The sequence below is a fragment of the Paraburkholderia sp. SIMBA_054 genome, assembly GCF_046534875.1.
GTDB classification, from domain to species: domain Bacteria; phylum Pseudomonadota; class Gammaproteobacteria; order Burkholderiales; family Burkholderiaceae; genus Paraburkholderia; species Paraburkholderia hospita.
In genome coordinates this window covers 1-43,761 of the sequence record NZ_JAWRXV010000078.1, presented here as the reverse complement: position 1 = coordinate 43,761, position 43,761 = coordinate 1, and the positions used below count along the sequence as shown (strand labels likewise).

Genomic DNA, 43,761 nt, shown 5'->3' with positions numbered 1-43,761 from the left:
GACGATGCGCCTGCGGCGCACCGGAAAGCTTACCGTGGACAACGCTGCGCGTTGCCCACCGCGCTCTCCTTCGCCCACAAGCTACACAGCCTCCAACTACGAATAATAAAGAGAGGCTTCAAAGCCGTACTTCAAGATACAAGGTGTCCGTTTTCGCGGGTCAACTTCAGTCGGCGAGCGCGCCTTGCATTCCACGTGGCGGTATATTGAGGTCGTGGCACTGCCGCAACTGGATTGCCCGTCGCCGCTTTAGATGCTATGTGGGAGGGCAGTGACAGAAGCCCGACCGGAGTAAAACGGGGTTACACACTCGTTTTCTCCGAAGGGAGCACGCAAATGAATACGCCTGACACAGCCCTCCGTGGCCAGAATACGACGGCAGCTGGCCGCCTGTACATGGCCTTTGAACTGGGTGAGAAGAACTGGAAGCTCTCGCTGGGTGATGGCCAGCGTGCGCCCAGCCACTGCACGGTTACCGCGGGTGACACCACGGCGGTTCTCACCAGCATCGCGAACGCCAGGGTGCGCTGCCATCGCGGTGCCGACGCGCCGATCTACAGCTGCTATGAGGCGGGTCGCGACGGCTTCTGGCTGCACCGCTGGCTGACGGAACAGGGCATCGTCAATCTCATGGTGGATTCGGCCAGTATCGAGGTGAACCGGCGTGCCCGTCGCGCGAAGACGGACCGGCTTGACAGCGACAAGCTGCTGTCGATGCTGATGCGCTATTACGGCGGTGAACGCCGGGTGTGGGCGGTCGCGCGCATCCCTACTCCCAAGCAGGAAGACGACCGGCGCCTGCACCGCGAGCTCGAACGCCTGCGGCAGGAGCGTACTGCGCACACGAACCGGATCCGCTCCCTGCTGGTGCTGCACAACCTGCCCGTCAGCTATGTCGGCGGCCGCATCTGGACGCGCTGGTGGGCTCGGCAGCGCGAGCTGCTGGCGCCCGGCCTGCGCGCCGAGATCGAGCGCGAATGTGAGCGGCTCGCGCTCGTGCGCCAGCAGATCCGCACGCTCGAAGTGCAACAGAACCGGGAGGTGCGCAGCGGCGCGCACCCCGGTATGGCGTTGCTGGCCCAGCTCGCGGGCATCGGTGCAGGTAGCGCGTGGACCCTGGTCAGGGAACTGTTCGGCTGGCGACAGTTTCACAACCGCCGGGAACTGGCCGGTCGCCTGGGCCTGACGCCCACGCCGTACGCCAGTGGCACCAGCGAGGTTGAACAGGGTATCAGCAAGGCGGGCAACAAACGATCCGCTGGCTGATGGTTGAACTCGCCTGGAGCTGGCTGCGCCTGCAGCCCGGCAGCCAGCTTAGCCACTTGGTTCAACGAGCGCTTTGCCGGTGCCGGCAAGCGGCTGCGGCGCATAGGTATCGTGGCGCTCGCACGGCGTCTCGCGATCGCACTGTGGCGCTTTCTCGAGCACGGCGAGATCCCCGAGGGTGCGATACTCAAGTCGGCTGAGGGCTAAGACCGCGAGGGCCTGAAACATATGAGATGCAGCGACAGCATGTAAAGGTCAACGCGCCCGAAACACGCTCGGGTTACCCATTGCGGGTGACCGTGTACCTAGACGGGGCGCGTCGGTAACAGGGTGGCGCCAGCGCTTCGCGCATGCGGCATGAGGTGACCGGCCTGCCAGGCCGGAGATAGAAGGTCGACCCGGCACTGACCGGTCAACAGACACCCTGACCTGAGTGACATTGACATGCAAGGCTGCAAAAGGTGTAGGTTATCAGCGTCGTAACCGTCGCAGACGACGGGCTAGTCGACTGCGTCATTGAAATGGCACCGGCCGAATTCGGCGCGAGGGATCGTCGTACTTCCATCTAATCGGCTTGGGATTTTTGTTGTGCTCGCGGATATAGCGCATCAGCTTGCGGTCCAGGTCCTTCACCGTGGTGAAGATGCCTCGCGCAATCACATCACGCTGGATGCGCGAGAACCAGTTTTCCACCTGATTCAGCCAGGAGGTATAGGTCGGCGTGTAATGCAACCGCACGTTCCGGTGTTGCTGCAAGAACTCATGCACGCGCGGGGTCTTGTGGCTGCTGACGTTGTCGCAGATCACATGAATTTCCTGTTTGGGCCGCTGGCGGGCGATAACGTCGGTGAGGAAGGTCACGAACTGCTCGCTGGTATGGCGTGCCGCCGTCTTGCCGATGACTTCCCCGGTTGCGGTATTGAGCGCAGCGAACAGGCTAAGCGTGCCGTTACGCTTGTACTCGAAGCCATGGCTCTCGGCGCGGCCTGGCGACAGCGGTAACATCCGATCCTTACGATCGAGCGCCTGAATGGCCGTCTTCTCGTCCACGCAGAACACCACCGCATGTGCAGGTGGGTTCAGATACAGCCCTATCACGTCTGCAGCCTTGGTCTCGAAGTCTGGGTCGTTTGAGACCATGTGCGTATCGAGCCGATGAGGGCGCACGCCGTGCTTGCGCCAGATACGCTGTACCGTCGAGGCGCCAACCTCACCCAGAGCCGCAGCAAGCTTATAGCTGCTCCAATGTGTCGAGCCGTCCGGGGGCCGGCGCTTAGAGCGTGTTAGGAACTTCTGAGTACCGGTACCGCGTGAACGAGCATAAGCATCGCGAAGACAACGAAATGAAGGCCGGCAAGGGTTTCGGGTAGCCGTTCATAGTCTCGCGCGAGGCGGCGGAATCGGTTGAGCCAGCCAAAGCTGCGCTCGACCACCCATCGCCGGGGAAGCAGTACAAAGCCCTTTTTTGCTTCCTGCAGCTTGATCACCTGCAATTCAACGCCTTCATCGCGCGCGGCCTGTGCAGCTTCTTCACCCGTGTATCCCTGATCCGCAAATGCCACCTTGACGGTGTGTCCCGTGATTTCCTGAACCTGACGCGCAAGCTCTGCCACCTGTGCGCGCTCCTGTTCATTGGCCGGTGTCACGTGCACCGCCAGCAACTGCCCCAGGGTATCCACCGCGATGTGGACCTTGCTGCCGCGTTTGCGCTTATAACCATCGTAGCCCGCGCGCGGTCCGCTCTCGCAGGTTGACTGCAACGTACGGCCATCCAGGATAACGGCGGTGGGTTGTCCTTGCCGCCCTTGCGCCACGCGTATTACCGAGCGCGGGTCGCAAACCATGTTCTCAAAGCAGCCCGCCTGTAACCAGCGTTGGGTCTGCTGGTACACCAGTTCCCACGGCGGAAAGTCATTGGGCAGCATCCGCCAGGGCGCGCCGGCCCGCGCAATCCAGCGTAACGCATTGAACATGTCGCGCAGCTCATATTTGCGCTGTGGCGCGCCGACGTCCATCAGCGTCAGATAGGGTGCCGCGAAGCTCCACTCTTCGTCGGATACATCAGTCGGGTAGCCTTTGCGGTTTGCTCTTTTCATACCGCCAGGATACGAGGTCCAACATAAAGTACCTAACACGCTCTAAGCGTAAGGTTCAGAACGCGCGCCTCGAGCTTTTCAGGCGGATGCACGGGAGCTCGTCCAGGATGGCGTGCATACAGACCCGCCAGTCGCTCGGCCAAAAACGACACGACCACCTCGAAATGAAGCGCGAGTCGCATCGCAGCCGCTGCATGATCGCCTCACGTGATTCGCCGTCGTCAAGCATCAAGATCAGCCGGGCACGCCGCGCGTCCGCTGCGCGCACCGTTTGGCTGCGAGCTGCCGACCGCAATTGTTCGCGCTCAAGTTCATCTTTTCCATGCGTTTCATTGAATACCCAATCAGGTGCTTTTTCAATGACGCAATGGACTAGCCCGGAATACGGCCTGATGATCGTCCGCGTGATGCGGGGACGACTACACGCATTCGTTGACTGTCATAAAACGCGCCGAGTATCTACTTGTTCTAAACCTCGAATGCAGAGGTCCTCCTGTCGATACGGCGAAATGAAGTGATCAGCAGAGTCAGGCAGGACGCGAGTAACGCCACATCCTTGAGCAGAAATTGCTCTACGAGAGTCGACACGATAGGAAACCCGGACGGGCTGAATAACGTAATGCCAGGCGTCGTAAAAGCAAACGAAACGGTCAAAATGAATGTGCCGCTCGCCAATGCCGCGCTGACCGCCGAAGCCACTCCGCTAACTGATCCAACGACTAATAACGCCGCTGTAGTGAGTTCGATCGTTCCAATAATTCTTGCCTCGCCGATTTTTCCGAATACTGTCAACCATGACATAAAGGGACTATTTGATATCAGTGGAGCAATGGCATCTGCAGCGTACGGCGTGAATTTTTGTATGCCGAACCAGACAAAAATCGCGACCATTGACCAGCGGAGCAAGGCTAAGTGCCTGCTGCTTTCATTTCTACGCTCTGCAACTGAGAATTGAAGGTCCACGGTTTGCCTCTCGAGAATGAAGTGTTACGGGATTTGACGGGTTGGATGGCTCGGAGAATGAATCATCGCCGTTCGCAGTTTCATGTGGCGGCCCACGCCTGTTGCGACGACCGTAAAGGCAATATCGATTGAAGAGAGTTGTTGCGTGGTAAACGCGAAACCATCCAAATAGCAGGCGCGAAGCCGCGCCCTCGGGACAGGTCTTTCGGTTTTACTTCACCGGTGGCATGTCGATGTCCGTATCGTTGATACGGTTGAACGTGTTGGTGAAGATCGTCAGAGCGATGGCGAGTGAGATCTCGGCCAATTGCGCGTCCGTGTAACCGGCCGCGCGAATCGCGCCAAATTCTGCTTCGCTGATGGTCCCGTTCGTCTTTTGCAGAGTCAGCACGAAATGAACAAGCGCGTCTCGTTTCGCGTCGCCAGTCGCCAGCCCAGCGCGAATCTTCTGGAGTACGTCGGGTGACAAGCCCATCATCTTCCCGATCATCACGTGTGCGGCTACGCAATAGTCGCAACCCGTATGTTCACTTACCAAAAGCTTGATCGTTTCAATATCCTGCTTGCTGAGCGTGCCGCTTCCCAAGGCACCTTCTGCATTCAGCACGGCCGCCAAGGTGGCCGGCGCGACGTAACCCACGGCTGCAAAGAGATTTGGAACACCGCCGCCGGCAATTTTCTTAACGTCGGCGTAGACATCTGCAGTTGCGCCAGTGGCTGTCGAGATTGCGGGAACATTAATGCGGCTCATGATTGATTCCTTCAGTAATGGTTAAGAGCCCCTAGTTTGCAGTCGGCGCGTGATATGCGACAGATCGGAAGGTGCCATAAAGATGCTCATTCGTATCATCATGGTCGACTGTGCTCGTCCATCGCGACTGTTCGGGCGAAGACCAGGGTAGACGGGCGATTGAAATCATGGATTTGATGCACTGAGGCGACGTGGTGCGAGAGACTGACCATCCGAGAAAGTCCATGGTTTCCTCCCCTGCGAGATGACAAGAGGACGCTCGAGTGGCGTGCCTTGTTTCGATGAACGTTCTTCCTTTCGATAGAAGAGCGGGCGCTTAGTTTAGCAGGTTGCTGAAGTACCCATCGGTGGAAGCAGCACCCCTCCGCTTACGCAGCTTCTGTTGCAAGTTTTTTTGCATTGCGAAATTTCAGCGCGGATTCAACATCATTTTCGATGACCTGAGGCCAATTTCTGGGCTCGTTGCTGCCATTTCCGCCACTACGGGCGGATTTGTCCCAGTGAACGCATGCGCACGAGGTTGTAGGCCGCCATGTTCAACACGAACATCTGGTCCACCTTCTTCAAGCCACGCACCATGACCTGGCGCATGCGTCCCACGGTCTTGGCCCATCCGAAACCTTGTTCGATCAACTTGCGTTTTTACTGCGAAATGGCGTAGCCCACGCTTGAGGCAATCGTATCGGACACCGCTGAACGCCGGCCCGAAGTGTTTTGTGCAACGTGCGGTGTAACCTTCATCGCCTGGCAGGCCTCGATAAATTCCTGTGCGTCGTAACCCTTGTCCGCACCCAGCGTGATTTCCACGTCGGGGGCTTCTGCCACTTGCCTTGCATCGTTGATCATGATCTTGGCCGCCTCGCGTTCAGCGTGCCCGTCAGCACTGGTCACGCGCGCGTTGACTACCAGGCCGTGCCGATTATCGGTCAGCGTATGGCCCATGTACCGCAATTCGCTGGCCGTCTTGCCTTTGCGATAAAGACGCGCATCGGAATCGGTCTTCGACTGGTGCGTCTCGTTGCTGCGCTTGCTACCCTTGAAGTCACCCGCACTGCCACCGTCGTTGTCCTGATCGTCGCCCTCCTTGCGCACGAAGCTTTTGTGCCCCGCCCACGCCTGGATCAGCGTGCCGTCCACGCTGAAGTGCTCGCCCGAGAGCAGGTCATTCTTCTCAGCGATGTTCACCACCTCGTTGAAGAATTCGATCACTGCGTCGTGCTTGATTAACCGCTCGCGGTTCTTCGTGAAGACCGTGGGCACCCACACCACATCATCCATTGCCAGGCCGATGAACCAGCGAAACAAGAGGTTGTATTGCACCTGCTCCATCAGCTGGCGTTCCGAGCGGATGCTGTAAAGCACCTGAATGAGCACGGCTCGCAGCAATTTCTCCGGCGCGATGCTCGGCCGCCCGCCCTTTATGTCGGCTTCGTACATCCCGGCAAACAGTCGATCCATCTTCGCGAGCGCTTTGTTCGCCATGACGCGAATCGCACGCAGCGGATGCGAGGCCGGAACGAAGTCGTCCAGCTTGCGAAAAGAAAACAAACTCTCGGTAAACGTGTCAGCGCCGCGCATGATCTCCAGGGGGGGCGGGTAAGGTCCTCATATCAACGCATCTACGGCCCGCCGCGATGACGCGCGTCGGCGGTATTTCCGCAAAGGGTCGTCTGCGTCACGCGTTCGGCATCGTAAGTTCGTGCTCTTTGATGCTGGCAATCGGTTGAAGGATCGAGCCATCGAACGTTTTCGGCTCGCGCTTGCTCTCGAGCACCTTGGGCAGATCCGGATTGGCGAGCGCTCCACGTCCCACGGTCACCAGGTCTGCGCCGGCCGACAACATCGTAGCCATGCGCTCCGCCGTGTGCAAGCTGCCATTCGCGATGATTGTTGCGTTCGGTGCGTAGCGACGCGCCAGCGAAACGAGGCTATCCTGCGTGCCGTCGAAAGCAGGCTGCCAGGCTTCGAACTCCGTAACGTGGATGAAATCCACACCGGCATCAGCGAGCGTCCCGAAGGTCGCTTCAGCGTCAGCTTCACCGCCTTGCCACTTTGACGTAAAGTCGTTGACCTTGCCTTGCGAGATCCGAATTCCAACTGGCGCCGCACTCCCGATCTTGCGCTTGACCTCTTGCACGACATGGGCGAGCAACTGAACGCGCGCTTTCGTGTCGCCACCCCAACGATCGGTTCGCTGATTGGTCTCAGCTGTCAGGAACTGATCCAGAAGATAACCATTGGCACCGTGGATTTCCACGCCGCTAAAGCCGGCGATGTTCACCGCGCGGTGCGCTGCGTCTACGAAACCCTGCACGGCCTCTTCGATTTCAGCATCGGTGATCTCCTTCGGTTCGGCGTAGGGGCCTTCGCCAAAGTAGAATTCCATCTGCTTGCCTTTCGGGCGGATAGCCGACGGCGCGACCGTGTGCGCGCGGTAAATGTTGCCCTGGCTCAACGCGCCGGCGTGCATGAGTTGTGCGAACACATGTGCATCGTGGGCTCGCATTAGCTGATTAAATTGCGTCCAACCCTGCGCCTGTGCGTCATCGGCTAAACCAGGCTGAAACGGGTATCCTTGCGAAAATGCCTTGTCGGTGTAAATCCCCTCGGTCGTCACCAGGCCGAAACCGCCCTTGGCGAATCGCGCGTAGTAGTCGAACATCGTTTGCGTGGGGTGCCCATCCTCCGTCGCGGTAATACGCGTCATGGGAGCGACCGCGACGCGGTTGCGCAGCGTGATGCCTTTACGGTCGTACGGGGAGAGGATCAGGGAGGTGCTATCAGTCATTTTGCCGCTCGTCTTGGAAAGAAGGATAACTGCATGTTAGGCGTAGCGACGGGCGTCGAACAGACGTCGGAGCGTGAAGCCGCCGTAACACTTTTGGATATAAACCATGCTTCTCCCGGACATTCGAACATTTCTGGCGGTTGCGTCTGCGGGTAGTCTCTCGGCTGCGGCGCGCCAGTTAGACGTGGTTCCGATGCAGGTATCACGGCGTATAGCGAGCCTAGAAGAAGACCTTGGCGTCCGCCTCTTTCACCGAACCACACGATCTCTTACGTTGACCGCTGAGGGCGAAGCTTTCGTTGCATATGCCACAGCGATCTCGGAAGCCGAAGCTGGTGCGCGAGCCGAACTGAGTCCGCTGCCTAAGACTGCGTCAGGCGTGTTGCGGATGACGGCTCCAAGCGGCTTCGGACAATCGGTGGTTCTACCGATGCTTCCGGGACTTCTGGCTGCGAATCCCAGTTTGCGCGTCGATTTGGATCTGTCAGACCGCCAGGTCGATATCGTTGGCCAAGGACTGGACTTGGCATTGCGAATTGCGCCGATGGAGGATTCGGAACTTGTGGCAAAAAAGCTCGGGCCTAACCCACGCCTGATTTGCGCCTCGCCCGGCTATCTGGAAAAGCATGGGCAGCCCGCGACGATGTCCGAGTTGGACGGTCATTCCTGTATTGGATTGTTCGCGGTAAAGCGATGGCCGTTTGTCGTCGATGGGGAACTGATACGCAGACGCATTGAAGCACGCCTCACTACGACGAGTGTCGAAGCCGCACGGACAGCTGCCTTGCAAGGTTTAGGACTAACCATGCTGACATATTGGGACGTGTTCAGGCAGTTGACCGATGGCTCGCTTGTGCAGATTCACTTGCAGGATGCTTCGATGGAAAAGCTGTCGATCTGGGCCGTCATACCGAGCCGACGATATGTCCCTAATCGTGTCAATATCTTTCTGGGTGCACTGCAGAGTGAATTGGCGGAACTGACGCGGACACATACACTTTGAGTTCGAGCCGAGATCTGAGCGACGAGGCTGGAGAAGATTTGATTCACGCGTTTGTGTAGACGCATGGGAGCCGCAATGTGCCGCCAGCAAAGCATCTCGTGTGTCGATCCTGAATCGCGAGGGATTTGAATAGCGCGCGAGACAGCTTCGACCATTACTGGCGATGCACACTAGCTAGATCTGCGATCTCATTGCTGAGTGCAGCCAGGAACACGCTCACACGGGTAGGCACATAGCATCGGCTCGGGAAGACTGCCCAGATCGACAACTTTTCCATCGAAGCATCTTGTAGTTGAATCTGGACAAGCGATTTGTCGGCTAATTGCCTGAACACGTCCCAGTACGTCAACATGACAATTCCCAAGCCCTGCATCGCGGCCGTACGAGCCGCCTCGACGCTCGTGGTGACATAGGCTTCTACGCGTTTGCGTATTAGCTCACCATCGACAATGAGGGGCCATCGCTTCACTGCGCGGACCCTGATGCAGGCATGGTCGTCAAGATCGGACACCGTCAGGGGGCAGCCATGTGCTTCCAGATAATCGCGCGAGGCGCATATCAGCCGCGGGTTGGGCGCGATTTCCTTGATCGCGAGACCTGAATCCTCTGGCGGCGCGATTCGCACTGCCAGATCTAGACCTTGGCTCACGATATCAACGATGCGGTCTGATAGATCAAGATCGATACGAAGATCGGGGTTTTTGGCCAATACCCTCGATAGCACCGGCAACACGACGGATTGTCCGAACCCGCTAGGGGCTGTCATCCGCAATACGCCGGACACGGTCCCCGGCAATGGGCTCAGTTCCGCTCGCGCACTGGCTTCTGCATCTGCCATCGCTCGGGCATAGGGAACAAACGCTTCGCCTTCTGCGGTCAAGGTAAGAGATCGAGTAGTCCGATGAAAGAGACGAACTCCGAGATTCTCTTCCAACCCAGCGATCCGCCGCGAGATCTGCATCGGAACGACGTCGAGTTGACGCGCGGCGGCGGACAGACTGCCTGCTGACGCAACAGCCAGGAAGGTTCGGACGTCTGGAAGGAGCATGATTGTATCCCAAAGTGTTAAAGCGGCTTCACATTCTGACGGTTGCCAATTGCTCTTCGTGACGCCTACGATCCGGTGACTATGCTGAGGAGAAGGGTAACGCAAGGATCCTAAAGTCGTCCCAGGTGCCCCATCCCTCCCTCCACAACGGAAGATGTATGCCTCACGTAAGGCATGGTCGAAGGCGCAACGATTTTCGCTGGACCGCCCGTCAAAGAATGACGCGCGATTCAGCGGCCGAACTTTGGGGCTGCTGTTCGTAGCCCCGCGGTGGGGGTGGTTGGCCGAGGTCCTTTTGAATGGTCATACCAGTCGTTTGCCGGTCCTTATCCTTGGCACATCAAGTGGATCGGGAACATCAACGAGGGAGTTATCGTATGAGTACACATGAGACGGCGGTCGTGGTCGGCGTCGGACCCGGCTTGGGCTGGGCCTTGGCAAAACGATTTTCGGCTGATGGCATGCAGGTGGCGGCCGTCGCGCGAGACGAGGCGAGGTTGCGTACGACAATCGCCTCTGATCCATCGCATAGCATCCGGCCGTATGCGGCCGATGTATCGCGGGCCGAAGACGTCGCTCGCATTTTCGCTAGTGTTGACCGCGATCTGGGCGAGCCTGACCTTGTCGTGTTCAATGCCGGTGCTTTCGAGCGGGCCAACGTCCTCGACATTGATCCTGCCGATTTCGAGCGATGCTGGCGAGTTGGTTGTTTGGCGGGGTTGCTCGTTGCGCAGGCGGCCGCACGGCGGATGGTCGCGCGAGGAAATGGGACGATCCTGTTTTCCGGCGCGACTGCGGCGCTGCGCGGTAGCGCCGGATTCGCCAACCTCGCGGTGCCGAAATTCGGCTTGCGGGCACTTGCGCAGAGTATGGCCCGCGAATTGGGGCCTCTAGGCGTCCACGTTGCATTCGTAGTTATCGACGGGCAGATCGAATCTGAACGCTATCGACACCTTATCGAAGAGCGCGGCGAAGACTCGTTGCTATCGCCGGATGCGATCGCCGAGACATATCTGCAGTTGCATCGGCAACCGCGCAGTGGGTGGACGCACGAGATCGACGTTCGCCCCTGGTTGGAGAAGTTCTAGATTGCGATCGCAAGAAGCCGAGATACCGTCAAGGCTGCGTCGCCGTCCTTCGGCCGTCGGGAGCGGGTGTTCCAGCAGCGGTGGCACTCCGCCACGGATCGTAGTTGCAACGTGCCGTGTCAGTCAGACGGTCGGGCCGGATTTCTGGTGCCGTTTTGCGTTGTGGGGACATTGCAGCGGCGCTATCGAAGGAGATTCATTATGTGCGGAATGTGTGGGCTGCTAGGTGGTGGGAGTCACTGGTCAAACGCAACCGTGTCGGGCAGTGGAGCGGGAAACGGTACGACGGGTGGTCCGAATTCGCGTCGCCAGCGGCTTTTGCAGGCTGCTCTCGCGAATCGAATCCTGGTTCCACTGCGTCTTCGCCTCGACGATTTTCACGGGCAGTCTTTCGTGCTGTCGTCACCTACCGGTGCGAGTGAAATAGTGAGTGATTTTGGGCAGGTATGGAAGATCGCGGAACGCATGCTCGGGAGTACGCTCGACCCGTTGACGATGTTCAAAATGGTGGATCAAGCATGAGTCTCGCTTACGATGTGATTCCTGTCACACTAGTTACGGGATTTCTCGGAAGTGGCAAGTCCACGCTGCTAGTCGACGTACTGACGGGCGAGGCTGCTCGCGACACTGCTGTATTGGTCAACGAATTCGGCGAAGTCGGACTTGATCATCTGCTGATGGGAGAACTCGAATCCCAAACGGTGTTGTTGGAAAACGGCTGCGTGTGTTGTTCTATTCGCGGCGAATTGAAAGATGCGTTGACATTGCTCTTCTCCAGGCGCGCGCGCGGTGATCTGCCACCGTTCTCACGCGTCGTGATAGAAACGACCGGACTTGCAACGCCTGCGCCAATCGTCGCGACACTGCTTGCTGACGCCATAGTTCGCAGCCACTTCGTGTTGAGCACGGTCATCGCCGTCGTCGATGCGGTTAACGCCGACGAACAGAAAACGCGCTACCCGGAGTGGCTCGCGCAGGTCAGCGCGGCGGATCGGATCGTGATTAGCAAGGGCGACATGACCGGCGCGCGGCATGTCGACTCACTGAAAACTTCATTGCAGATATTGAATCCCCTCGCCACGATTGACGTACGTAATTCGTCGCCGGACGCGTTGCGCGAATTGCTGTTCGCGCCCGCACGCTTTGCGTCCAACTCGGTACAGTCGATCGGTAGGATTGGAGCGAGCGCAGCGCGACCTGTGCGCCTACGTGAAGCGGGAGGTGGCGAACTGCCAACACACCGGTCCGTCGTGGGACCGTCCAGTATCGTGTCAAGCAGCATGTGTATCAATGATCCCCTCGACTGGCAAGTCTTCACGCTATGGCTTACATTGTTGCTCAATCGTCACGGTGACAAGATCTTGCGAATGAAAGGGCTGCTTTCAATCAAAGGAGCAGATCGCCCGGCCGTGGTCCATGCGATACAGCATCTGGTTCATCCGGTGCTCCACCTCGAAAAATGGCCTGATGGGTCGCGAATGTCGAGACTCGTTTTTATCAGCGAAGGACTCGATGGCGCGGCCATCGAGACATCATATTATCGATTCAATGTCGCGCTCGGGGACCGTCGGAGCGGAAGATAAGCCGCATTCCCTGTACAGCCGAGTACCTTCGTTGGTGCGTTCGGTGCTGATTGGCTGACATTGAACTGCATGTGCTCGGCACGTCAGTCGCGACTCACGACCGAACGGTTAGAAAAACGGCATGGCTGACAATGGTTCAGGAAGTGACCGTTCGTTGCTTCCCGCAGTCGACCCTAATGCGTTATCACCAATCGAAATCTCCCTACGGATCGCCCGGAATTGGATGCCGCCGAACGAGACTACACAGCATGATCTGCCATGTACACGGCACTGACTTTCATGTTTTACGATGCGTCGGCCGCCGCCCATGATTCAGCATTGCGGACTATTCTGCTTGACACCTGTACCTGATTGTCTCTGGCGTGGTTCCACGGCTACGCTGCGGTACGTACCGGAAATGAGTGGGCTGGAGTGCGAAAGTAGTTCAGGGAAAAATCGATAAAGCTGCGGACTCGTGCTGTCTGCTGCGTGCGCCTTGGGTAGACGATCGAAACGCTGCTGGCGGCGACGCGTAGGTGATTTGTGGCTCTTTTAAAAGCGCAGTGGCTAATGCGGCTCACGAGGCATGCGGATTGAGTGCTGAGAAGTCGAGCTTGCCTGCGATGAGGAAGAGCACGGTACGCATGGTTTTGAAGCTGGCGTATCCCCGCGCCTTGCGCTTGGCGGCCTGAAACAGGCCGTTGATGGCTTCAATGAATCCGTTGGTCTGGCGCGTCTGGGCCCACGCGATGATGCCGTCGAAATGACGACGGATCATGCGTGCGACGTCCTTCATAGGCTCGACCTTGGAGCGCATAACGTTGCCGCACCACCGGCGCAACATCCTGGAGACGACGTGGATCTGTTTGCGATCGAGTATCTCGCGCAGTTGCTCGCGGTACATCCAGGCACGGGCCGTGCGGTTGCTGGTGTACTGGCTGATCAGCGCCTCGAGATCGGTCAGTTGTGCGAGATCGAGCTTCTCAGCATCCTTGAGCAGCGACCAGCGCATGCCCTTCAGCGAGGGATCGGTTTTCTGCTGCGCGCGGCGCACGCCATCAAGCGCTTTGGACGCATGCGCCACGACATGAAACTTGTCGAAGGTCACACGCGCATCGGGCAGGTGTTCGTCTACGCCCTTGATGAAGGCAGCCGACATGTCGATGCTCACCGATTCGATCTGCCCGGGCGCTGCGTTGTGTTCTTCCAGGTGCCGGGCAAAGCGTTCGACCACCCCGGCATCCTTGCCCGGTGTGACGAAGACCACGCGTCGCTTGTCCATGTCGGCCACCAGCGAAACATAGTCGTGGCCGCGTCGGCATGAGGTTTCATCAATGGCGACTGCGCTGAGCTGGGACAGGTCAGTCGCGGCCACGGCCAGGTCCACGTAACGGTCACAGATGGCCTTCACCCGATGCCACGACAGGTTCAGCACGCGTGCCACCGCGGCAAATGTCATCTCCCGGCACAGCGCCAGCACGAGCGCTTCAAACAGCAGCGTGAAGCCGTCCAGCTTGCCCATCCAGTCGGGTTCGACCAGGCGCACCGAGCCGTCTGGCAGACGTACCCGCGGCACCCGGACCTCCAGATAGCACTCGTCGGGTAGCCGGACGCGGTTACCCGCGCCCAGCCCCCTAAGAACCGTGCGGGCGCCTTTCAGCGCACACGGCTCAAGCCGCTCAAAGGCATCTTTCGACACCCGGCTACACCACTTCATTTTCGGCTTGCCGCTGATTTCTATGGCAGATGAGATGGTGCATTTGAAGGTTGCTTACGGCATCCGTCCCACCACCCGCCCGTTTAACCATGTGGCGAACACCCCACGGCGTATGTTTTGTGATGGGCTTCTGACAGTCCGGACACAAGCGATCTTGCCGCAGCCAGACCCGATATAGCTTCGCGCGTCCCCGCCCCGAGTTCAGCATTTTCTGGCCCCATCGGGTTTCGAAGTACTGTGCCCATTGCGGGTTGTGCGGATTGGCGGCGGCTGAGATCTTGACATGCCGCTGTATTGGCGTATCGGCCTCTTTCAGCAGGACACGTTCCCTTTTCGTTCCATCCTCTTGTTCTTCTGTGGCAGCAAATACCCAGTTCCGGTTACCTTGGGTCTTGAAGTACCGTTCCTTAACCCAGCGAGCACCTTTGTTCGGGTGTCTTCTTACCGCCCATTGCCATAGCATTGACCAGACCTCGTGATCAACGCGAGCGAAAGCCTTCTTGGCGACCACGTGGCAGTGATAATTCGCCCATCCGCGCAGAATCGGATTGAGCAGCTTTATCAAGCTGACCTGTGTGGACGTCTTGTTAGCCTCGATGACCTCCCGGATTCTGTCAAGATGCGCTTTGACGCTCGCTTTCGACGGTTTCATCAACAGTTTTCCGTTGTACTTGCGAATGTTCCAGCCGAGGAAGTCAAACCCAACCTCAATATGCGTTATTCGTGTTTTTTCCGGCGATAGGACTAGCCCGCGTTCCGCCAGGAATTCAGCTACGGCAGGCTTCACCTCCAGTTCCAGCAACTCCCTGGAGCAGCCAGTGATGATGAAGTCGTCCGCATAACGCACCATGTTTATTTTCAGGCCTTTTTCGGTCCGCTTCGGTCTTGGGAACTTCTCCGCGAGCATCGCTTCGAGACCATCCAATGTCATGTTGGCCGCCACCGGTGAAATAATGCCCCCTTGCGGGGTTCCGGCGTTGGTGGGGAAGAGTTCGTTTTGATACACGTATCCCGCTTTGAGCCACTTCTTGAGGATCGCCTTGTCCGTGGGGATGTTGGCGAGCATCCAGTCGTGGGAAATCGTGTCGAAACAGCCTTTGATGTCGGCCTCCAGCACCCATTCCGCACTCGCCTTTTTTGCCAGAGAGGTGAAGCATTGTCCTCCGGCGTCTGCAGTAGAGCGCTCCGGCCTGAATCCATACGAATTCGGATCGGCGGTGGTTTCCGCAATTGGTTCCAACGCCAGCAAATATAACGCTTGCATGGCGCGGCATTTCATCGCGGGTATGCCGAGCGGCCTCGTCTTGCCATTTTTCTTCGGGATAAGAACTCTCCGAAGCGGAAGCGGCGAGTAACCCCGCCTCTTCAGCGACGCGATCGCGTTGGTCTTTGCCGCCGGTGTTTTCCACGTTACATTGTCGACACCGGCGGTATTCTTGCCGTTATTTTCAGTGACTCGTCTGACGGCCAATGCTTTGCCGCTGAACGAGTGAGTCAGCAGCCACTGTAGGGCTTTCGCCTTGTTGTGTCTGCCGCTCTGTATGGCCTTCACAATACGTATTTGCAGCCTGCTTACCTGACGTTGAACCTCAGCCCAATTGATGCCGGTCCATGTCACGTCGGGGGGGGGCACACGCCCGCGCTGCAGCATCCATTTGCTCTCCCTCCGTTTAGATGGTTCTGCAAACTCTCTTGTGAGGAGAGACCAGGCGGAAGTCTGCCCGCTTTCGCGTCGGACAATGTCTCAGTCCGTATCCTGCCCATTACAGACAGGCGTTCGCTTCATCCGCGTTCCTTTACCCGCAGCACCAACAGCATCCCTTACGGTTTGCCTGCCATTATCGGCAGCGCGGGCTTACCCTGTTCCGCTTGAATTTCAGAGCGAGGCCGACCCTTCCTGTGCGCCGACGGCTTCTGTCCATGAAGGCCTACAACACAAAGGCCGTTCCTTGCCGCGTACCATTTTGGTCCAAGCCTCTCAGCACATTTGGCTTGTTCTTTTCTTAACGGCGCTTTCCAGAAGTTCACATGTGTTGGTCGTACTGGTTCGTCCCTAGCCCCTCTCCGCCCTTGTGCTGGCAGATTCCGCTGTCCCTCGCGGGTTGGCGTACCGGAGATCGGCGGTTACATTGTCCCCAGAGCTTCACACCAAGCTGTTGCCGGCGCAGCATGTCTGGGTAGGGAACGGCTGATGGAACAGCCGGTTTCATCGGCTTGCTGCCTCCGTGAAACAGAAACTCAAGCGACTTGCAGGTCGCACGTGCTGGAAGAAGTTGAGGTGGCGCAGCCGCTTGATCTGGGTGTCGTGAGCCGGATGCTCGCCCGCGACGCCGGGATAGGGAAAGCGCGTACCCGCGACAAAGTCCACGGCAATGGTCAGTTCACGCCGCGCAGCATCGAAATCGATGCCTTGCACGTACCACGGGGCCTTGATTCCCAAGGCGGCTTCAAAAAGTTGGGTCTGGCTCATCGGTTCAAGTTCTCTTGCAGGGCTGGTTGCCGCATTCTGCCGCAACCAGCCCTCTCTCAGCTTACTTTTGATCCGTAGGATATATCCTTTTTTGGGGGGCGATCGGTACGCGACAATCTGCGCGCGGAGAACGTGGTCAGATCACAGCTTTCAAAGCTGAGTTTCGGGGTAGTTCGACGGGAAGAGCGCGCGTCTGGTCTCTTCATCGTTCACTTTCTTGAAAGCATGGTCCTGACCGACCGCGCGGGCGCGAGCGACGGCAGGTCGGGACTCGATGCGCTCGTATCATTCTTCAAGGGCTGGGAAGGCAGCAAGCGGAACCTCCGCGCCCTTGAGTACCCTGGCAGCCCGGTCGATCCAACCCCACGCCGAGATGACCGCAATTGTGTATTCGGTCCCAACGAGATACTCGCGACCAACCAAATGACGATCTAGGACCCGGTAATGCTGTTCGACCTCGCGTCGATAGCGGTTCACCGCGTAATCGAGCCCCTCAGGTGCTGCATACTGAAAGTGCACGGCTTGGCCAGAGAATGGGCCCAGACCACTCGCAAGGAACATCAACCACGAAAACAGCTCAGGACGATTTTCAGGCGCGCCAGTGAAGGTAGCGTCGCGATTCTTCCGGTCAATCATGCAATCGGTACTGTCGTGCAGGCTGTCGGGCGCTCTGACGTTGATACGGTGATGGTGGCTGGTGCAATTCGCAAGCGCGGTGGTCAGCTTGCTGATGTCGACCTTACCGGCCTGACGCGTGCGGTCGATGCGTCTCGCGAGTGGCTTGCAGAGGCCTGTGGTTATCGTCCTGATCTTTTCAACTCTACTTGACAAAGGGCGTGTCCCCGACATATTCGATCGCGCTCCATTGTCCGATGATCTTGCTTGCGACCATCATGAGAACTGGCCACTGCGTTCGAATGTTGCTGTTGCGAGAACTGGCCAAAGATCCTGCGTCATTTCCTCAGGTGCTACCAGTTTTCGCATTGCCTGATGTGTACCCGTCGACCCTTTATTTAGAGGATAGCGAAACTCTCACCACGTCCTGCTTCAGCAAATAGAAGGATGCGGCAAGAAGAACGAGATCCTTCATCAGGAAGGGTACGTTGCCCGCCATGGCTGGAAAGCCACCGGCCGACGCAGCCCAGCCTCCCGGCATGAAGGGGATGATAGTAACCGTCATGAGAAATGTACCGAATGAGCCTGCGGCGCCAAGAAGCCCCAATTTCTTGTTCCAGAAGCCAAGGAACAGAAGTGCGCCGAATATCCACTCGGAAACGCCGAGAAACCAGCTCGCACCTCGAACTCCAAACGCCGGATACAACCAGAAAATAAATGGTCCGTGACTGATGTAAGGAATCAGAACCTGAGCCTCGTATTCAAACCACTTCTGATATCCGAAAAATAGGAAAATGATAACCATTGATGTCCGACCGATGTGATAGTCGAGATCCTCCTTCAAGAGGCCCGACTTACCTAAGACGTTAGCCAAAGAATTCATGATGTGTTTCCTACCTAATGTTGAATTGCTGAAAATTGAGGAGTGGCGGCTTTTTAGAATTAGTTAACCAAATCGCCAATCCGGCGCTTATCGCCGGAAGACGGTGCGATGGGCAAGAAGTCACGCGCCGCGCTCGCACGCTGCTTTGGTAAAACGCGACGATTCGGTCGCGTTGACAAGTACGGCAATATTTCCACGACCGCACGTGAGGTCAGCTTAGTGACCTTTGTGAAGCTTGTTAAGGAGCGGATTTCCACCGTTGATGATTCCGCTGCTTGCTACATGACTACCGGAATCAGAGCCGCCTGGCATTGGCTGGCCATACGCCGAATCTCTTGCCGCCTTATTTGCGACGTAAATAGTCGCAGCACTAGGCTGGGCTTCGGGATAGCGGGTTTTGCTTTGAGGATACTGACCGGCCTGCTCTGCAGCGATCAGTTCGGCCTGAACTTGGGCGAGTGTTATGGGAGCTGCTTGGCCAACAAGAGGTAGGACAAGTGATGAGGCGATGATGATGTGTCGAAGATGTTTCACGATGAACTCCATTCGATAAATTGCCGTCGATGACGAGGTAACCGAATTCTATGGGACGGAATCTCAATCGTGAACGTCAGAAGGAATCATCGATATGCTAATTCGAATCATATTGCAATTTCGATGGCACTTCCCCAAGCCGATCTGCCGGCTGCATCTCCTTCTAAAGTTGTATAGAAAGCGTGTCCCATCTGGAGCGCGTGCTTGTTGTCACTGTCGCACGGAATCATGCGTATGTGGACGGGGCGCTCCCATTACATCAAAAAATGATAAGGCGGCTTCACATTCCCGAGCCTGTGCTCTTTTCTCACCGACATCTATCATGAACCAACCGTGGTTGCTGAGAGGCGTAACCCTGTCAGACGGATTGGTTCGATGCCAATCGCTTTGCATCAATCTAGCTTAATTGCACGTAGGTATAAGCGAATGAATTCACTGAAACGGAATATTGAAACTTACATTCTTGCTAAGGACGGTAACCGACCGCATCTGATGGCCGAAGCATTCGCACAGAATGCCGAGTTGTGCATGCACGTTAACTCGGAGGACATCGAGTTTCTTTCGAGCGCATCAGGCTGCGATGAGTTATCCATGCATTGAAAATGCACAGGCGGAAGTCTGACAAATGCGACCGTCTTGACTTCAGACACGGGGTGGTCGACTCGTTCATCAGGGTGATTGACGCCGATCACTCAATCGCATAACCAGCCGAGAATCGGGCTGAATGCAACTAATTTTTGGTTCACGGTATGACTTTGCAAACCGTTCCTCATCGACGCTATCGCATTTTTGTGTTGATCATGTCGCTGGCTCTCTTAAATTACGTCGAGCGTGGAGCAATCGCGTACGCGGGATCGAGTATCACGAGTGAATTTGGATTCAATCGTGCGGAGTGGGGTGCGCTGTTGGGGTATTTCGGATACGGGTATGTGCTCGGCGCGTTATGCGGCGGCGCAATGGCGGATCGGTTTGGCCCGCGTCGCGTTTGGCTTTGGGCGGGCGGAGCGTGGTCTCTTTTCGCGGTTGCGACGGCATTTGCGGGGGAGATCGGAGTCGCCGTATTCGGCGGAGCGGCCCTTCTGGGATTTGCGTTTATACGAATCCTGTTCGGTTTCACTGAGGGGCCGGCGTATTCGGTCATCAATAAAAGTATCTCTAACTGGGCACCGCGTGGGGAGCGCGGGTTTGTTCTTTCCGTTGGTCTGGTAAGTACACCGATTGGTGCGCTGATTACCGCGCCGATCGCTGTCGGCCTGCTGTCCTTAACAGGTAGTTGGCGCGTCATGTTCATAGTCGTCGGCGTCAGCAGTTTGGCACTCCTGCTTTGGTTCATTCGATTTTTCACGGATGCACCTGAGGATGGAACGTTTCTGACGAAAGAAGAGAGTGAATACATAAGGAGGGAACGTATTACAAGGAGCGCCTACAACCGCGTACTCGAACGATCGGCGCCGCCGGCGTGGTGGACGTTTTTTCAGAATCCGAGTTTGGTACTCAATGCCGTCGGATATTTCTCGATGATCTATGTAACATTTTTGCTACTGACCTGGATGCCGAAGTATCTCCAGGACACCTACCGCTACGATCTTTCATCGATCTGGTATATGGCGATGATTCCATGGATAGGACCGTGCTTCACGGTCCTGCTTGGGGGCAAGCTGTCGGACTGGCTGGTACGTAGGACGGGCAATTTGACTTTGGGTCGCAGTGGTCTTGCCGCAGCGTGCCTCCTTCTCGCCACGATCTGCTTCTTGCTGATCTCAAAAGCAACGTCGGTCTGGCAGGTGCTCACTTTGGTAGCCGTTGCGAACTCGTTTAATTCGCTGTCGAACTCGGTCTTTTGGGCAGTCATTCTCGATTCGTCTCCTTCGTCCAGAACGGGAACATTCAGTGGCATTACGCACGGAATTGCGAACACTGCTTCCGTTCTTGCGCCAACTGTTACAGGCGTACTGACACTCAGGTACGGATATGCAGCGATGTTTGTTGCGGCGTCGATCGCAACAGGAATCGGGGTAATTGCAATGGCGATGGTAAGGCCTGGTATCGGAAACGATGTTCGCGGTTTCGATGCAGAAAGCGCATGAAGTCCGCGTTGATTCGTGTATCGCCTCGTACTGCCTGAATGATGGATTCTCGGTGAATTTAGAAATCTTTTGTGATAAGGGTGCGTGAATGATGGTGACGTCTGAAAATCCCGCTACGGCGCTTGCTTTGGCGCACGGTTTTGCACAAGGTCTTATTGACCCCGTGACCGTGGTCAGCTCGGCTCTCGATCGTGCCGTCCGTGAGCGTAAAACGTTCATTTCCCTTGTTGACGCGGATCGCGTGTTACTACGCGCTGAGGAGTCGGCGGAACGTTGGCGCAGGAGGGCCCCCCTCAGCGCGCTGGACGGCGTTCCGATTGCCTGGAAAGATCTTTTCGACATCGAGGGACTCGTCACCACAGCTGGTTCGGCGATTCTTTCTGCGAACAGTTCAGCCGTCGAGAATGCGGCCCTCGTCGATCAGGCGGAGCATGCTGGCCTAATAGCGATCGGCAAGACAAACCTGAGCGAATTTGCGTACTCAGGATTAGGCGCCAATCCGCATTTCGGGACGCCCACTAATCCGGCGGTCGACAAGGGGCTGCGCGTGCCGGGCGGATCGTCGTCGGGCGCAGCAGTTTCTGTCGCGACGGGTGTTATCCCGATATCTGTCGGAACCGATACGGCAGGCTCGATTCGGATTCCTTCCGCGTTCAACGGTGTCGTGGGATACAGGGCCAGCGTCGGCCGCTATCCTCGTGCCGGATTGATGGGGCTTTCCGACACGCTTGACACTATCGGCCCGCTCGCACGCACGGTGTCCGATTGCGTTGCGTTCGATAGCGCTGTGCGGGGTGTACCTTTTCGCGAAGCCGGTGGAAGCCTGCGAGGCCAGCGATTTGTCTTCGATCTGTCGCTGCTCGAACGATACAACGTCTCCGATCCCGTCGGGTCGAACTTCATTGTTTTCATTCAGCGATTGCGAGAAAGCGGTGCACTTGTCGATGAGCGGAACTTCACCGCGTTATCCGAACTTCATCAGGTAATTTCGGACAAGGGATGGCTTGGTGCGCTCGACGCGTTCGCAACGCATTGCCATCTGCTCGACTCGGAAGCCGCCTCAAAGATGGACCCTCGCGTTCGCGCGCGCCTCGAACTCAGCAGGCAGATACCGGCCTCCCGAAGGAGCGAACTGCTCGCGATCAGGCGCAACCTGCAGGACATGTTTATGCACGAGCTGCGAGATGCCACCCTTATCATGCCCACTGTGGCTCATGTACCGCCTCTTCTTGCGCCGCTTGAGGCGGATCCGGACCTGTTCGCGGAAGTCAACTTGAAAACATTGGCAATGACGATGCCGGCGAGCTTTCTCGATGCCCCTGTCATTGCCATGCCGTCGGGATACGACGGTAACTCATTGCCAATTGGCGTTCAACTGATTCGTAGTTCGACCGACGACGATGCGCTACTAGTGATTGCGCAACTCGTTGAACGGTACATTCACACTTCCTAAACCGAGGAGAATTAGAGATGGCAAAGGAGATTCTTGTTGCATTCGGCGTTGATGTCGACGCAGTTGCTGGCTGGCTAGGTTCATATGGCGGAGAAGATTCGCCCAACGACATATCGCGCGGTCTGTTTGCCGGTGAGATTGGCTCGACCCGACTCCTCAAACTATTCGAGCGTCATAAGTTAAAGACGACATGGTTTATCCCGGGGCACTCGATCGAGACATTTCCGGAACAGATGCAAGCCGTTGCCGCAGCAGGACATGAGATCGGGATTCATGGTTACAGCCATGAGAATCCCGTCGCGATGACACCCGAGCAGGAAGAGGCAGTGCTGGACCGAAGTATCGCGCTTGCCACTGCTCTCGCAGGGCGACCGCCAGCAGGCTATGTCGCGCCGTGGTGGGAATTGAGCCCCATCACACACGAGCTGCTGCTGAAGAAAGGCATCAAGTACGACCATAGCCTTATGCATAAGGATTTCGAGCCTTATTTCGTGCGCGTTGGGGATACGTGGACAAAGATTGACTACGCAAAGCACCCGGACGCATGGATGAAGCCGCTTGTGCGTGGCAATGATACGGAGTTGGTCGAGATACCGGCAAGCTGGTACCTCGACGATTTGCCGCCGATGATGTTTATCAAAAAAGCGCCCAACAGCCACGGATTCGCCAACCCGCATGATATTGAAGCGCTGTGGCGCGATCAATTCGACTGGATCTATCGGGAGATGGACTACGCCGTCTTTCCGATGACAATTCATCCCGACGTATCGGGTCGGCCACAAGTTCTGCTTATGTTGGAACGGCTCATTGAATATTTCAAGGGCCACGATGGAGTGCGGTTCGTAACGTTCGAAGAGATCGCTGACGACTTCCTGAAAAAGGCAGGGCGTAAACCACTCTGATTCGATTACCGCAGCGCGATTGCATGCCCGATCCCGCGAAAGGCCTCGAATGCGGAAGCTGCGAACCGCGGATGTCCTGCTGTCTTAGGCCAAGCCGCGAAGAGCGATGCGAGTCGAGGCGCGTTGATAGGTTTTGGGTGGGGAATGTGGGACGTTTGTCGATGGACCTCAAATGGCCCCTTTTTGGCGAACCCCGCGAGCGGGTTCGATGTAACCTGATCGTGGAAGGAAGATGTTATGACTCGTGCTACAAACGGGCACGCCGCGAACGATGGCGGAATCGCTGCGACGTTGGCCGATTTTGCAATTGGCATGCGTCCGGATCAAATTCCGGCACGTGTACGAGAGCGCGCCAAATACCTGTTGCTTGATGCGGTGGGACTTGCCTATGCCACAAAGCACTATTCGTTCACGAAGGTCACGCTGACAGCCATGCAGTCTCTCGGAAGCGGGTCAGCGACGGTGATTGGCCATGGGCGGCTGCTCCAGACACGAGACGCGATGGTGATGAACGGTTTGCTGGTGCATGGCCTCGATTTTGACGACACCCATATGGGCGGTGTGATTCATCCTACAGCGAGCCTTCTGCCCTGTACCTTAGGTATCGCTGAGCTGCGCGGGGCTAGTGGTGAAGACATGCTCGCCGCTTATATTGCTGGCGTAGAAGTCGGCGCGCGCCTGACGTCGGCTGGCAATGGGGGATTCCATGAGACGGGCTTCAATCCCACGGGAGTAGTCGGCGGCTTCGCATGTGCCGTCGCGGCCTCGCGCCTCACTGGACTTACCCGGCAACAAGCGTGGATGGCGCAGGGCATCGCGCTGTCCATGGCATGCGGCAGTCAGGCCTTTTTGCAAGGGGGCGCGTGGTCAAAGCGCATACAACCCGGTTGGGCGGCGACAGTCGGCATGACTGCTGCTACACTGGCGAAGGAAGGCTTTATCGGCCCAGGAGCGCCCTATGAAGGCAGGTTTGGCTTGTTCACGAGCTATCTTGGGGAAGTGCGAGATCAAGTGGATCTGTCGTTGGCAACGAGCAAGCTCGGTGAGGAATGGCAAACGCTGGCTGTAGCAATCAAACCCATCCCAGCCTGCGTGTTCGCACATGCTGCAACCGATGCCGCGATTGTGCTGAATGAAGAATGGCTTCGCGAATCCGGCGAAGCGGGCACGTCTGCTATTGACGCGGTTAGCCGTGTTCGAGTCAAGGTTCCCCGTGAAGTCGTTAAGACCGTCTGCGAACCTGTGGATGCAAAGCGACGACCCGCTAACGCTTACGAAGCTCAATTCAGCATCCCTTATCTGGTGGCGACCGGATTGCTGAAAGGGAGGTTTACCCTTGCCGAACTGGAGGATGCGGCGGTGACCGATCCGCTCGTCTTGGCACTTGCATCGAAGGTCGACTATGAAATAGATCCGGAGTCGACCTTTCCTCGCCATCACTCTGGCGAAGTCATCGTCGAGTTTGCCAATGGGCGTCGTCTTGCGCACCGGGAGGCGGTCAACCGTGGTTGTGCGGACAGGCCACTAACCGACGACGAAATCGTAGAAAAGTATTTCGCCAACGTCGGCGGGATTCTTTCCCCGGAACGGGGAGGGCAGATCCTCACCGCAGTCCTGGCGGTCGATGAACGGCCACTCGATAGGTTTTTGAACCTCTTGGCCGAGCCAGTCTGATTGATACGGTAATGAGCTGATTGGTGATTTAAAAGCGTTTCATTTGTCGTTGGGCGCTAGCAGCGCTGATCATTTGTGATCCGGGGCTCCCTCCCATCATGGGAGCCCCGGTGCAAGTCTATAGGCGAGTTTCATTCCGGAAGCAGGCGGAGTCACTTGAGTTTGTACTTCAATTTGACCCTTCCCGGGTACGGTGCGAATCAACGAAATGCTGACTGATTCACGCGACAGGATGTCCTGTTAGGCGCCTGGCGAGTGTGATTGGATGTGAGTCTCGTAAGCGGTTTTACATTGCAATACAGAAGTGCCCCCGAGAGTTAGGTGACGTTTGCGTGGGCCGGTGCCGCCTCGACGGATGACTAGGCGCGCCCTGCACACGACACCTCCCGCAGCCCCACCTTGACAAGGAATGGCTATGAAACTCGAATCACCCAAGCCCACTATCCTGCTTGTACATGGAGCCTTTGAAGACGCCTCGATCTGGAACAGGGTAATTCGGCGTCTCAAGTGCGATGGCTACCCTGTCATCGCCTTCGCCAATCCGCTATTGGGCGTGGCGGTCGATGCAGCGTATCTGCGTAGTGTGATGGACAGGATTCCGGGGCCTATGGTCCTTGTGGGCCACTCATACGGCGGAGCGGTTATCACCCAAGCCGGCGCGGACAACCCGAGAGTCAGGAGCCTTGTCTACGCTGCCGCAATAATGCCCGCAGCCGGGGAAGCTGCAAGTCAGCTGATCGCGCGCTTTCCCGGTAGCTCATTTCCGACATCCGTCGACGCCGTGTCTTATTCTCTTCCGGATGGAACCAGCGGAACGTATCTCTTTTACCAGGCCGATAAATTCCATAGCCAGGTGGCTGCTGATGTATCCGAGGGCGAGGTTGCCCTGATGATTGCCACCCAGCGCCCCATGAACCTTGCTGCATTGAATGAGACGGTGACATCCGCTGCGTGGACGAGTAGACCAAGCTGGCAAATCAGAACACTGCAAGATCTCGCCATTCCTCTGGCAGAACAGAAGTTCGAAGCCGATCGCGCCCATTCGAATGTCATTGAGGTGAACTCGTCACACGCAGTTACGGTCTCTAACCCGGACGTCGTGGCTGAGGTGATCGAACAGGCTGCCGCACAGTTATGAGGTAATAGTGGGGTAAAGTCACTTCTTGCGCTTTCGCAGGCTACTGTGTTGTAGCTGCCTCGTTTGTCTTAAATCGTGAATGCCGAATTGAATTGCCGGAGATCCAAACGGCGCCAGTCTGCAGGCGTCATTTGCATGTGCCGGTTGAAGGCTCGCCGAAAGGCGGCCACCGATGCATAGCCGACAGCTCGGCGACCACTTCAGTAGGTACGCCGAGCTTCCGCAATTCATTCGCGGCCAGTGCCATTCGGATGTCAGTCAAGAGATCGATCGGTGAGCGCCCCACGTTGTCCTGAAACTGACGGATAAGCGTTGCACGTGACATGCTGCAGAGTTCGGCTAACGTCGAAAGAGTCCACGTATGAGCGGGATCGTTGAAAATCGCTGACATGAGCTTGATTCGAACTGCGCAGCTCAATGGCCACGATCCCTACGTCTATCTGAAAGACGAATTTGGGGTAAAACCCTGCGCGACATCCGCGTCTCGCGCACCCGTGTAAGCGAGATGAGTGGAAACGGTGAAGTCGAACTTCCAGCAAGCCATCCTCGGGTATATTTTTTCTATACCCGGAGATAGACAATTAACTTAGTCGAGTCACTAGACTAGATATTCCGTCATTGCGTACACGTAGGACGACGCGGACCGAGGGTGATCGTCGCGCTCGGCCACTCCTCACGCATATCCCCATGCTAGAACAATACGGACCTGCTTTCGCGTCGACTCCTGTCCAGGTCGCCCAAGAACTGCTCGCTCAGTCAGATGCTACGAATCTCGTCCGTGTGTTGGCTCGAGGCATATTGTTGTGTTCTCAAACAAATTATGTCAGTCTGGTACGTCGACATCGTGATACGTTGCTCATTGAAGCGGAAGCAATCAAGAATCGAGACACGATAGAGCTTTCAAACCAACGATCCTTGAGAAAATCGGAGACACGGCTGCACAGTGCCTTCAATACGGCGTTATTGACCCGTAACATCGTTTTTTTGAGCGACTGGTCGCCCGGAAAATCGGTAAATCACGAGCACCATCGTCACGATGCTTATCTTCCCACCTTGTGGTGTGTTCCTTTGATTTCAAACGAACAAGGGCTTGATCTTCTTTGCCTTCAACGGGAAGCCGGAGCCGCCCCATTCCACCGTGAACTTATAGACCAATTCTTGCTGCTCTCCGCGCAAGCGGCGGTTTCACTCGACAATATCCGATATCGCGCCCAAATCGAGCACGACAACGCACAGCGCGAAAATGTGGAACGTATTCTTCGCGACAGTGAAAACACACTCGCTGAAGCGCAACGCATCAGCAAAACCGGTAGCTGGCGCTGGAACGTTAGTACCGATGTGGTCGCTGCGTCAAAAGAATGTCGACGGATATATGATTTACCCGATCTCCCTCGCGTTACCCGCAGAGACTTTATGGCGCTCGTACACCCAAACGATAGGTCACAAGTGGAAAGCACGGTCAAGGGCAACGTATCCGAAGGGAAAGTGTTAAAGCACGAATACAGGTTGCTCTTACGTAACGACGAGGTCCGATACATCCAGGTCGAAGGCCACCCACAGACCGATGATAGCGGCGCTGTCTGTTATGTTGGCGTAGTAAACGATATAACCGAGCGGAAGCTATTTGAGAATCACCTTCAAAATGTGCAAGCAAAGCTATCACGGGCACTTCGTCTTGCGACGATCGGAGAACTAGCCGCATCGATAATTCACGAGATCGCGCAGCCACTCACAGGAATCGTAACAAATACGGAGGCGTGCTTGCGATGGATCGAGAAAAACCCTACCAACGTCGAACGAGCAGACAGCGCCGCACGACGCGCACTTCACGACGCTGAGCGCGCTATAGGCGTGTCGCGTAGCCTACGATCATTAGTGTCAAGATCTGGAACACTAAAAGTACCCGTCGATTTAGATGACACCATCGAAGAGGTGGCGCTGATGCTGAATGGCGAAATAGAAAGAGCGAATATTCGCCTCCTTCTGGTCAAAGCGGCAGAACGGCCGGTTTCCGGCGACCGTTTCCAACTACAACAAGTATTGATGAACTTGATGTGCAACGGCATCGATGCGCTGCGATCAGCCGATCGCGGGTCTCGCCTGTTGACTGTGTCATCCAAGTCGCTAGACGAAAGCACCGCGCAAGTCACCATCCACGATACGGGTGAGGGCTTTCACGGTCGCAATCCCGAAGATCTATTCGACGCTCTTTTCACTACTAAGCCGGGCGGTATGGGAATGGGCTTACGTGTTTGTAGATCAATCGTAGAGGCACACGGCGGAAAGTTGATCGCTAGTAGTGATGCGGAGGGCACAAAATTTCAATGCACTCTGCCCTATGTTGGCCGCGTGGGCAATTCTCTATGAATAAATCTGCCCTTGTCTACGTCGTCGACGATGATCTTTCTGTGCGAGATGCGGTCACTGACCTTCTGGCCAGCGTCGGTTACGACGTTCTTGCGTACTCGTCTGCATCCGAATTTCTGACGCTGCTGAGATCTGCCTCGAAAGAAGATATAGACCGGACGAGCTGCGTCATTCTCGATGTCAGAATGCCTGAAATTGACGGCCTGGAAGCACAACGTTATCTGCTGGCAGAAAATATTGTTCTTCCTGTCATCTTTATGACCGGTCATGGCGATATTCCTATGGCAATAAAGGCCATGCGCGCGGGAGCGAGTGACTTTCTGGAAAAACCCTTTCGGGATCACGAGATTCTCAATGCCGTGCGCTTTGCGCTGGAGCAAGACGCGGGAAATCGCAATGCAAAATTTTTTTGCAGCGATCTATTGGAACGCTTTGAAAGATTGACGCCAAGAGAGAAACTTCTTTTACAAAAAATCGCATCTGGATCGATGACCAAACAAATTGCGTCTGACCTTCACCTGAGCGAAATTACCATCAAAGTCGCCCGACGAGAGCTGATGCACAAAATGGGCGCAAAGAATCTTATCGATCTTCTGAGGCTGGAAGTCAAGCTGCAAAAGTGTCGCCGGGAGCGAAAAATTTGCGGTGCGTGACGACTGCCGTGTTGGTCGCTCATTTCATAAGAGAAATACAACCAGACTAAATTGACTGAACATTAACCATACTGAGGTATATATATTCGGCACCCGAGTCTGGATAGCTAAATGGCTTAACCTCTCCTAAACTTCAAAACAATAGGTGGTGATTCCAAGTTGCAGCACGTTAGCTCACTTCACTTATCGCGCTACGTTGGTCGTTACAATTATCTCTCGCACCAAGAAACCACAGACGAATACCAGCATGCAATACCTGCTATTCGCCGCTCGTTGATCGCAATTTTCCATCCGCAAATAAAGCGCATTACGTTTATTTGTTTTTGCGGTCCGTAATTCTTGAGGTACACGAATATGTCCGCCGCCACCGACAGCGAAACATTTGAGCGCGCGTTGTTAAACCTGCTCGTCCCTGCATGCCGACAACCGACCCCACGTGTTTCGGTAGCATTGAAGAAAAGATTCCTTAAAGGAAGAGGTTCGTCCGATTCGCGAACACGAAGCACGGATGCGCTCCCGCAACCCGCGCGTATCTGCGTACTCGAAGTTCGGACCGGGCACACCTTAACGATTTGCTGGAGTGATTCCCGAACCGGACATTACGCTGAACAAGTGTGGCGAGTCGGACTTGCACGAGAAGATGCGGTTTGCGCTCTGTCAAATCAACCCATCGTGCGAGGCGACCAAGTCTATCGCCCATGTAGAAACCGAAACCAAGCCCCCGCGAACTGGGAGCGTATGATCCTTGCGTCAGCAATCTCATCTGATCACGACGCTTTCCCAAGTCAGGCACAGATCGGCGAGCCTGCTTCGGACGATCTTGGCAATATCGGCTGATTCACAATCGCGCATTCAACCTCGGGTTTCGCGTAGGTATTGCTGCACGCCTTGCGTTCGCTACCGGAAGAAACCCTGCCACCACGATGAGAATCGATTACACGTCATCCTACCCACATTCCAATCTTGATGATGCAGGGCCTATCTGCGACCCTATACAAGTTACGTCCGCCAATGCAGCACGGACAGATCGAGACTTGTGTTCGATATATGTGGGATCGACAAGCACATACCAAAAGCAATGCAACGAGCCCGTGGTTCGACGTCCGGTGATGTCGTTAGCTCATGAGCGTTCCGGAATCGTAGAAAGCAGAGGACCGATAGCCTCAGCGTACGTCAGGTGAGAAATGACTGCGTCGCGCAACTTCTGGTAAGGAAGTGCCCCTAGTATCGCCACTTGCACCACCGCCATCACCTCGCCAGCTTCGGCGCCGATCATCGAGAAGCCGAGAATCCTGTCATCGCTAGCACCGACAATCACCTTGAGAAACCCCTGCTTCTCGTCTGTCGCCATGGTTCGAAGCACATTACTCATAGGTAGCTTCGCTACACGGACAGAAACTCCGTGGCGCTTCGCCTCGTTTTCGCTGAGTCCAACATGCGCTAGCGGCGGATCGGTGAACATCGTGTACGGTATCAGCCGGCCGGTCTTGCTGCGGTTCCCACCTGCCAGGTTGTCGCGTACGATTCTGAAATCGTCAACCGAGGCATGAGTGAATTGCGGACTTCCCGCCGCTTCACCGATCGCCCATACGCCCGGCGCCGATGTTTGCAATCGCTCGTTGACCCGGATGTAGCCACGTTCGTCGAGCTTGATTCCCGCCGCCTCAAGCCCTATATCGGCGGTGTTGGGGATTCGTCCGGTGGCCACCAGAAGGTCACTGCCTTCGACTATCCGATCTCCCTCTGGCGTATGAACCGCCAGTGTTACGCCGGCTCCTGAACGTCCCTCCACCTTGGTCACTTCAGCGTTCAAAACGACCTTGATGTCTTCAGCGCTAACGATGCGGAGCATTTCTTCGGCAAGATCCGGATCCTCACGTCCCATCAGTTGGCTACCATGCTCGATGATAGTCACCTTGCTGCCAAATCTTCGGTACGCTTGTGCCAATTCAATTCCAATGTAGCCCCCTCCAATGACAACTAGATGAGTTGGAGCGTAGTCAAGATCCAGTGCGCCAATGTGCGTCATTGGGCTCGCCGCCTTCAGCCCCGGAATCGCAGGCACGGCGGCATGCGTTCCCAAGTTCAAAACAACCTGACTCGCGGTCAAGTTTCGCGTACCACCGTCGTTGAGTTGGACCTCAATGGTCTTCGGCCCCACCAGACGTCCGCTGCCCATGATAAGGTGCGCACCGCTCGACGAATACATACCCAGGTGTGCCGCGTCTTCACCCGCAATCATGCTTCGTTTTCGCTCACGTACCTTATGCATGTCGATAGCAATTTCCCCGGTTATCGTACCCACTTCACCAGCGTGGCGAGCGAGATGCGCTATGCGGGAGCTCCAAATTTCATTCTTACTTGGCAAGCACGCCACGGCGGGACACGAGCCGCCGACCCATTGACGCTCGACTACAGCCACACGCTGCCCGGCTCGTCCTAAATGCCATGCCAGGAGCTTGCCACCTTGACCGCTCCCAAGGATCAGCACGTCGAATTGCTCTGCTTGAGACATTACGCTCTCCATGTTGTACTTCGCACGATGAATCCGATTGGAATGTGCTCATCCGTCGACGTCGAGACGCGTCAGCCTGATGGCGGGAGCCGGATGTAGAGCGGCTATAGCTGGACCAAATACCGTCGTTCAGCTGGCGCGGCATTGATCGCGTGATCCTTGATGACATCGTTTGATGGAAAAATTTAGTGGCCTCGTTCGGCGATTCTTAGACGATTTTGCACATCCACCACGCCGTGGGTATTTCCCGCAGCGGCGACGGCTGCGTCAATCTGGTTCTGGTCGAGTGCCTCACCCGTCAACGTCACAACACCATTGCTCGCCAGAACTGTTATGCGATCGACAGCAAAGCCCCTCACCTGCGAGAGAGACTTCCGCACCAGCCTGACTTGAGCACGATTTTCCGCGCGGATCTGTTTCTTGGTTAGCGCCGCCCCTGGCGAAGTCACGCCCTGCGCTGGACCTGTAGAGGCGGTCTCCGCCATAGCGGACGGCGCAATATCGACGATCAAAAACGCGATCAAGGCAATAAGGATGGATTTTTTCGACATGTCTCTCTCAACTCGACGAACGCTTTTTCTCTAGCCATAACGGGTACGAGTACGCATTCATTAGAATCGGTGCGGGTAGAATCCTCAATGCACGGCGGGTATCTATTTGATATACCCAAGGATGGGCCTGGTGGTCGGCGATATTGTCTCTGCGTGCCAAGACGTAACGTATACCCACGACCTGGGGAGACAGACCTGCACAAAGGGGGCTCGGAAACAAGCCGTCGCCGCGTCTACACGGAATCCGGAGTGTTCTGATCCGACGAAGGGGGATTACTATGACAGCATTTCAAGGGTGATCTAAAATGTACAATCGAAGCCGTTTCCCAACCCCATATGTAGCGATAGCGATATGACCAACCGCTTGCTTCGCCATAGTGTGCTGCTTCGTGACGGGGCGATTGAACTATTGCGGTCGTGGGATTCGGACGGCGCATCGTGCCTGCTCGCTACGACCTCCGCTGATAGGGCGTTGGGTGCACTGCGCGTCATCCAGCGCGAATATGCTCTTCGCTCACGACTTAACTCTGGATGGGCGGCGTTGCCGCTCCACCTGACACATAAAGCTGCTCAGATACAGATGCGCCTGCAAGATCCTGGCGGTATAGCCCTACGGGATCTGTGTCGCCAACATTTACCGTTTGGCCAGATCCTGGCGCTCAGCCTCTCGGTTGCCTCGGCAACTTCCGCAATGCATGCCGCCGGTCTGCTGCATCGCGATATCTCGCCCGACAATATCCTGTTTGATCTGGAGCATGAACGAGCCACACTAACCGGGTTCGGCAATGCGATCGACAGCGCGAATCACACCGGGCGACCTATCGACCGGGACTTTTGGATTACGTCATACGCATATCTGGCTCCTGAACTGAGCGGTCAAATCAATCGCTCAATTGATGCGCGTTCAGATATTTATTCGATCGGTTGCGTACTTTATGAACTCGTGACAGGTACGCCACCGTTTGCTGAGGGAGATCTGCTCGGTGCAGTGCACTCTCACCTCGCCGCGGTTGCACCCCCCATACGCAGGATCCGACCAGACCTGCCAGCAGTATATTCTGACATCGTTGCAAAGTTAATCGCAAAGGATGCCAATGACCGGTATCTCAGCGCTGACGGCTTGGTATGCGACCTTGACCGATGCCTCCGCGAATTTCGTAAAACAGGCACGATCGAGTCGTTCCCGTTAGATCATATTGGTGCCGCGCGTCGTTTGATCTCATCCGGCCGGCTGTGTGGAAGAGACGAAGAGGTCCATTCTCTCGCGAGCGCGTTTGATCGAACAGTCGAACGTGGTTGCATGGAAACCGTTCTGCTATCCGGGCCTTCGGGCAGCGGGAAGTCTGCCCTTGCGTGGCACCTGCATATGTCAAGGATCGACCATGCACACGTCTTCGCCACCGGGAAATGTGGTGAAGTCGAAGCGGCCGTCCCTTATGGCTGCATTTTTTCTGCAATGAGCGGCCTGCTTCGCAACGCCTTGCGTCAGTCCGAGAGCGATTTCAACGATACTCGGCAGAGATTACGAGACTCCCTCAAGAACGGCGCCGAGGTGTTCGCGTCTTTGTTACCCGAACTGCGCTTCTTTATCGACGAAGTCAATCAGATTACCCTTCAGCCGGCGCAACTTGAGAAGGAACGCTTCTTCGAAATGGTCCGACGCTTCCTGACGTGCTTCGCGACGGAACGCGCGCCCCTTGTGCTCTTCATTGATGATCTTCAATGGGCCGATAGCGGTACAAGTGCTGTTATAGAATTTCTATGCTGCAATGCTCAGATTGACCACCTTCTGCTCATTTGTGCCACGCGCAGTACTGACCATCTCAATACGGCTGAACGCGCCGTTGACACGGGATCGCAGATAGCTCGCGGTGTGTTTGGTGACCAGATCGAATTATGTCCGCTGAGTGTCGATGCGGTTACCACGCTCATCGTAGCAGCGTTCGGATGCAAACCGGACTATGGCCACGTACTCGCTCGACTCGTTCACGCGAAGACCGGTGGAAGTCCGTTTTTCGTAATCCAGTTTCTCGGGGTGCTTTTGGGCGAGAATTTGATCTCGTTCGACGGGGAGCATTTTACCTGGCACTGGGATATCGACGGGATACGTGAGAAAGGCTACACATCAAACGTCGCGGACCTCCTTTTGGCACGGATCCAGTCGTTGCACGATGAATGCCTGCTTGCTATGCAGTCGCTTGCCTGTCTCGGCGACCGCTCGTCGTTATCGATATTAAGTGCGGCATCGGGACGTGAGGAAAGCGCTCTCCGCGCCGCATTGGAAATCGCAGAAGAGGCACAGCTCGTGATATCTGACGACGTGGGTTACGCCTTCGTCCACGACAGAATCCGAGATGCCGTCTATGGCGCGCTAAAGAAACGCGATGCCCATAAAATTGCGCACGCGCAAATAGGGCGGCGACTCGCTGTGCATTTCACGCGTGAGCCTTCCCGCGCTTTGCTTTTCCTCACCGCGCATCAAATCAACCTCGGCGAGTGCCTTCCCGTCCATCGAGAAAGGGCGCAATTCGCGGCGATTAATCTTGAGGCGGGAATCGAAGCCAAGCGTTCTGCGGACTATCTCTCTGCACTCGATTACCTGAAGTCCGCTTCGAATTTCGCCTCCGGCACGCACGACTGTATCGCACAGACGTTGATCGAGTTTCACACCGCTGAATGCGAATTTATGACAGGTCGCCTTGAAAGCGCAGAAGAGAGATTGCGCGTGCTTTGCGTACCATTAGAAAACGTTGTGCTTCGTGCGGAAGTTGCGAGACTAAAGTGTGCCCTACACACAACAACAGGGCAAGTTTCAAGAGCAATCGAAGTAGGCTCAAACTTTCTCAACCAATGCGGTATCCACTTCCCGTCTAATCCGTCGGAAGACGACGTAGATAAGATCAAATATCGTTTGATTCGATTGATTGATGCCCATCAAACAAGTGGAATAAAGATCGGCGATAAGTTAGCAGACGCAAAATGGAGTGGTGTAACGGATGTGCTAAGTGATCTCATTCCGCCTGCCCTGTTTTCCAACAATGCGACACTCGGTGACTTCATCAAGTTTACTTCAGCCCTGGTTACCCTCGAACACGGTTGTTGTGGTTCGTCTGGCTATGGACTTGTGTGTGCGGCAAGCTCACTGATCGATCGATTTCACGACACTACTCGAGGTTTGATGGTTGGCGAGTGGGCACTTGAGTTGAGCCGTCGAGAGGGGCTCGATCGCCTCGCCGCGCGTGTATCGATGGTATTCGGCGTTTGCGTTTTGCCATGGGTCCGTGCCGTCCGCAGTTGCCAATCATTCATTCGCGATGCAACCGCCCGCGCGTATGAGGATTGCGATTTGACCTTTTCGGTTTACTGTCGGCGCAACATGGTATCCAACATGCTCTTTGCCGGCACACCACTAACTGAAACGGCATGTCTGATCGAAGAAGCATGGGTGTTTGCTAAAACGGCCGGTTTCAGGATGGTGTCCGATACGGTTCTTGCGCAACTCATGCTCACTTCGACACTCAGGGGTTGCTATGAACAAACCTTCTCGTCGAAAGGGCTAGATGCTTCCTGGCCGGACAACCTGATACGCGGTACTGCGAAAACGAGCACCGGTGCGTACGCGTACTGGGCTCACAAATTGCAGGTTGCAGTGTTGTTTCGCCACTGGCAAGACGCCCTTCAATTCGAATGGCACGCTGCCTCTCTTATATCCGCTTCTGCCGCTCATCTCGAGGCGGCCGATTTGCCACTATATGGCGCGTTTGTGAGAGCTGCCGCCTACATCGCAGAACCGAATCCGGAGCAGCGCGAAATTCATCTGTCGGCGCTACGCAAACATTGCGCAACCCTGATGAGGTACGCAGAAAGTTGTCCCGAGAATTTCACCGATCGTGCAGCACTCGCGTGCGCCGAATTGGCACGTGTCGAAGGTCGGACGATCGAGGCCCAGGTACTCTACGAACGGGCGATAGATCATGCGTGCCAGCAAGGATTTGTCCATATCGAGGCGCTGGCGTACGAGGCAGCAGCGCAGTTTTATGCCAGCATCAGACTTCCGACGGTTTCAGAGGCTTTATTACGAAACGCCCGGTACGCATACCAGACCTTTTGTGCCGAAGCCAAGGTTCGCGATATCGAAGCTCGTATGTCACGCAGGATTGATTCTCATGCTGGACCGACAGTGCAGGGTGGCGTTCGAAGTTACATCGATACCGAGGCTGTTATTGTTGCATCGCACGCGTTGTCTAGCGAGATGGTGCTGCCCCACCTGCTTGAGGTACTGCTTAAGAACGTGATAGAACACGCAGGCGCGGTACGCTGTGTTGTCGCCTTACAAGTAAGAGGCAATATACGCATTGAAGCTGAGGCACATACCACATCTACAGGCGTAGTCGTCACACTTGGATCCCGAGAGTTGGAAATGGCGGATATACCCGCCGGCATTCTGTTGGCGGTCAATCGGACCCATCAAACCATACTATCTGACGACGCAACCGCTAGCGCAGAGTATCGCGACGATCCCGTCGTGTTTCGACGACGCATACGCTCAGTGCTGTGTCTGCCCCTTCTGAAACAGGCATCGCTAATAGGTGTTCTCTATGCGGAGAACGCTGAAATTGCGGGTGCGTTCACTGCGGAAAAAGCGAGTCTGCTTGAAGTACTGGCTTCCCAAGCAGCTATTTCACTCGAAAACGCCAGGCTCTATGCAGAGGCTATTGAAAGCAATAACCGACGCGAGACAGCCGAAGCGGCCTTGCGCGATTCGCGCGAGGAACTCGCACGGGCTTCAAGATTATCGACAATGGGTCAGCTTGTCGCGTCGATCGTGCATGAAGTCAGCCAACCGCTGGTATCGATCGCTACATATTCCGGCGCGGCGTTGCGCTGGATGAATCGCGAGCAGCCGAATCTCGCGGAGATTTCGGATGCGCTCGAGCGAATACAAGGCGATAGCACACGCGCTGGCGAGATAGTGCGCGGGTTGCGCGCGCTCGCGAAGCGCTCTCCCCTCAATTTCAACAACTTCGACTTAAACAAAGCCGTCCGAGAAGTACTGCAGCTAGCTCGCGGCCAAATTGAAAAGTATGAGATTACGCTCCACACCGACGGCCTCGATGAACCATGCCGAACCTGGGGGGATCGGGTTCAGATTCAGCAGGTGGTCCTCAATCTGGTGGTGAATGCCACTGAGGCGATGGAAACGATAACCGATCGTGAGCGAAACCTGACCCTCGCTACAAGACGCAGTGACGGGGAGGTTATATTGGTCGTTGAGGACACGGGTACGGGAATCGCAACGAACGTCCTTCACAGCGTCTTTTCTCCCTTTGTGACCACTAAACAAGATGGTATGGGTATGGGATTATCGATCTGCGCTTCGATCATTGAAATGCATAAAGGTCGTCTTACGGCAAACAACCGCATCCCGTTTGGCACACGTTTTGAAGCAATATTCCCGGATCCGCATGCTATTCATAATGGCCCACAACTCTGAAAATTTACCTATCTTCTCAAAAGAGTGTTCAAATGCGTCTCCACTGCCTGCGCGTGGAAAGGTTTTTCTATGCAGGCAACAGAATCTGTCGACGATGCAAGTTCTACTAGAGCATCCGAATAATGAGCTGTTATGAACAAAACCGGGACCACAAACCCGCGCTGTCGCAGTATCGAGTACATTTCCATCCCGTTCATCTGAGGCATCGCAACATCAGAGATCACGCACTGTGTGACGGGTAAACTGTTGGAAGACAGGAACAGCGCCGCTGATGCGAAGACTCTCGCATCGATGTCCATCGAACGGACAAGGCTTGCCAGGGCCATTCGAACTGACTCATCGTCGTCGATGATCGAAACAATGGGTTGTCTCAAAGAATGGCCCCTGTCCCGCAAACCGGCGCCGATATTTAGCGTCGCTCACGATATTACTTTCCAATGATCTAAAGTTATATCAAGAGTCGATATTTTGATAGCATACGAGCGTATACAAATCCCCTATTAGTCTGATCTTGCGTTACGCAAAATCGTGGCGTGGTTCGATTCCAAGCCGAGGATCTCACCAATACGTACAAACTCTGCGAGGTTTCGGCTTTCCATTTTCCGCATCGCGCTTGCACGATGCGTCTTGATTGTAATTTCGCTGAGATTCATGCGATCCGCAATCTGCTTGTTCATCAAGCCAACCAGTACGAAACCCATGATCGTCTTTTCCTTGGTGGTCATCGAATCGTACCGTTTTCGCAGTTCCGCGATCGAACGCTCGATTTCGAGCCGCTCCCTGTGTTCGCGCAAACCGCTTCTTACAGCATCCAAAAGATCTTGGTCTCGAAACGGCTTTGTCAGGAAGTCGAGTGCCCCCGCTTTCATCGCCTGTACGGTCATCGGAACGTCCCCATATCCACTTATAAAGATTATCGATAGAGTCAAACCGATCTTGGCGAGCTGCTGCTGGAGTTCCAAGCCGCTTTCATTCGGCAGGCGGACATCGAGGATAAGACAGCTCGGCAGGTCTTCCTTCTGAAACAGAAGAAATTCGCGCGTCGACGAGAACGTTTCAACTCGCAAGTCGACTGAGCGCAGCAACGCGCTAATCGCCGCGCGCGTGGATGCGTCATCGTCAACGACGTAGACAATCGACGACTCTACCGGGCGTTCCCCTTTTTGTAATACATCCGGAACACGAGCAAACATCACGCCTCCTCAAAACGACCGTCTCCCGCGATACCGCGATCGAACCGATTCCGTGCCGAGCGCTGATTGTACGGCGCAGGCGAACGCGACGAACGCAACAGCGGTTATATACCGGTAGCATATACTCAACGATCATCAAGCCGTCTTGCCGATGCCCCACTAGAAATATACTCAGGGATAGTTGCAATGACGCCCCTTATGTACTTCACCGACAGAATTGCTTGGAGCGGGCAGCCTTAACACAGGCCAGGTTTGCTCACCGATAAGTCCGCTGCATTCTCTGTCATCATCGGTAGCTGAAACGCTCGACGTATTACTGCTGTCTGTCGACTGAACGAAAGCATGTCGCTGCCTGTCAGAGCACTTCCTGCCGCAGGTCCCATTAATAATTGAGGGTCTGTCGGCCGGGCGTTGTAGCGCACTTCGAAATGCAGATGAGGGCCGGTTGCGTCGCCGGTACGGCCAACCTTCCCCAGCAACTGCCCTACACTCAACCTTAAGCCAACGCGTACTGTCGAAAAAATCGACGATAGATGTGCGTACCACGTCGAATAGCCGTCGCTATGCTGCAAGACCACGTATCGCCCATAACCCGACCGATCAAAGCCGATCGTAGTAATCGTCCCCTCCGCTGCCGCCCTGACAGGGGTACCGAACGGCGCTGACAAATCGACCCCGGTGTGTTGGTGCAGTCCGCCTTTTACCGGATGCTCCCGCACTCCGAACGGTGACGTGATTATCGCGCTCGGGATGGGATCGATAAACCGCGAATTTGCCAAGGGTTTCCCGTTGAACGAGAAAAAACGCGCCGGCCCGGCCTTGTCTGACGGAAACCTTTCGGCTTCGAACGAAGCTCTGCCAAGATGAACCTGTAGCGCAGACATCCGGTAAGTTTCGCCGTTGTCATTTCCGTCGTGGTCGCTCACATAAGCCACGCGATATCCGTCTCCCGCCTGGGCCGCATCGTTCACATCGACATCTGGCTGACGATTTAGCAGGAACATAACTTCGTGTAATACCTCCGGAGGAAGTTTGGCATTATTTAGTGTTTCGATCAGGGATATTTGGACAGACCCCCCTTGCACGTGGAAATACGGCGATCCATTGTGCCCTCTGATTGACAGACCGCGCGACACAGAATCGAAGGGCTTAGCCGACACTAAGCTGTCTGTCACATTTTGGAGGGAATCTTGCTTAGGAATAGCACAAACAACGAGGCGTCGCGGGTCGCTAGAATTGCCTGCTGGCCCGGTCGTCAATGAAGATTCTGCCGGGGTAGCAACGTTCGGCAAGGTCTCCTTGATGTTTTGATGCGTCTCAGGTGGAGGTATTGGTGTCGCAGCAGATACCCCGTTCGACTCAACCCCTACCGGAAAGACTTCTCGCTGTGTGTGCTCCGCTGCGTCCGAAGGACTGATCCAGAAGGGACATGCAAATATCGCAAACGTGGCGATCCGAGCCACCCGATTCTGCCATACCAATCTGTCGGACCGATGTCGCAAGACGTCAGTCTTCGCTTGCTCTACTGGGCAGAAAAAGCTTCGAGGCCCATCACTTGCTCGAACCATCAGATCATTCCTGCAAACAAATAAACGAAAAAGCGGCTACGCTTCAAGACAACTCAATCGTCTTAAGATCGGTCAATTCATTTTTTTTAGAAATAATTGGCATTCTTTCGCCCCCGCCCCGGGGCCTCGGGTGGACACGATTTGGAGGTAGGAACAAGATCTATTAAAGGACTAACCTCGGCGGGATAGATACGACAAACGCGTGGACACCGTTCATAGGCTCCGCATCGAAGATCTGCTAGCAGATGAGGACAGCCCCATCAAATGCCGCGACCACAGTTACGATGACTCGCACGGGCAATGCTCCACACACTGCAGCAAACGACCGAAGACGCTTGTGAGTCGCATGTACATTACTCGGCGGTGGTTCGACAGGCCAAGGAATGGCTTCGCAAAACAATTGAATGTTCCGCCTCGTTCCACCCAGTCTTCTGCTTCTGCAAGATCCAAGGGTAATCGAAGATTATGGCAACACTTGCCACACATAGTGCATGAGAAACGAATTGTCATCAGGTTCCTGATCGTGGCCGATTGAGTCCGTGCAACCGCTGGCCGGGTCAGCGCAATCGGCGATCGTTCGCCGCGGGTACGCCGCTCATCTCTATATCGTTCCACAGTGCATTTCGGTTACAGAGTCGCAGTATTTTTTTCAGATCAACCACGGCGGGAGGTCGTCTGACCTTGCCCCTGTTTCGCGAATCCCATAGCTGAGAGATTTATGCGGCTCGTCCCTGTTGAGCGGCGAACCAGTTTTTCTCGAACGTCATGGGGCTGACGTAATCGAGCGTCGAGTGTAGCCGGCGAGAATTATACAAGCCGTCAACACAACACCCATATCACCGAGTCAAGGGAAGTTCTCTATCGTTGGCACCCATGGTACGGGCACACGGTATGGATTTTCACCACGATAGAAAGGAAGAACGGCGAGTCAGTGCTGCGCTGTGCGCGAGAGCCGTTCGACACGGCGGGCTCGCTGGAGGTGCCGCAATGGATGTTCGATCCCGTTGCCTGCTGTCGCATTACTTCGGCAACGTCTCCCGCCGTCAGCTGTGAAGCATTGAGGGAACTGAAGCACCTGCTGGCGCAGGCTCCTGCTGCCGGGCAACGCGGTATGGTACAAGCCGAGCACCATCCTTTGCTCCGTACAGGAGGTGCTGATGCGACGCCAGACCAGCCCGCAACCGGGCGCTCAACTCGACCTGTTTCATCCTTTTCCGAAGACGCCACAGTGGACGCACCTGCCGCAGGAGGTTCGGCAGGAGACGGTGCGTTTGCTGGCGCAACTGCTGCGGCAACACCGTCGCGGGCTGTTCGCCGTCGTACACGAGCCGGAGGTGCGCGATGAGTGACAAGATTCGGGCACAGCATCTGACGCGCAAGGCCATGCTGTACGTGCGCCAGTCGTCGGCCTACCAGGTCAGCCACAATCTGGAGAGCCAGAAGCTGCAGTATGCGATGCAGGATCGTCTGCACCAGTTAGGCTGGAAGGAGATCGAAGTGATCGACGAGGATCTGGGGCGCTCTGCGGCCGGAACGCAAACGCGCACGGGCTTCGAACGAATGGTGGCAGAGGTTTGTCTTGGGCACGTCGGCGCAGTTGCCGCTCGCGAGGTTTCGCGATTTGCGCGCAACAGCCGCGAGTGGCAGCAGCTGGTTGAGGTGTGCCGCATCGTCGACACGGTGCTGATTGATCAAGAGACCGTGTACGCGCCACGGCAGAGTAACGATCGTTTGCTGCTCGGCTTAAAGGGTAGCCTGAACGAATACGAGCTGGATCTGCTGCGTCAGCGTTCGCTCGAAGCTCGGCGGGAGAAGGCCAAACGCGGTGAACTCGTCGTCGTGGCGCCGGTGGGTTACTGCAAGACCGAGGACCAGCGCCTGGAGAAGGATCCGGATTCGCGCGTGCAGGACGCCATTCGCTCGGTGTTCCGCCAATTCGGCGCAGTTGGATCGGTGCGTCAGACGTTGTTATGGTTCCTGGAGCACAGCCTGCAGTTGCCGGCATGCACGCCGCGCGGCGAAATCCAATGGAAACGGCCGAGCTACGGCACGGTGTACCGGATTCTGACCAACCCGATCTACGGTGGCGCGTATGCCTATGGCAAGACCGAACGCACGATCAATTACGAAGGCGGAGAACAGCGCAAACGTGATCGCCGGAAACCTCGGGATGAGTGGCTTGCGCTCATTCCCAATGCTCACGACGGGTACGTTCAGTGGGACGAATTCGAGCGGATCCAGTGCGCGATCAATGGCAACCTGCGTCTGGCCGGACACGCTGGCGCCCCAAAGAGCGGCGAGTGCCTTCTGGCGGGACTGTTGCGCTGTCGGCGCTGCGCGAGCAAGCTAACGGTACACTACACGGGTAACAGGCACGACGCCTTGCGCTATAGCTGTCATCGCGGCTGGCTGGACAAGGGGCAACCGCGCTGTATTGCGTTTGGTGGCACGCGCGCGGACGCGGCCATCGCCGAGGCGGTCTTGCAGGTCGTTCAACCGGCGGCAATTGAGGCAGCAATGGTGGCGCGCGAAGAAGAGACCCTGAAGCAGGATGAAGTGATGGCCGCGCTGCAGCGGGATCTGCAAGCAGCACGTTATACCGCCCAACACGCGCAGAAACAATACGACGCTGCTGACCCTGAAAACCGGCTTGTTGCCGACGAACTGGAGCGGCGCTGGAATGATGCGCTGCTACGCGTGGAGGAAGTGGAATCGCGTATTGAGCAACAGTCGCGCACATCCGGTCGGACACCGCCTGCCCAGCCCAATGAGTTTGCCGATCTTGCTGCGGCGCTGGAATCGATCTGGCCGCACGCCGACGCCCGACTGAAGAAGCGTATTGTGCGCACCATGATCCACGAAGTCGTGGTGGACATCGACAACGCAACGAGCGAAATCGTGCTCGTCATCCACTGGAAAGGCGGAGTACATACCGAGATTCGCGTGCCACGCCGGCGTCGAGGTGAGAACACCACACATACGTCACGCGAAGCGATCGATGCCGTGCGCCAGCTCGTCCGTATCTGTCCAGATCTGGTGATTGCTGGCGTGCTCAATCGCAATGATCTGAGAACCGGCCGGGGTAACTTCTGGACCCAGGAGCGAGTCACTGCGTTGCGTCCCAGTCTATTCGAGCGAGCGACGTGCCGCTGAAGGATGGATGACGTTGACCGAGGCTGCGGCATTCGTCGGCGTGAGCCCCGGAACGCTCAGGCTTGCGGTCGAGCGCAACGAGATCGTAGCCGAGCATCCGTTACCCAATGGTCCGTGGATCTTCAATCGCAATTCACTGAGCGGGGATGCCATCTCCGAACTCGTGGCCAGGGCACGTGCACGGCGCGGATACCCCACAAAACCAATGGCACAACAGGGCTCTCTAGAT

Annotated in this window: 29 protein-coding genes and 8 pseudogenes; 17 read left to right on the top strand and 20 right to left on the bottom strand. The window is 56.0% G+C overall.

Annotation, left to right across the window (positions count from 1 at the left end):
* The first annotated feature begins 336 nt into the window (after positions 1 to 336).
* Positions 337 to 1,266, top strand: coding sequence for an IS110 family transposase (locus tag SB822_RS48240; protein WP_410858082.1), 930 nt, complete (start codon positions 337 to 339; stop codon positions 1,264 to 1,266).
* Positions 1,267 to 1,779: 513 nt separating this feature from the next.
* On the opposite strand, the pseudogene SB822_RS48235 reads toward SB822_RS48240, so the two are convergent.
* The 7 genes and pseudogenes from SB822_RS48235 to SB822_RS48205 all read right to left on the bottom strand — a co-directional run.
* A pseudogene (locus tag SB822_RS48235) lies at positions 1,780 to 2,541 on the bottom strand (IS630 family transposase); the annotation flags it as partial.
* Between the two features lie 8 nt (positions 2,542 to 2,549).
* A complete protein-coding gene (locus SB822_RS48230) occupies positions 2,550 to 3,362 on the bottom strand; it encodes an IS5 family transposase (protein ID WP_410858081.1) in 813 nt (270 codons plus the stop codon).
* Between the two features lie 41 nt (positions 3,363 to 3,403).
* Positions 3,404 to 3,723 (bottom strand): annotated as a pseudogene (locus SB822_RS48225) (helix-turn-helix domain-containing protein); the annotation flags it as partial.
* Between the two features lie 107 nt (positions 3,724 to 3,830).
* A complete protein-coding gene (locus tag SB822_RS48220) occupies positions 3,831 to 4,325 on the bottom strand; it encodes a DUF417 family protein (RefSeq protein WP_410858080.1) in 495 nt (164 codons plus the stop codon).
* A 211-nt stretch (positions 4,326 to 4,536) separates the two neighbouring features.
* On the bottom strand, positions 4,537 to 5,076 hold the full coding sequence (locus SB822_RS48215; RefSeq protein WP_410858079.1) for a carboxymuconolactone decarboxylase family protein: 540 nt from the start codon (positions 5,074 to 5,076) through the stop codon (positions 4,537 to 4,539).
* Positions 5,077 to 5,556: 480 nt separating this feature from the next.
* Positions 5,557 to 6,654: pseudogene (locus SB822_RS48210) on the bottom strand (IS5 family transposase).
* A 97-nt stretch (positions 6,655 to 6,751) separates the two neighbouring features.
* On the bottom strand, positions 6,752 to 7,864 hold the full coding sequence (locus SB822_RS48205) for an NADH:flavin oxidoreductase (RefSeq protein ID WP_410858078.1): 1,113 nt from the start codon (positions 7,862 to 7,864) through the stop codon (positions 6,752 to 6,754).
* 106 nt (positions 7,865 to 7,970) lie between these two features.
* On the opposite strand from SB822_RS48205, the gene SB822_RS48200 reads away from it, so the two are divergent.
* Positions 7,971 to 8,867 carry a LysR family transcriptional regulator gene (locus SB822_RS48200; RefSeq protein WP_410858077.1) on the top strand — a complete coding sequence of 299 codons (897 nt, stop codon included), beginning with the start codon at positions 7,971 to 7,973 and terminating at the stop codon, positions 8,865 to 8,867.
* Positions 8,868 to 9,021: 154 nt separating this feature from the next.
* On the opposite strand, the gene SB822_RS48195 is transcribed toward SB822_RS48200, so the two are convergent.
* A complete protein-coding gene (locus tag SB822_RS48195; protein WP_410858076.1) occupies positions 9,022 to 9,915 on the bottom strand; it encodes a LysR family transcriptional regulator in 894 nt (297 codons plus the stop codon).
* A gap of 401 nt (positions 9,916 to 10,316) precedes the next feature.
* On the opposite strand from SB822_RS48195, the gene SB822_RS48190 reads away from it, so the two are divergent.
* A complete protein-coding gene (locus SB822_RS48190) occupies positions 10,317 to 11,003 on the top strand; it encodes an SDR family NAD(P)-dependent oxidoreductase (protein ID WP_410858075.1) in 687 nt (228 codons plus the stop codon).
* A gap of 518 nt (positions 11,004 to 11,521) precedes the next feature.
* Positions 11,522 to 12,586, top strand: coding sequence for a CobW family GTP-binding protein (locus SB822_RS48185; protein ID WP_410858074.1), 1,065 nt, complete (start codon positions 11,522 to 11,524; stop codon positions 12,584 to 12,586).
* Between the two features lie 556 nt (positions 12,587 to 13,142).
* Here SB822_RS48185 and SB822_RS48180 read toward each other — a convergent pair.
* From SB822_RS48180 to SB822_RS48155, 6 genes and pseudogenes are all read right to left on the bottom strand, one after another.
* Positions 13,143 to 14,162, bottom strand: a pseudogene (locus tag SB822_RS48180) (ISL3 family transposase); the annotation flags it as partial.
* 106 nt (positions 14,163 to 14,268) lie between these two features.
* On the bottom strand, positions 14,269 to 15,933 hold the full coding sequence (ltrA, locus tag SB822_RS48175; protein ID WP_410858073.1) for a group II intron reverse transcriptase/maturase: 1,665 nt from the start codon (positions 15,931 to 15,933) through the stop codon (positions 14,269 to 14,271).
* Between the two features lie 609 nt (positions 15,934 to 16,542).
* Positions 16,543 to 16,752: pseudogene (locus SB822_RS48170) on the bottom strand (ISL3 family transposase); the annotation flags it as partial.
* A gap of 150 nt (positions 16,753 to 16,902) precedes the next feature.
* Positions 16,903 to 17,403 (bottom strand): annotated as a pseudogene (locus SB822_RS48165) (glutathione binding-like protein); the annotation flags it as partial.
* A gap of 358 nt (positions 17,404 to 17,761) precedes the next feature.
* The gene (locus SB822_RS48160; RefSeq protein ID WP_410858072.1) at positions 17,762 to 18,250 is read right to left on the bottom strand and encodes a YkgB family protein; all 489 of its coding nucleotides are present in this window, start codon (positions 18,248 to 18,250) and stop codon (positions 17,762 to 17,764) included.
* Positions 18,251 to 18,466: 216 nt separating this feature from the next.
* The gene (locus tag SB822_RS48155; RefSeq protein ID WP_410858071.1) at positions 18,467 to 18,784 is read right to left on the bottom strand and encodes a DUF4148 domain-containing protein; all 318 of its coding nucleotides are present in this window, start codon (positions 18,782 to 18,784) and stop codon (positions 18,467 to 18,469) included.
* 749 nt (positions 18,785 to 19,533) lie between these two features.
* Between SB822_RS48155 and SB822_RS48150 the strand changes: the two genes are divergently transcribed.
* The 5 genes from SB822_RS48150 (at position 19,534) to SB822_RS48130 (ending at position 26,038) form a co-directional block, all read left to right on the top strand.
* The gene (locus tag SB822_RS48150; protein WP_410858070.1) at positions 19,534 to 20,871 is read left to right on the top strand and encodes an MFS transporter; all 1,338 of its coding nucleotides are present in this window, start codon (positions 19,534 to 19,536) and stop codon (positions 20,869 to 20,871) included.
* Positions 20,872 to 20,959: 88 nt separating this feature from the next.
* A complete protein-coding gene (locus SB822_RS48145) occupies positions 20,960 to 22,324 on the top strand; it encodes an amidase family protein (RefSeq protein WP_410858069.1) in 1,365 nt (454 codons plus the stop codon).
* 17 nt (positions 22,325 to 22,341) lie between these two features.
* A complete protein-coding gene (locus tag SB822_RS48140; protein WP_410858068.1) occupies positions 22,342 to 23,226 on the top strand; it encodes a polysaccharide deacetylase family protein in 885 nt (294 codons plus the stop codon).
* Between the two features lie 237 nt (positions 23,227 to 23,463).
* Complete coding sequence (locus SB822_RS48135) at positions 23,464 to 24,900, top strand: MmgE/PrpD family protein (protein ID WP_410858067.1); 1,437 nt, start codon at positions 23,464 to 23,466, stop codon at positions 24,898 to 24,900.
* 415 nt (positions 24,901 to 25,315) lie between these two features.
* Positions 25,316 to 26,038 carry an alpha/beta fold hydrolase gene (locus SB822_RS48130; protein WP_410858066.1) on the top strand — a complete coding sequence of 241 codons (723 nt, stop codon included), beginning with the start codon at positions 25,316 to 25,318 and terminating at the stop codon, positions 26,036 to 26,038.
* 68 nt (positions 26,039 to 26,106) lie between these two features.
* Here the strand turns inward: SB822_RS48130 and SB822_RS48125 are convergent.
* Positions 26,107 to 26,429 (bottom strand): annotated as a pseudogene (locus SB822_RS48125) (helix-turn-helix transcriptional regulator); the annotation flags it as partial.
* On the opposite strand from SB822_RS48125, the gene SB822_RS48120 reads away from it, so the two are divergent.
* The 4 genes from SB822_RS48120 to SB822_RS48105 all read left to right on the top strand — a co-directional run bounded on the left by SB822_RS48120 (position 26,428) and on the right by SB822_RS48105 (position 29,895).
* Positions 26,428 to 26,538, top strand: a complete 111-nt coding sequence (locus SB822_RS48120) for a transposase domain-containing protein (protein WP_410858065.1) — start codon at positions 26,428 to 26,430, stop codon at positions 26,536 to 26,538. The pseudogene SB822_RS48125 and the gene SB822_RS48120 overlap by 2 nt on opposite strands.
* A 187-nt stretch (positions 26,539 to 26,725) precedes the next feature.
* Positions 26,726 to 28,405, top strand: a complete 1,680-nt coding sequence (locus SB822_RS48115) for an ATP-binding protein (RefSeq protein ID WP_410858064.1) — start codon at positions 26,726 to 26,728, stop codon at positions 28,403 to 28,405.
* Complete coding sequence (locus SB822_RS48110; protein WP_410858063.1) at positions 28,402 to 29,058, top strand: response regulator transcription factor; 657 nt, start codon at positions 28,402 to 28,404, stop codon at positions 29,056 to 29,058. The genes SB822_RS48115 and SB822_RS48110 overlap by 4 nt, the downstream gene beginning before the upstream one ends.
* Before the next feature lie 354 nt (positions 29,059 to 29,412).
* Entirely contained in the window at positions 29,413 to 29,895 is a 483-nt protein-coding gene (locus tag SB822_RS48105; RefSeq protein ID WP_410858062.1) for a DUF3331 domain-containing protein, read from the top strand.
* A gap of 283 nt (positions 29,896 to 30,178) precedes the next feature.
* Here SB822_RS48105 and SB822_RS48100 read toward each other — a convergent pair whose 3' ends face one another.
* Positions 30,179 to 31,573, bottom strand: a complete 1,395-nt coding sequence (locus SB822_RS48100; protein ID WP_410858061.1) for an FAD-dependent oxidoreductase — start codon at positions 31,571 to 31,573, stop codon at positions 30,179 to 30,181.
* 185 nt (positions 31,574 to 31,758) lie between these two features.
* Positions 31,759 to 32,124: a BON domain-containing protein gene (locus SB822_RS48095; protein WP_410858060.1), complete on the bottom strand. Its 366-nt coding sequence runs from the start codon at positions 32,122 to 32,124 to the stop codon at positions 31,759 to 31,761.
* Between the two features lie 352 nt (positions 32,125 to 32,476).
* Here SB822_RS48095 and SB822_RS48090 point away from each other — a divergent pair, with 352 nt between their 5' ends.
* A complete protein-coding gene (locus SB822_RS48090) occupies positions 32,477 to 37,618 on the top strand; it encodes an AAA family ATPase (RefSeq protein WP_410858059.1) in 5,142 nt (1,713 codons plus the stop codon).
* Positions 37,619 to 37,626: 8 nt separating this feature from the next.
* Here the strand turns inward: SB822_RS48090 and SB822_RS48085 are convergent, their stop codons facing one another.
* The 3 genes from SB822_RS48085 to SB822_RS48075 form a co-directional block, all read right to left on the bottom strand.
* Positions 37,627 to 37,992: a response regulator gene (locus SB822_RS48085; protein ID WP_410858058.1), complete on the bottom strand. Its 366-nt coding sequence runs from the start codon at positions 37,990 to 37,992 to the stop codon at positions 37,627 to 37,629.
* 126 nt (positions 37,993 to 38,118) lie between these two features.
* Positions 38,119 to 38,811, bottom strand: a complete 693-nt coding sequence (locus tag SB822_RS48080) for a response regulator transcription factor (RefSeq protein WP_410858057.1) — start codon at positions 38,809 to 38,811, stop codon at positions 38,119 to 38,121.
* Positions 38,812 to 39,047: 236 nt separating this feature from the next.
* Positions 39,048 to 40,103: a M23 family metallopeptidase gene (locus SB822_RS48075; protein ID WP_410858056.1), complete on the bottom strand. Its 1,056-nt coding sequence runs from the start codon at positions 40,101 to 40,103 to the stop codon at positions 39,048 to 39,050.
* 1,433 nt (positions 40,104 to 41,536) lie between these two features.
* Between SB822_RS48075 and SB822_RS48070 the strand changes: the two genes are divergently transcribed.
* The 3 genes and pseudogenes from SB822_RS48070 to SB822_RS48060 all read left to right on the top strand — a co-directional run.
* On the top strand, positions 41,537 to 41,728 hold the full coding sequence (locus tag SB822_RS48070) for a hypothetical protein (protein WP_028208872.1): 192 nt from the start codon (positions 41,537 to 41,539) through the stop codon (positions 41,726 to 41,728).
* Positions 41,721 to 43,532, top strand: a complete 1,812-nt coding sequence (locus tag SB822_RS48065; protein WP_410858055.1) for a recombinase family protein — start codon at positions 41,721 to 41,723, stop codon at positions 43,530 to 43,532. The genes SB822_RS48070 and SB822_RS48065 overlap by 8 nt, the downstream gene beginning before the upstream one ends.
* A 7-nt stretch (positions 43,533 to 43,539) precedes the next feature.
* Positions 43,540 to 43,761: pseudogene (locus SB822_RS48060) on the top strand (recombinase family protein); the annotation flags it as partial.

Coding starts and splice junctions, on each gene's coding strand:
- SB822_RS48095 (WP_410858060.1), bottom strand. CDS start 32,124: ATGTCGAAAAAATCCATCCTTATTGCCTTGATCGCGTTTTTGATCGTC.
- SB822_RS48105 (WP_410858062.1), top strand. CDS start 29,413: ATGTCCGCCGCCACCGACAGCGAAACATTTGAGCGCGCGTTGTTAAAC.
- SB822_RS48090 (WP_410858059.1), top strand. CDS start 32,477: ATGACCAACCGCTTGCTTCGCCATAGTGTGCTGCTTCGTGACGGGGCG.
- SB822_RS48080 (WP_410858057.1), bottom strand. CDS start 38,811: ATGTTTGCTCGTGTTCCGGATGTATTACAAAAAGGGGAACGCCCGGTA.
- ltrA (WP_410858073.1), bottom strand. CDS start 15,933: ATGCTGCAGCGCGGGCGTGTGCCCCCCCCCGACGTGACATGGACCGGC.
- SB822_RS48185 (WP_410858074.1), top strand. CDS start 11,522: ATGAGTCTCGCTTACGATGTGATTCCTGTCACACTAGTTACGGGATTT.
- SB822_RS48135 (WP_410858067.1), top strand. CDS start 23,464: ATGACTCGTGCTACAAACGGGCACGCCGCGAACGATGGCGGAATCGCT.
- SB822_RS48195 (WP_410858076.1), bottom strand. CDS start 9,915: ATGCTCCTTCCAGACGTCCGAACCTTCCTGGCTGTTGCGTCAGCAGGC.
- SB822_RS48110 (WP_410858063.1), top strand. CDS start 28,402: ATGAATAAATCTGCCCTTGTCTACGTCGTCGACGATGATCTTTCTGTG.
- SB822_RS48070 (WP_028208872.1), top strand. CDS start 41,537: ATGCGACGCCAGACCAGCCCGCAACCGGGCGCTCAACTCGACCTGTTT.
- SB822_RS48215 (WP_410858079.1), bottom strand. CDS start 5,076: ATGAGCCGCATTAATGTTCCCGCAATCTCGACAGCCACTGGCGCAACT.
- SB822_RS48130 (WP_410858066.1), top strand. CDS start 25,316: ATGAAACTCGAATCACCCAAGCCCACTATCCTGCTTGTACATGGAGCC.
- SB822_RS48140 (WP_410858068.1), top strand. CDS start 22,342: ATGGCAAAGGAGATTCTTGTTGCATTCGGCGTTGATGTCGACGCAGTT.
- SB822_RS48115 (WP_410858064.1), top strand. CDS start 26,726: ATGCTAGAACAATACGGACCTGCTTTCGCGTCGACTCCTGTCCAGGTC.
- SB822_RS48200 (WP_410858077.1), top strand. CDS start 7,971: ATGCTTCTCCCGGACATTCGAACATTTCTGGCGGTTGCGTCTGCGGGT.
- SB822_RS48230 (WP_410858081.1), bottom strand. CDS start 3,362: ATGAAAAGAGCAAACCGCAAAGGCTACCCGACTGATGTATCCGACGAA.
- SB822_RS48150 (WP_410858070.1), top strand. CDS start 19,534: ATGACTTTGCAAACCGTTCCTCATCGACGCTATCGCATTTTTGTGTTG.
- SB822_RS48160 (WP_410858072.1), bottom strand. CDS start 18,250: ATGAATTCTTTGGCTAACGTCTTAGGTAAGTCGGGCCTCTTGAAGGAG.
- SB822_RS48205 (WP_410858078.1), bottom strand. CDS start 7,864: ATGACTGATAGCACCTCCCTGATCCTCTCCCCGTACGACCGTAAAGGC.
- SB822_RS48065 (WP_410858055.1), top strand. CDS start 41,721: ATGAGTGACAAGATTCGGGCACAGCATCTGACGCGCAAGGCCATGCTG.
- SB822_RS48100 (WP_410858061.1), bottom strand. CDS start 31,573: ATGTCTCAAGCAGAGCAATTCGACGTGCTGATCCTTGGGAGCGGTCAA.
- SB822_RS48240 (WP_410858082.1), top strand. CDS start 337: ATGAATACGCCTGACACAGCCCTCCGTGGCCAGAATACGACGGCAGCT.
- SB822_RS48145 (WP_410858069.1), top strand. CDS start 20,960: ATGATGGTGACGTCTGAAAATCCCGCTACGGCGCTTGCTTTGGCGCAC.
- SB822_RS48120 (WP_410858065.1), top strand. CDS start 26,428: ATGAGCTTGATTCGAACTGCGCAGCTCAATGGCCACGATCCCTACGTC.